The organism is Nonomuraea sp. NPDC050540, from assembly GCF_044457485.1.
GTDB lineage: Bacteria > Actinomycetota > Actinomycetes > Streptosporangiales > Streptosporangiaceae > Nonomuraea.
This window is the reverse complement of sequence record NZ_JBITHA010000008.1, coordinates 113399-170557: the sequence shown is the minus strand read 5'-3', so window position 1 is coordinate 170557 and position 57159 is coordinate 113399. Positions and strand designations below refer to the sequence as shown.

General features: G+C 71.0%; 48 protein-coding genes (2 of these 48 only partly in view). 24 read left to right on the top strand and 24 right to left on the bottom strand.

The features are described 5' to 3' along the window. The 7 genes from ACIBI5_RS27645 to ACIBI5_RS27615 form a co-directional block, all read left to right on the top strand. Positions 1-1559, top strand: the 3' portion of a protein-coding gene (locus ACIBI5_RS27645; protein WP_397251578.1) for an ATP-binding protein. The gene continues 919 nt to the left of window position 1, outside the view; 1559 of the gene's 2478 nt are visible here — the last part of the coding sequence; its start codon lies off the left edge, out of view; the stop codon is at positions 1557-1559. Next, on the top strand, positions 1556-3775 hold the full coding sequence (locus ACIBI5_RS27640; RefSeq protein WP_397251576.1) for a type IV secretion system protein: 2220 nt from the start codon (positions 1556-1558) through the stop codon (positions 3773-3775). Before ACIBI5_RS27645 ends, ACIBI5_RS27640 begins: the two co-directional genes overlap by 4 nt. A gap of 1 nt (position 3776) precedes the next feature. Beyond that, a complete protein-coding gene (locus ACIBI5_RS27635) occupies positions 3777-4403 on the top strand; it encodes a hypothetical protein (RefSeq protein WP_397251574.1) in 627 nt (208 codons plus the stop codon). Beyond that, entirely contained in the window at positions 4400-5497 is a 1098-nt protein-coding gene (locus tag ACIBI5_RS27630; RefSeq protein WP_397251572.1) for an NlpC/P60 family protein, read from the top strand. The genes ACIBI5_RS27635 and ACIBI5_RS27630 overlap by 4 nt, the downstream gene beginning before the upstream one ends. Further along, a complete protein-coding gene (locus ACIBI5_RS27625) occupies positions 5494-5883 on the top strand; it encodes a (deoxy)nucleoside triphosphate pyrophosphohydrolase (RefSeq protein ID WP_397251570.1) in 390 nt (129 codons plus the stop codon). Before ACIBI5_RS27630 ends, ACIBI5_RS27625 begins: the two co-directional genes overlap by 4 nt. A 59-nt stretch (positions 5884-5942) precedes the next feature. Then, positions 5943-7214 (top strand): hypothetical protein, encoded by a 1272-nt coding sequence (locus tag ACIBI5_RS27620; protein WP_397251568.1) that lies wholly within the window; start codon positions 5943-5945, stop codon positions 7212-7214. Between the two features lie 113 nt (positions 7215-7327). Further along, complete coding sequence (locus tag ACIBI5_RS27615) at positions 7328-8440, top strand: hypothetical protein (protein ID WP_397251566.1); 1113 nt, start codon at positions 7328-7330, stop codon at positions 8438-8440. A 249-nt stretch (positions 8441-8689) separates the two neighbouring features. Here the strand turns inward: ACIBI5_RS27615 and ACIBI5_RS27610 are convergent, their stop codons facing one another. From ACIBI5_RS27610 to ACIBI5_RS27580, 7 genes are all read right to left on the bottom strand, one after another. Beyond that, positions 8690-9445, bottom strand: a complete 756-nt coding sequence (locus ACIBI5_RS27610; protein WP_397099166.1) for a succinate dehydrogenase/fumarate reductase iron-sulfur subunit — start codon at positions 9443-9445, stop codon at positions 8690-8692. Continuing rightward, positions 9442-11316, bottom strand: a complete 1875-nt coding sequence (locus ACIBI5_RS27605) for a fumarate reductase/succinate dehydrogenase flavoprotein subunit (RefSeq protein ID WP_397251564.1) — start codon at positions 11314-11316, stop codon at positions 9442-9444. The genes ACIBI5_RS27610 and ACIBI5_RS27605 overlap by 4 nt, the downstream gene beginning before the upstream one ends. A gap of 9 nt (positions 11317-11325) precedes the next feature. Next, the gene (locus ACIBI5_RS27600) at positions 11326-12117 is read right to left on the bottom strand and encodes a hypothetical protein (protein ID WP_397099170.1); all 792 of its coding nucleotides are present in this window, start codon (positions 12115-12117) and stop codon (positions 11326-11328) included. Between the two features lie 185 nt (positions 12118-12302). Continuing rightward, a complete protein-coding gene (locus ACIBI5_RS27595) occupies positions 12303-12743 on the bottom strand; it encodes a response regulator (RefSeq protein WP_397099172.1) in 441 nt (146 codons plus the stop codon). Then, positions 12740-13885 carry an ATP-binding protein gene (locus tag ACIBI5_RS27590; RefSeq protein ID WP_397251562.1) on the bottom strand — a complete coding sequence of 382 codons (1146 nt, stop codon included), beginning with the start codon at positions 13883-13885 and terminating at the stop codon, positions 12740-12742. The genes ACIBI5_RS27595 and ACIBI5_RS27590 overlap by 4 nt, the downstream gene beginning before the upstream one ends. After that, entirely contained in the window at positions 13882-15003 is a 1122-nt protein-coding gene (locus ACIBI5_RS27585) for a PP2C family protein-serine/threonine phosphatase (RefSeq protein WP_397251560.1), read from the bottom strand. Before ACIBI5_RS27585 ends, ACIBI5_RS27590 begins: the two co-directional genes overlap by 4 nt. A gap of 37 nt (positions 15004-15040) precedes the next feature. Then, complete coding sequence (locus ACIBI5_RS27580; protein WP_379610646.1) at positions 15041-15997, bottom strand: LysR family transcriptional regulator; 957 nt, start codon at positions 15995-15997, stop codon at positions 15041-15043. Between the two features lie 165 nt (positions 15998-16162). Between ACIBI5_RS27580 and ACIBI5_RS27575 the strand changes: the two genes are divergently transcribed. From ACIBI5_RS27575 to ACIBI5_RS27560, 4 genes are all read left to right on the top strand, one after another. Beyond that, positions 16163-16933, top strand: a complete 771-nt coding sequence (locus ACIBI5_RS27575; protein ID WP_379610645.1) for a succinate dehydrogenase cytochrome b subunit — start codon at positions 16163-16165, stop codon at positions 16931-16933. Then, positions 16930-18855, top strand: a complete 1926-nt coding sequence (locus ACIBI5_RS27570) for a fumarate reductase/succinate dehydrogenase flavoprotein subunit (RefSeq protein ID WP_397251558.1) — start codon at positions 16930-16932, stop codon at positions 18853-18855. The genes ACIBI5_RS27575 and ACIBI5_RS27570 overlap by 4 nt, the downstream gene beginning before the upstream one ends. After that, entirely contained in the window at positions 18855-19592 is a 738-nt protein-coding gene (locus tag ACIBI5_RS27565; RefSeq protein ID WP_397099180.1) for a succinate dehydrogenase/fumarate reductase iron-sulfur subunit, read from the top strand. Before ACIBI5_RS27570 ends, ACIBI5_RS27565 begins: the two co-directional genes overlap by 1 nt. 123 nt (positions 19593-19715) lie before the next feature. Next, positions 19716-20840, top strand: coding sequence for an NAD(P)/FAD-dependent oxidoreductase (locus ACIBI5_RS27560; protein WP_397251556.1), 1125 nt, complete (start codon positions 19716-19718; stop codon positions 20838-20840). Here the strand turns inward: ACIBI5_RS27560 and ACIBI5_RS27555 are convergent. From ACIBI5_RS27555 to ACIBI5_RS27535, 5 genes are all read right to left on the bottom strand, one after another. Next, complete coding sequence (locus ACIBI5_RS27555; protein WP_397251554.1) at positions 20830-21462, bottom strand: phosphotransferase; 633 nt, start codon at positions 21460-21462, stop codon at positions 20830-20832. The genes ACIBI5_RS27560 and ACIBI5_RS27555 overlap by 11 nt on opposite strands. Next, on the bottom strand, positions 21459-22139 hold the full coding sequence (gene narI, locus ACIBI5_RS27550) for a respiratory nitrate reductase subunit gamma (protein ID WP_397251553.1): 681 nt from the start codon (positions 22137-22139) through the stop codon (positions 21459-21461). Before narI ends, ACIBI5_RS27555 begins: the two co-directional genes overlap by 4 nt. Beyond that, the gene (narJ, locus tag ACIBI5_RS27545) at positions 22136-22690 is read right to left on the bottom strand and encodes a nitrate reductase molybdenum cofactor assembly chaperone (RefSeq protein ID WP_397251552.1); all 555 of its coding nucleotides are present in this window, start codon (positions 22688-22690) and stop codon (positions 22136-22138) included. Before narJ ends, narI begins: the two co-directional genes overlap by 4 nt. After that, on the bottom strand, positions 22687-24297 hold the full coding sequence (gene narH, locus ACIBI5_RS27540; protein ID WP_397251550.1) for a nitrate reductase subunit beta: 1611 nt from the start codon (positions 24295-24297) through the stop codon (positions 22687-22689). Before narH ends, narJ begins: the two co-directional genes overlap by 4 nt. Positions 24298-24358: 61 nt before the next feature. After that, entirely contained in the window at positions 24359-27886 is a 3528-nt protein-coding gene (locus ACIBI5_RS27535; protein WP_397251549.1) for a nitrate reductase subunit alpha, read from the bottom strand. Positions 27887-27931: 45 nt separating this feature from the next. Here ACIBI5_RS27535 and ACIBI5_RS27530 point away from each other — a divergent pair, with 45 nt between their 5' ends. The 3 genes from ACIBI5_RS27530 to ACIBI5_RS27520 all read left to right on the top strand — a co-directional run bounded on the left by ACIBI5_RS27530 (position 27932) and on the right by ACIBI5_RS27520 (position 32624). After that, a complete protein-coding gene (locus ACIBI5_RS27530) occupies positions 27932-29077 on the top strand; it encodes a nitrate/nitrite transporter (protein WP_397251548.1) in 1146 nt (381 codons plus the stop codon). 39 nt (positions 29078-29116) lie between these two features. Beyond that, positions 29117-30805: an ABC transporter ATP-binding protein gene (locus tag ACIBI5_RS27525; RefSeq protein ID WP_397251547.1), complete on the top strand. Its 1689-nt coding sequence runs from the start codon at positions 29117-29119 to the stop codon at positions 30803-30805. Positions 30806-30872: 67 nt separating this feature from the next. Beyond that, positions 30873-32624 (top strand): ABC transporter ATP-binding protein, encoded by a 1752-nt coding sequence (locus tag ACIBI5_RS27520; RefSeq protein WP_397251545.1) that lies wholly within the window; start codon positions 30873-30875, stop codon positions 32622-32624. Between the two features lie 439 nt (positions 32625-33063). Here the strand turns inward: ACIBI5_RS27520 and ACIBI5_RS27515 are convergent, their stop codons facing one another. Continuing rightward, complete coding sequence (locus ACIBI5_RS27515) at positions 33064-33711, bottom strand: DUF998 domain-containing protein (protein WP_397251543.1); 648 nt, start codon at positions 33709-33711, stop codon at positions 33064-33066. 76 nt (positions 33712-33787) lie between these two features. Between ACIBI5_RS27515 and ACIBI5_RS27510 the strand changes: the two genes are divergently transcribed. From ACIBI5_RS27510 to ACIBI5_RS27500, 3 genes are read left to right on the top strand one after another with little or no spacing between them, the layout of a single operon-like run. Beyond that, positions 33788-34105: a YciI family protein gene (locus tag ACIBI5_RS27510; protein WP_379610633.1), complete on the top strand. Its 318-nt coding sequence runs from the start codon at positions 33788-33790 to the stop codon at positions 34103-34105. Continuing rightward, the gene (locus tag ACIBI5_RS27505) at positions 34102-36570 is read left to right on the top strand and encodes a sigma-70 family RNA polymerase sigma factor (protein ID WP_397251541.1); all 2469 of its coding nucleotides are present in this window, start codon (positions 34102-34104) and stop codon (positions 36568-36570) included. Before ACIBI5_RS27510 ends, ACIBI5_RS27505 begins: the two co-directional genes overlap by 4 nt. Continuing rightward, positions 36567-37154 carry a TIGR03086 family metal-binding protein gene (locus ACIBI5_RS27500; RefSeq protein WP_397251539.1) on the top strand — a complete coding sequence of 196 codons (588 nt, stop codon included), beginning with the start codon at positions 36567-36569 and terminating at the stop codon, positions 37152-37154. Before ACIBI5_RS27505 ends, ACIBI5_RS27500 begins: the two co-directional genes overlap by 4 nt. A gap of 228 nt (positions 37155-37382) precedes the next feature. On the opposite strand, the gene ACIBI5_RS27495 is transcribed toward ACIBI5_RS27500, so the two are convergent. The 3 genes from ACIBI5_RS27495 to ACIBI5_RS27485 all read right to left on the bottom strand — a co-directional run bounded on the left by ACIBI5_RS27495 (position 37383) and on the right by ACIBI5_RS27485 (position 43158). Then, positions 37383-38747, bottom strand: a complete 1365-nt coding sequence (locus ACIBI5_RS27495) for an alpha/beta fold hydrolase (RefSeq protein WP_397251537.1) — start codon at positions 38745-38747, stop codon at positions 37383-37385. Positions 38748-38830: 83 nt separating this feature from the next. Continuing rightward, entirely contained in the window at positions 38831-41044 is a 2214-nt protein-coding gene (locus tag ACIBI5_RS27490; RefSeq protein WP_397251535.1) for an ATP-binding cassette domain-containing protein, read from the bottom strand. Between the two features lie 32 nt (positions 41045-41076). Next, entirely contained in the window at positions 41077-43158 is a 2082-nt protein-coding gene (locus ACIBI5_RS27485; RefSeq protein WP_397251533.1) for a prolyl oligopeptidase family serine peptidase, read from the bottom strand. 45 nt (positions 43159-43203) lie between these two features. Here ACIBI5_RS27485 and mshB point away from each other — a divergent pair, with 45 nt between their 5' ends. Then, positions 43204-44097, top strand: a complete 894-nt coding sequence (gene mshB / locus ACIBI5_RS27480) for an N-acetyl-1-D-myo-inositol-2-amino-2-deoxy-alpha-D-glucopyranoside deacetylase (RefSeq protein WP_397251531.1) — start codon at positions 43204-43206, stop codon at positions 44095-44097. A gap of 11 nt (positions 44098-44108) precedes the next feature. Next, a complete protein-coding gene (locus ACIBI5_RS27475; protein WP_397251529.1) occupies positions 44109-44522 on the top strand; it encodes a DUF6113 family protein in 414 nt (137 codons plus the stop codon). A 54-nt stretch (positions 44523-44576) separates the two neighbouring features. Here the strand turns inward: ACIBI5_RS27475 and ACIBI5_RS27470 are convergent, their stop codons facing one another. Beyond that, entirely contained in the window at positions 44577-45509 is a 933-nt protein-coding gene (locus ACIBI5_RS27470) for a hypothetical protein (RefSeq protein WP_397251527.1), read from the bottom strand. Positions 45510-45623: 114 nt separating this feature from the next. Between ACIBI5_RS27470 and ACIBI5_RS27465 the strand changes: the two genes are divergently transcribed. Next, positions 45624-46016 carry a hypothetical protein gene (locus tag ACIBI5_RS27465; RefSeq protein WP_397251525.1) on the top strand — a complete coding sequence of 131 codons (393 nt, stop codon included), beginning with the start codon at positions 45624-45626 and terminating at the stop codon, positions 46014-46016. Between the two features lie 31 nt (positions 46017-46047). After that, positions 46048-46986 (top strand): MBL fold metallo-hydrolase, encoded by a 939-nt coding sequence (locus ACIBI5_RS27460; protein WP_397251523.1) that lies wholly within the window; start codon positions 46048-46050, stop codon positions 46984-46986. On the opposite strand, the gene ACIBI5_RS27455 is transcribed toward ACIBI5_RS27460, so the two are convergent. From ACIBI5_RS27455 to ACIBI5_RS27440, 4 genes are all read right to left on the bottom strand, one after another. Then, a complete protein-coding gene (locus ACIBI5_RS27455; protein ID WP_397251521.1) occupies positions 46976-47764 on the bottom strand; it encodes a hypothetical protein in 789 nt (262 codons plus the stop codon). The genes ACIBI5_RS27460 and ACIBI5_RS27455 overlap by 11 nt on opposite strands. A gap of 63 nt (positions 47765-47827) precedes the next feature. Then, positions 47828-50317, bottom strand: coding sequence for a penicillin acylase family protein (locus tag ACIBI5_RS27450; RefSeq protein ID WP_397251519.1), 2490 nt, complete (start codon positions 50315-50317; stop codon positions 47828-47830). 70 nt (positions 50318-50387) lie between these two features. Then, complete coding sequence (locus tag ACIBI5_RS27445; RefSeq protein WP_397251517.1) at positions 50388-51140, bottom strand: SDR family oxidoreductase; 753 nt, start codon at positions 51138-51140, stop codon at positions 50388-50390. A 59-nt stretch (positions 51141-51199) separates the two neighbouring features. After that, the gene (locus ACIBI5_RS27440; protein WP_397251515.1) at positions 51200-51595 is read right to left on the bottom strand and encodes a winged helix-turn-helix transcriptional regulator; all 396 of its coding nucleotides are present in this window, start codon (positions 51593-51595) and stop codon (positions 51200-51202) included. A 63-nt stretch (positions 51596-51658) separates the two neighbouring features. Between ACIBI5_RS27440 and ACIBI5_RS27435 the strand changes: the two genes are divergently transcribed. Both ACIBI5_RS27435 and ACIBI5_RS27430 read left to right on the top strand, forming a co-directional pair. Further along, positions 51659-52300: a DsbA family oxidoreductase gene (locus tag ACIBI5_RS27435; RefSeq protein WP_397251513.1), complete on the top strand. Its 642-nt coding sequence runs from the start codon at positions 51659-51661 to the stop codon at positions 52298-52300. A 72-nt stretch (positions 52301-52372) separates the two neighbouring features. Continuing rightward, positions 52373-52711, top strand: a complete 339-nt coding sequence (locus tag ACIBI5_RS27430; RefSeq protein WP_397251511.1) for a hypothetical protein — start codon at positions 52373-52375, stop codon at positions 52709-52711. Positions 52712-52743: 32 nt separating this feature from the next. On the opposite strand, the gene ACIBI5_RS27425 is transcribed toward ACIBI5_RS27430, so the two are convergent. Beyond that, positions 52744-53154: a TIGR03668 family PPOX class F420-dependent oxidoreductase gene (locus tag ACIBI5_RS27425; RefSeq protein WP_397251899.1), complete on the bottom strand. Its 411-nt coding sequence runs from the start codon at positions 53152-53154 to the stop codon at positions 52744-52746. A gap of 116 nt (positions 53155-53270) precedes the next feature. Next, on the bottom strand, positions 53271-56318 hold the full coding sequence (locus tag ACIBI5_RS27420) for a BTAD domain-containing putative transcriptional regulator (protein WP_397251509.1): 3048 nt from the start codon (positions 56316-56318) through the stop codon (positions 53271-53273). Between the two features lie 49 nt (positions 56319-56367). On the opposite strand from ACIBI5_RS27420, the gene ACIBI5_RS27415 reads away from it, so the two are divergent. After that, positions 56368-57120 carry an SDR family NAD(P)-dependent oxidoreductase gene (locus ACIBI5_RS27415; protein ID WP_397251507.1) on the top strand — a complete coding sequence of 251 codons (753 nt, stop codon included), beginning with the start codon at positions 56368-56370 and terminating at the stop codon, positions 57118-57120. Here ACIBI5_RS27415 and cysS read toward each other — a convergent pair. After that, positions 57115-57159, bottom strand: the 3' end of a protein-coding gene (gene cysS / locus ACIBI5_RS27410; protein WP_397251505.1) for a cysteine--tRNA ligase. Its footprint extends 1326 nt past the window's final position; 45 of the gene's 1371 nt are visible here — the last part of the coding sequence; the start codon falls outside the window, past its right edge — the gene reads right to left on this strand; it ends in the stop codon at positions 57115-57117. The two genes, ACIBI5_RS27415 and cysS, sit on opposite strands and share 6 nt — an antisense overlap.

The window sequence follows — 57159 nt, the reverse complement described above, 5'->3', positions numbered from 1 at the left end:
ACATCCGCGAGGCGGGCGCCGAGGCGCCGATCGCGCTGGCTGAGCAGATCGACGCCGCCCGCATGCTGGAGCACGGGATCACCAAGGAGCGCCTGCCCTTCGTGTACGGCTGGCACCGCCTGATCATCAGCGCTCCGACCGAGGAGATCTGCGTGCAACGGGTCGAGGCGGTCGTCGAGCACTACCGCGACATGGGCATCGACGTGGTCAACTCCACCGGCGACCAGTTCTCGCTGTTCTGCGAGACGCTGCCGGGGGAGAAGGTGCGGGTCAACGCCTACGCGCAGCGCCAGCCGCTGCGGACGATCGCGGGCGGCATGGCCACGGCCACGGTCGACCTGGGCGACCGGATGGAGGATCCGGTTTCCGGCTGGCTCGGGCCGTACATCGGGGAGACGGTGGGAAGGGCGCGCAGCATCGTGCACTTCGACCCGCTCGTGGCGGCGATGCGCAACCGGCCCACGGCCATCGCGATCACCGGCGAGCCCGGCGGCGGCAAGACGACGCTGGCGCTGCTGATGATCTACCAGATGGCGTTGCGGGGCGTCACGGTGGCGGTGATCGACCCCAAGGGCGACGCCGACTCGCTGGTGCAGCTGCTGCAGAAGCGCGGGCGCAAGGCCCGGATGATCCCGCTGGGCTCGGCGGCGCCCGGCCTGCTCGACCCGTTCTCCTTCGGCGACGACATCGCGGCCAAGAAGACGATGGCGACCGAGACGCTGCGACTGCTGCTGCCGCGCATGTCCGAGGAGCGGGAGTCGGCGATGATCCAGGCGGTCGCCGCGGTCTCGAACGCGCCGGACCCGTCGCTGGGCAAGGTCGTGGACTACCTGGAGCAGTCCGACGACGCCGCATCCAAGAACCTGGGAGCGGTGCTCCGTTCGATGTCGGAGATGCACCTGGCCCGGCTCTGCTTCGACCCGTCCGGCGGCGAGCAGATCGACACCGAGGGCTGGACGACGGTGTTCACGCTGGGCGGGCTGACACTGCCCGACGTGGCCACCGGCCGCGACGACTACTCCTACGAGCAGCGGCTGTCGGTGGCGCTGCTCTACCTGGTCTCCCAGTTCGCCCGCAGGCTCATGAACAGCCTTGACCGGCGGGCGCCCAAGGCGATCTTCCTGGACGAGGCGTGGGCCATCACCTCCACGCCCGAGGGGGCCAAGCTGGTGCCCGAGGTCAGCCGTATGGGCCGCTCCCGCAACACGGCGCTGGTCCTGGTCTCGCAGAACGCCGGCGACCTGCTGAACGAGCAGGTGACCAACTGCCTCTCGTCGGTCTTCGCCTTCCGATCGACAGAACGGGTGGAGGTCGACCACGTCATGGCGCTGCTCGGTGTGGACCCCTCGGAGGAGCACAAGGCCGTGCTGCGTTCGCTGGGCAACGGCGAATGCGTATTCCGCGATCTGGATGGCAGGGCGGGACGCATTGCAGTAGACCTGATCTCCGAAGAGCTACTGCGCTGGCTCGACACGAATCCTACGCATGACAAACCCGGCGACAGCGGGAATGATCTTCAAGGGGGAGTGGGCAGCAGGGCGCAGGAGGTGCGGTCATGAAGGTCCGGCTAGCCAGGCGGCTGGCGGTTGCATTGGCGCTGCTCGCGGGCATCATCGTGCTGCCCGCGATCGCCGGCGCCGCGTCACCGGCGGCCGCTGCTCCGTGTGACCTGTCCGGCACGCTCGCTCCGGAGCTGGTCGGCGGCGGCGTGGACGGGCTGCTCATGCCCCCCGCGCCCACCGGTACGGCGCCCGCCGCGCCGACGACCAACTACCAGCAGTTCGGCACCAGCGGCCAGTTCTGGCACACCTACGACATCGGCTGCGACTTCGGCTCCTTCATCGGCAACTCCTGGGCCAACCAGGTGTTCCTGTGGGCCAAGGCGATCGACCGGCTGACGATCACCACGTACCAGGCGGCCGCCACCGAGGGGCCACTGGAGGCGATCAAGGACGTCGTCGACGACATCGTCACGAACCTGTCCGAAGCGATGTACTGGCCTTACCTGCGGCCGATCGTCATCCTCGGCGCGATCTGGCTGGCCTGGTACGGGCTGATCCGCAAGCGGGCCACCACGACCACCGAGGGCATCATCTGGATGGTCCTCGCCGTCACCGTGGCCACCTGGTTCTTCAGCCGCCCGCAGGACTTCACCGGTCTCGGCAAGGTGGTCACCGACAAGACCGGCGAGGTGGTCAACTCCGCGTTCTCCGGCCTGCCCGGCTCCGGCGGCACCTCCTGCCTGCCCGGACCAGGCCAGACGAGCCCGCAGGTCAAGGCGGGCGGCTACGCCCACACGGGCACGCCCACCGTCGACCAGAACGCCGACGCCCTGTGGTCCACGCTGGTCTGCAAGCCGTGGCTGATGGGCATGTTCGGCACCGCCGACCCCAACCAGCCGATCGTGCGCGACTACGGCCGGGCCATGCTGGAGATCCAGACGATCGACGCCGCCGAGATGGCCAGCGGCAGCCGTGACAACGGCGCCCACCAGGCCAAGTACGCCGAGTACGCCGACAAGCTCAGGGGCGACCCGCGCTACTTCGTCTTCCAGGGCAAGGAGTGGACCAGCCGGGTCGGCGTCGCCATCGGCGCGCTCATCGCCGCTCTGGTCGCCGGTCTGCTGATCTTCCTGGTGGCGGTCTCGCTGCTGGTACTGAAGGTCAGCTTCCTGCTCCTGCTCATCCTCGGACCGGTTTTCCTGCTGATCGGCGTGCATCCGGGCAGCGGGCGCATCATCGCCATGCGCTGGGTGGAGATGCTGATCGGCACCTTGCTGCGGCAGGCCGTGCTGGCGCTGGTGCTCGGCGTCCTGGTCTACGGCTACGCGCTGATCATGTCCTCGGCGCTGCCCTGGGGCATGCAGATCCTGTTCATGGCGCTGCTGACGCTCGCGGTCTACTTCTACCGCAAGCCGTTCCAGCACCTGTTCGCCTCCATGAACGGGCACACGCTGACCACCCGCATGCTCGGCGACGCCACGACCGCCCCGGTGCTGAACCAGGCGGCCACCGTGCTGCCTCCCGTCGCGGCCAACAAGGTCAAGAACTGGGGCGTACGCAAGGCTGAGCCGGTGCTCCAGGCTGCGGCGGCCGGATCCGCGGGCGCGGCGGCCGGAGCGGCCGCGGCCCGCGCGGCCGCGGGCGGCGACGGCAACGGCAACGGCACGCCGTCCGGCAACCGGATGCCCGCGACCCCCGCACCGCTCAACACCGACCAGCCCGGCGGCAAGGGCGGAGCCCGTACGGCTCCCGCCGCCAGGACCGGCTCGGCCCCGCCGCTCAACCTGGGCGGCACGCCCACCCGCACCCCTCGCTCCGGCGGTGGCGGTGGCGTGAGCGGCGGCTCCAGAGGGTCGGCGTCCGGTGGTTCCGGCGGCGGCTGGTTCGGCGGCCGGTCCGGGGGCGGCTGGGCGCCGCGCGGTGGTTCGGGCTCACGTTCCGGTGGTTCGGGTTCGCGCTCGGGCGGTTCGCGCTCCTCTGGCGGCGGACTGTTCGGCGGCGGCGGCTCGTCCGGCACCAGGCGTGGTTCGACCGAGCGCCGCTCTTCGGGCGGCGGCGGATTCTTCGGCGGATCCGGTGGTTCGTCGGGCGGCGGCATGTTCGGCGGCGGACGGGGCTCGTCCGGCGGCCGGAACTCGGCCGAGGTGCCCAAGGCGCGCGGTTCGGAGCCGCCCCCGCTCTGGCTGCCGACCCGGCGGAGCGGTAGCGGCCGGGGTGGTGACGAGCCGTCGGTGCCGTTCTGGTTGAAGCCCAATAGTCCCGACAAGGATTGAGATGGCGCAGTCAGGTGACAAGCGCGGGGTGGTCTTCGTCGCGATCGTGGCGGTCGTGGCCGCGGTCGGCCTCTATGTGACGATGTGGCCGGGCGACGAGGACCCGGCGCCCGCGGCGGTCGCGACCGGCAGCGCGGCGCCGAGCGTCACCGTCTCCAGCAAGCCGCTGGCCACGGCCAGCGACGCGCCGTTCGACATCTACGACTACCTGCCGATGAGCAGGAAGCAACTGGCCGCCGCCGCGGACCTGGCCGAGCGGTTCACCGCCAGCTACGGCTCCTTCCGCTACGACGAGGACCCGGCCGCCTACGCCGATCGGGTCAAGGTGTTCACCACCGGCGAGCTGGCCGGGTTCCTCACCAAGGCGCTCACCTCGCCGGGCACCATCGAGCAGAACAAGACCGAGCAGACCGTCGCCACCGCCACGGCGAAGATGAAGGAGATCAGGCAGGTCGGCGCGACCTCGATCATCTTCGTCGTCACCAGCACGCAGAAGCTCAGCGGCAGGTCGGGCACCAGCGAGCGCGCCGAGGACCTCGCCGTCACGCTCACGCCCGTGGGCAACGACTGGCGGGTCTTCGACGTGCAGCCGGCCGGAGACGGCCAAGACGGGGACCCCGAAGGGTGAACGTCTCCTCACGCGCCCGCGTCGGCCTGGCCGTCGGCCTGGCGGGCCTGCTGCTTCTCGGCGTCATCATCGTGTCGCCGATGATGATGATGCCGGGCATGCCGTCCTTCATCGGCAATTCCACGACCACCGACTGCGAGGACGACGCCCAGGTCGAGGACGTCTCCGACTCGGGCTCCTCCGACATCCCGCCCGACCTGCTGGAGCTGTACAAGAAGCACGGCAAGAAGATCGGCGTCCAGTGGAACATCCTGGCCGCCGTGGGCAAGCGCGAGACCGACCACGGCCGCTCCAACCTGCAGGGCGTCAAGAGCGGCACCAACTACGCCGGCGCCGCCGGGCCGATGCAGTTCCTGATCAGCACGTGGGGCGGCAAGGCCAGGATCCCGATCCCGTCGAAGTTCAACGGCTACGCCTCCGACGGCGACGACGACGGCATCGCCGACGTCTACAACCCCGCCGACGCCATCCTGGGCGCCGCGCGGATGCTGAAGCGCAACGGGGCTCCGGAGAACGTACGGCGGGCGCTGTTCGTCTACAACCGGGCCTGGTGGTACGTGGACCAGGTCGAGGCCATCGCCAAGAAGTACGCCAAGTCCGGTGAGGTGAAGCTGCCCCCGCAGGCCGACCCCCAGTGCGACGAGCCCCTGGTGCAGGCGGCGCCGACCGACGTGGTGGCCAAGATCCTCTCCTACGCGCTGGACCAGCGGGGCAAGCCGTACCTCTGGGGCGGGACCGGACCCGACGCCTTCGACTGCTCGGGGATCATCTTCATGGCCTACCGCAGCGTCGGCCTGACGATCCCGCGCACCACGTTCGGCCAGTGGCCGTTCGGCATCAAGATCGAAAAGGGGAGCGAGCAGCCCGGCGACCTGGTCTTCTTCAACGCGGGCCCCGGAACCGGCCCCGACAACCCCGGTCACGTCGGCATGGTCGTCTCCAAGGGGAAGATGATCGAGGCGCGCTGCCGGCTGTGCGGGCCGATCAAGGTGACCAGCTACCAGACGCGTGACACGCTGATGGGCTTCACCCGGCCGCTGCAGAACCCCGCCGTCCTTGACCAGCTGAAGAAGCAGGAGAATGCGGCCCTATGAGCATCGTCGTGGTGGCCGCCGTCATCGTCTCCGACGGGCGGGTGCTCGCCGCCCAGCGCGCCGAACCGCCGGCGCTGGCCGGAGGATGGGAGTTCCCCGGCGGCAAGGTGGATCCGGGGGAGGGCGAGGAGGAGGCGCTCGTCCGCGAGTGCCGGGAGGAGCTCGGGGTCGAGATCTCCGTCGGACGCCGGGTGGGCGGCGACTGGCCGCTTTCGCCCGGGTACGTGATGCGGGTGTGGCTGGCCACGCTGGAGGCGGGGACGCCGGTGGCCAAGGAACACCTGGCGCTGCGCTGGCTGGGGCCGGAGGAGTACTTCTCCGTCGGCTGGCTGGGCGCCGACCTGCCGGTGATGGAAGCTGTGGCGGATCTGCTCGGACAGGGTTAGGCGACTCCGTTCTGTGACATAACCACTACTAGGTGTGTCCGCATTCGGGGGGAACCGTCATGTTCGAGCGCAGGCGATCCCGTGGGGTCGCGGTGGCGGTGGGAACCGGTGCCCTGATCCTCGGGACTCTGACGGCCGCGTCGGCGGCCGTGGCCGGCGAGGTGGCTCTGGTCTTCGACCGGGTGGGCGACCCCGACGACATCGGCGCGTGGGTGCGGACCGGGGACGTGCTGCGTTTCCGGGTACGGCTGGCTGGCGACGCCCAGGACGCCCGCCTCGCCGTGGCCGCCAGTCCGGGCGAAGCCCTGTCCACGGTCACCTGCGCGCCCCAGAACCCCGCCGCCGATGATCCAGCGGTGATCGCCGCACCGCCCGCCGAGCTGTCCCCACAAGCGCCTGGGGTGCCCGTTGTGTCTTCACCGGAGTCCGGAGCGCCTCTCGTGCCGTCGGGGAGCGCTCCGGCGGACGGCGGCTCGGTGGACGACGGCTCGGCGGACGGCCGGGCGGCGGGGGCGTTGGGTCTGCCTCAGGTGGACGGGACGCTGACGCCCGGCACCGTGCCGACGCCCGCTGTGGGCGTGGCGGCGCGTGGAGCCGAGGTGTGCAGGCTGGGGAAGGTGTCGGGAGAGCGGGCCGTGGACGTGCGTCTGACGGTGCCGCAGGGGGTGAACGAGGTCGTCCTGGCAGCGGTGGCCCAGGTGTGGGGGAGCGGCGGCGTGTCCACGCTCAGCGGGACCGCCCGCACCCCGGTGGGGACCGGGCCGATGCCGCGGCCCGCCGCCGCGCGGCCCCCGGAGACCGTGGTGATCCCGCTGCCCACCCCGTTGGCCAAGCCCGCCCAGGTTCGGCGACCGGACAAGGGGGACGAGGCCGGGCCGCGCAGCGAGAGCTCGTACACCGGACCACGCGGCGCCCTCACCAACGTCGGCCCCCGCAACGCCACCCACAACGCGAGCCCGCGCGGTGTCAGCCCCAACGTCGCCCCGCGCAGCGTCAGCTCCAACGTCAGCCCCAACGTCGCCCCACGTAACGTCAGCCCCTACGTCGGACCGCGCCCCGCCTCCTCCCGGCCGGAGGGGCTGTGGAACGACCCCAACCTCAGGCTGCCCAAGGTCGCCCCCGCGTCCGCCGCCACGACGGAGGCCGCCGGTGTGCCGCTGCCCCGGCAGATCGCGGTGGCCGCCAGGACGTTCGAGACGACCGAGCCCATGAACCTGCTCACCGGTCACCGCGGCCTGTCCGTGGCGGCGGGCGGGATCGCGGTTCTGCTGGTCGCGCTGTGGTTCGTCGCGCGCGGGCAGCGCCGCAGGGTCGCCGAAAATCAGGATTGAACCGTTCCAGCCCAGGTCACAGCGTGACAACATCGGAGAACAGGGCTTTACTGTTACTTTGACCTGACTAGTATTCCCTTGACCATGGTTCCGGGATGGCGCGGAGGGCACCGGTGGCACGCACACGAGCGACGGCCGTGTCCGCGTTGTTCCTCGCTGTCGGGCTCACGGGGGCGGCGGTCTCGCCGTTCGTCATCCAGGCGGCCAGCGCGTCCGCGTACGCCTTAGAGCCTCCGCCCGTCGAGGGCTGTGACGCGGGCGAGGTGTGCGACCCCGAGGTCACCATCACGCAGACCGTGACCGAATCGCCGGAGCCTGAACAGCCGGAGACGACGATCACCAAGACCGTCACCAAGTCTCCGACCCCCAAGCCCACGAAGACGCCCAAGAGCACCCCCACGCCCAAGGCGTCCAGTCCGGCGAGCCAGCCGCAGCCGATCGTGCCCAGTTCGCCGAACGTCCCGGTCCCGACGCCCTCCGCGGAGCAGCCGGCGACCGAGGCCCCGGTGCAGCTGCCCACGGTGGCCGGTTCGCAGCCGCCCACGACGACGTCGCCGACCCCACCGGTCTCGGAGGAGCCTACCGAGGAGTCGCAGCAGCTGGAGTTGCGGAACGCGGCGCCCGAGTTCGACCAGCGGACGCTGACGCAGAAGCTGAGCATCCCGGCGCTGGTTCTGGTGCTGCTGACCCTGTTCGCGGTGCTGATCTTCGAGGGCAGGCTCCGCCGCATGGCCCACGCCGCCGCGGTCCGCAAGGCCGGCCCCGCCCCCGACCCCCACGGCTACCCCGCCGGCCCGGCCTACACCGCCTATCCGGGCGCGCACCCGAGTGGCCCGCACCCTCCGCAGGGCGGCTACCACCCCGGATATCCGGGCGGCACGGCGTATGCGCCGATCATCAGCTTCGTGCCGGTACAGACGTATCCGGCCAACCAGCCCGCCTACCAGGACCCAGGCCACTACACCCAGCCTTACCCGCAGCAGCCCCCGGCACCCGAGCCGCCCGCCGAGCCCGTCGTGCTGCACCCGGACGAGTTCGACTCCTACAGCCACGAGCCGGAGGACGACAAGGTGCGGGGCGCGTTCGAGCCCCTGGTCCCGCCGGAGGCCCCACCCGCCGACATCCCGTCCGGCGGCTCCGGCCCGTACGACGCCACCCGCGAGATGCCCCTCTCCCCCGGCTCCGCCGCCGAGCCCGGCGACGAGGACCTCTTCCGCCGGGATTAGATCGCTGCTGGACGCCTTCCTCCCTTGGCCGGGCCCAAGGCTCGGTTCGGGGAGACCACTTGGCGGGGCAGGGTGGGCCGTGGCGGCGGTGCGTTCGTCCGGCCCGAGAAGCGATCCCCCCGACACGTGAGCCCGCGGCGGTGGGTGGGGGTGGGGCGGCTTGCCGTAACGGGGCATCGGCTTGACGGCGCGCGCACAGGAAAGTGCCCGCCGTCACGGGGTGGCGGCGGGCACTTTTAAGATGAGACGTTATGACTTCGGGCGGCGGAAGATCTTGTTGCCCAGCCAGACCAGCGGGTCGTATTTACGGTCGACGACGCGCTCCTTCATGGGGATCAGGGCGTTGTCGGTGATCTTGATGTGTTCCGGGCAGACCTCGGTGCAGCACTTGGTGATGTTGCAGTAGCCCAGGCCGTGCTGCTCCTGTGCCGAGTCCTGGCGCTCCGCCACGTCATACGGGTGCATGTCCAGCTCCGCGATCCGCATCAGGAAGCGCGGGCCGGCGAAGGCGGGCTTGTTCTCCTCGTGGTCGCGGATCACGTGGCAGACGTTGTTGCACATGAAGCACTCGATGCACTTGCGGAACTCCTGCGAGCGCTCGACGTCCACCTGCTTCATGCGGTACTCGCCCGGCCGGACGTCGGCCGGCGGGGTGAAGCTGGGGATCTCGCGGGCCTTCTGGTAGTTGAAGGAGACGTCCGTCACGAGGTCCTTGATGACGGGGAAGGTCCGCATCGGGGTGACGGTGATGGTCTCGTCCTCCTCGAAGGTGGACATCCGGGTCATGCAGCCCAGGCGCGGCTTGCCGTTGATCTCCATGGAACACGAGCCGCACTTGCCGGCCTTGCAGTTCCAGCGGACGGCGAGATCGGGCGCCTGGGTGGCCTGGAGGCGGTGGATGATGTCGAGGACGACCTCGCCCTCGTTCACCTCGACGGTGAAGTCCTCGAGCTTGCCTTCACCGCCCTCACCGCGCCAGACCTTGAACTTCGCCTTGTAACTCATTCTGCGTTCCCCAGCTCTTCTTCGGTGAGGTACTTCTTCAGCTCGCCCAGGTCGAACAGGTCGAACAGGTCCTTGCGCATCGGTGGCTGGACCTTCTCCTCTACGGTGACGGCCGATCCGTCGGGGGTGGCGCAGACGAGGAGCTTGCGGCGCCACTCGGGGTTCATGCCCGGGAAGTCGTCGCGGGTGTGGCCGCCGCGGCTCTCCTGGCGCAGCAGCGCCGCGCGGGCCACACACTCCGAGACCAGCAGCATGTTGCGCAGGTCGAGCGCGAGGTGCCAGCCGGGGTTGTAGATGCGCGAGCCGGCGGCGCCGACGAGTTCCACGCGCTCCTTGAGCTTCTCCACGACCTCCAGGGCCTCGGAGACCTCCTCGGCCTTGCGGATGATGCCGACCAGCTCGTTCATCGTCCGCTGGAGCTCGTGGTGGACCTCGTAGGGGTTCTCGCCGCCGCGCTCCAGCGGGGCGAGGGCCTCGGCCTTGGCGGCGTCGACGGACTCCTGCGCGACCGTGGGGCGGGCCGGGAGCGAGCTGACGTACTCGGCCGCGCCGAGCCCGGCCCTGCGGCCGAAGACCAGCAGGTCGGACAGGGAGTTGCCGCCGAGGCGGTTGGAGCCGTGCATGCCGCCGGAGACCTCGCCGGCCGCGAACAGCCCGGGTACGGCCGCCGCCCCCGTGTCGGCGTCGACCTCGACACCGCCCATGATGTAGTGGCAGGTGGGGCCGACCTGCATGGGTTCGGCGGTGATGTCGACGTCGGCCAGCTCCTTGAACTGGTGGTGCATCGACGGCAGCCGCCGCTTGATCTCGTCGGCGGGCAGGCGGGTGGACACGTCCAGGAAGACGCCGCCCTGGGGGGATCCGCGGCCCGCCTTCACCTCGGCGTTGATGGCGCGGGCCACCTCGTCACGGGGCAGCAGTTCCGGGGGGCGCCGGTTGTTGGCCTGGTCGGTGTACCAGCGGTCGCCCTCTTCTTCGGTGGTGGCGTACTTGTCCTTGAAGACGTCCGGGATGTAGTCGAACATGAAGCGCTTGCCCTCGGAGTTGCGCAGCACGCCGCCGTCTCCGCGGACCGACTCGGTGACCAGGATGCCGCGCACCGAGGGCGGCCAGACCATGCCGGTCGGGTGGAACTGGATGAACTCCATGTTGATGAGGTTGGCGCCGGCCAGCAGGGCCAGGGCGTGGCCGTCGCCGGTGTACTCCCAGGAGTTGGAGGTGACGACGTAGGACTTGCCGATGCCGCCGGTGGCCAGGACGACCGCGGGCGCGTCGAAGAGGATGAAGTTGCCGGTCTCGCGCCAGTAGCCGAACGCGCCGGAGATGGCCTCGCCATCCTTGAGCAGCCGGGTGACCGTGCACTCCTGGAAGACCTTGATGTAGGCCTCGTAGTCGCCGTGGGTCTCCTGGTCCTCCTGCTGCAGGGCGACGACGCGCTGCTGCAGCGTGCGGATCAGCTCCAGGCCGGTACGGTCGCCGACGTGGGCCAGGCGCGGGTACTCGTGGCCGCCGAAGTTGCGCTGGCTGATCTTGCCGTCCTTGGTGCGGTCGAAGAGCGCGCCCCAGGCCTCCAGCTCCCAGACGCGGTCGGCGGCCTCTTTGGCGTGGAGCTCAGCCATGCGCCAGTTGTTGAGGAACTTGCCGCCGCGCATGGTGTCGCGGAAGTGCACCATCCAGTTGTCGTCGGAGTTGACGTTGCCCATCGCGGCGGCCGCGCCGCCCTCGGCCATGACCGTGTGGGCCTTGCCGAACAGGGACTTGCAGACGATCGCCGTGCGCTTGCCCTGCTGCCGGGCCTCGATCGCGGCCCGCAGCCCGGCGCCGCCCGCTCCGATGACGACGACGTCGTATTCGTGACGCTCGATTTCCACAGGTTTTCCTTATGCGAACGGGAAGTTGACGATGCCCTTGGCCACGAGCCTGACGTAGAGGTCGGCGCCCATCACCGAGAACATCGAGGCCCACGCGAGGGGCTGGTGCTTGGCGTTGAGCTTCGAGACGAATGTCCAGGCCTTGTAGCGCACCGGGTGCCGGGAGAAGTGGTTCAGGCGGCCGGCGGTGATGTGCCGGCACGAGTGGCAGGACAGCGTGTACAGGTTGATCAGCACCGCGTTGAGGATCAGGATCCAGGTGCCGAGCCCGGTCGGCGTGTGGATGAGCGCGAGGACCGCGTCGTAGGCCAGGATCAGGCCGATGGCGATCGCCGCGTAGAAGAAGTAGCGGTGGATGTTCTGGATGATCAGCGGGAACCGCGTCTCACCCGTGTACTTGCCGTGTGGCTCCTGCACCGCGCACGCCGGAGGCGAAAGCCAGAACGAGCGGTAGTAGGACTTGCGGTAGTAGTAGCACGTGAGCCGGAAACCGCCGGGCAGGCCCAGAATCAGCAGGCCGGGCGGCAGGGTGTACCAGTCGCCGAAGGGCGCCAGCCCGAGGAAGCGGGCGCCCTCGGGACAGGACGTCGCCAGACATGGCGACGAGAACGGGGCTATGTACTCGCTCGGCGCGTAGTAGTAGCTGCCGTCGAAGATCGCCCACACGCCGTAGACAAGGAATGAGCTGAGCCCAAGAAAGGTCAGCAGCGGGGCCAGCCACCAGTTATCGGTGCGAAGCGTGCGCACTTTGATCTGCGCGCGCTGTCTCCTTACCGGGCTTTCAGGCGTCGTCTGGGTCATCGCGGACCTCTCCACCTCCCGCGGACCCTGCTCGCCTGGGGTCCGGGTTCGAGTCGCTGAGCGCGCGGCGTCTCCGCTCGGGCGCGCATTTGGTGGGGGATACGTTACGACGACGGCATCACGTTTTGTGAGAAGGGTCACTCACTTTTTCGATGGCCCTGTGTGATTCCTGTCACGTCCGCACGTCAGAGGCGGTGTCCTTGGTTCGGTAGCTTCACTACGGTCACGAAAAAATTGTCTATTTGCCGGACAACTCGGATAAATTGGTCAAAATCTACCGGTTTGGTGACATATGCGTTTGCGTGGAGCTGGTAGCTGCGGATGATGTCCTCCTCCGCCTCCGACGTCGTCAGGATCACCACCGGGATCGAACGCAACGTGGCGTCCGCCTTCACCTCCTGCAACACCTCCATGCCGTCCATACGCGGCAGGTTGAGGTCGAGCAGGACCAGGTCCGGGCGAGGCGCGTCGGCGTAGCCCTCCTCGCGGCGCAGGAAGGCGAGCGCCTGCTCGCCGTCGTTGACCACGTGCAGGCGGTTCTTGACCTTGTTCAGCTCGAAGGCCTCCCGGGTGAGCAGGATGTCGCCCTGGTCGTCCTCGACCAGCAGCACTTCGATCGGGATCATGAGTCCTCTTCCGCTTCCGGCAGGGTCCAGCGGAACGTGGCTCCCGGGCCCTCGCCGTCGGGGTCGAGCCAGAGCAGTCCGCCGTGATACTCCACGATCTTCCTGCACAGGGCCAGCCCGATGCCGGTGCCCGGGTAGACGTCGCGCGCGTGCAGGCGCTGGAAGATCAGGAAGATGCGGTCAGCGTACTTGGCCTCGACGCCGATGCCGTTGTCGGAGCAGCTGAACTCCCACATGCCGTTGTCTGTGCGCCGCGCCCCGATGTGGATGCGCGGGGGGACGTCGGAGCGGAACCTGACGGAGTTCTCCACCAGGTTCTGGAACAGACGGACCAGCTGCGACCTGTTACCCACCACCTTCGGCAGGCGGTCGGAGGTGACCACCGTCTCGGTGTCCTCGATGGCCGCCGACAGGTTCTCCAGTGCCGTGTTCAGGGCCTCGCCGGTGTCGGTGATCACGCGCTCGCCGTGGACCCGGCCCACGCGGGAGAAGTCGAGCAGGTCGTTGATGAGGACCTGCATGCGCTTGGCGCCGTCCACGGCGTAGCCGATGTACTGCTTGGCGCGGTCGTCGAGCTGCGGGCCGTACCTCTGCTCCAGCATTTGCGTGAAGCTGGCCACCTTGCGCAGCGGCTCCTGCAGGTCGTGGCTGGCCACGTAGGCGAACTGCTCCAGCTCGCCGTTGGAGCGCCGCAGCTCGTCGGCCTGCTCCTCGGCGCTGCGCCAGCCCTCCAGGATGCGCCCGCGCATCGAGTCGACGTGGGAGGCCAGCTCGGCGAGCTCGGCGGGGCGGTCGACCCGCAGCCTGCGGTTGAAGTCGCCCGCCGCGACCTCGCGCACCTGTCCGGCGAGCTGGGCCATGGGCTTGAGCACGGCGTAGCGGATCATGAACGTCAGCGCCACGGCGGCCACGAGGATGACGGTGAAGACCACGATGAGCATGGTGTTCAGCTGGTCCAGCCTGGCCACGACCTCGGGGCGCGGCTGGATCGTGCGGACCTGTTCCACCAGCGTCAGCGTCACGCCGACGCCGACGGCGTAGGCCAGCGCCATGACGACGCCGGCGGCGACGAACCAGCGGGCCACGGGCAGCCGGCCGATGCCGGTGGGCTCCTTGGCCGGCGGCAGCGGATGAAGGTTCACGGCGCTCTCCTCTGGACGAGGACCACGGCCAGGTCGTCGGTGAGGGTTCCGACGTGCCGGATCAGCCGGTCGAGGTCGACGTGGCCGTGCTCGCGCACCAGCTCCACGAGCCCGTCGACGCCCAGCTGGTCCTGCTCCACTGCCGCCTCGATGAGGCCGTCGGTGTAGAGCATGAGGGACCAGTCCTGGCCCAGGGGCACGTCGATGGCGTGCCATTCCGCGTCCCGGAAGATGCCCAGCGGCGGCCCCGACGGGCCCTCGCTGACGGCCTCGACCACGCCGTCGCGGATCAGCACCGGCGGCGGATGGCCGACGATCCGCATCTCCGCGTGGGTGAGGTCGGGGGTCAGGGTGGCCGTGCAGAGCGTGGTGTAGATCTCCGGAGCCTTGCGCTCGACCCTGAGCAGCGCGTCCATCGCGTGCAGCATGACGTCGCCGGTCTGCCCGGCCAGCACCAGCGTGCGCCAGGCGATGCGCAGCGCGACGCCGAGCGCGGCCTCGTCGGGGCCGTGCCCGCACACGTCGCCCACCACGATGTGCACCGAGCCGTCGGACGTCTGCACGGTGTCGTAGAAGTCGCCGGCGAGCAGGGCGCCCTGGCTGCCGGGCAGGTAGCGGGTGGTGTGCTCGATCGTGTCGCCGCTCAGCAGCGGGACGGGCAGCAGACCGCGTTCGAGCCGGGCGTTCTCCTGGGCGCTCACCTCCGCCTTGATCAACATCCGCTGGGTGCGTCTGCGCTCCATGGAGTAGCGGATCGAGCGGACCAGCAGCCGGGCGGTGATGTCCTGCTTGACCAGGTAGTCCTGGGCGCCGGCCTGCACCGCGGCCACGCCGACGTGCGCCTCGCTGGTCCCGGTCAGCACCAGGACCGCGGCCTGCGGCGCGGCCGCCAGCACCTGCTCCAGGGCCTCCAGCCCGCTGGCGTCCGGCAACGACAGGTCGACGAGCACGCACTGCACGTCGGGGGTGAGCTTGGGCAGGCCCTCGGCCAGGCTGCGTGCCCAGGTGATGCGCGGGGGTGCCTCCGCCTCCTTGAGCAGCTCCTCGACCAAGAAGGCATCACCGTCGTCGTCCTCGATGAGGACGAGGGTGAGCGTCTCAGATAGTGAAGCCGTCACGCACTGCCCTCTCCACTGCCTCGTAGCGATCGCTGGTTCATTCTGCGATGAGCTCGACCCCTTGTGGAAGCGTCCCTTCGTGCGCGGCCTCGACGAGAAACGTCCGCAGGGTGGCGCGGAACGCCTGGGCCGCGCGGGTCGGCTCGACGTCCTTGCGGTTGGCCAGCGCGATCGTGCGGCTCAGGCCCGGTGGCGCCAGGGGTGTGCCGGTCAGTCCCGGCCGCCCGTCGAGCACCATCGACGGCACCACGGCCACGCCCAGACCCGCCTCCACGAACCGCAGCACCGCGTCCATCTCGCCGCCCTCGACCGCGAAGCGCGGCTCGAAGCCCGCCTGGCGGCAGGCCGCGAGCGTGGCCTCGCGCAGGTCGTAGCCGCGCCGGAACATCACCATCGGCCGTCCGCGCAGGTCCTCGATCCGCACGTACGGCCGGCGGATCGCCATGTCGTCACCCACCGGCCCGGCCCGCCGGTGACTGGGTGAGACGACGACCAGGTTCTCCCGCAGGATCTCCTCGGTGACCAGCGAGGGGTCGTCGTGCTGGAGCGGCGTGATGATCAGCGACAGGTCGATCTGCCCGCGGGCCAGCGCCCTGACCAGGTCGCGTGAGCCGCCCTCCTCGACGTGGAGCCGGATGCCCGGATAGTCGCGGTGGAAGCGGGCCAGCGCGTCGGCCAGCAGCCCGGCGCACAGGGACGGGGTGGCGCCCAGCCGTACGCGGCCGCGGCGCAGCCCTGCCAGCTCGGCCACCTCCTGCCGGGCGGTGTCGGCGTCGGCGAGCATGCGGCGGGCCAGCGGCAGGAGCGCCTCGCCCGCGGGGGTGAGCGTGACGTTGCCGCGCGCGCGGGAGAACAGCGGCGCGCCGAGTTCGGTCTCCAGGGCCTTGATCTGCTTGCTCAGCGACGGCTGGGCCACGCGCACGCTCTCGGCGGCCTGGGTGAAGTGCCTGGTCTCGGCTACCGCGACAAAATAGGCGAGCTGCTGCAATTGCATGATCTCCATAGCTTACGGCTATCGCCAGGCTGTGATTTTGCTCGCACGCGTGCTTTGTGGATTTTGCGGTAGCCGTACGAAACCAAGGGTCATAGCTCTTGGCTATGGAAACCAGATCCATGATGACTTGGACGGATCATCCCTGGATACCTAGCGTTCCAAGATGTGACTGCCACGATTGAGCGCGGGGCCGCGACGGCACCCGTGAGTCCCCCCAAGACGGAAGCGGGGAAGACCCCTGCTCCGCCAACGCCCAAGAAGTCCCGCGGGTTCCTGAGCTCGTCGAACGGCAGGAAAGTCATCATGGCCGTCACGGGCGCCGTGATGGTGGGCTTCCTCGCCCTGCACATGCTGGGCAACCTGAAGATCTTCTACGGCCGGGACTCGTTCAACGAGTACGCGCACTGGCTGCGGACGCTGCTGCAGCCGTTCCTGCCGTACCGCGGAGTCGTGACCCTGCTGGAGATCACCCTCTTCGTGGCCGTGGTCCTGCACCTGTGGGCGGCCATCACGCTGACCCGCCGCGCGCGCAAGGCCAGGCCGGTGAAGTACGTGGCCAAGAAGTCGCAGGCCACCGGGTACGCCACGCACATCATGCGCTGGGGCGGCGTCACCATCGCGCTCTACATCGTCTGGCACCTGCTCGACCTGACCTTCGGCGTGGTCAACCCCGCCGGGGTCAACTCCGCGCCCGCCGACCGCATGATCGAGGGCTTCCAGCCCGGCCGCTGGTGGGTCACGGCCATCTACGTGATCGCCATCCTCCTGGTCGGCCTGCATCTGCGCCACGGCATCTGGTCGGCCTTCCAGACACTCGGCTGGGTCAAGGGAGAGCGCCGCCGGGTGGTGAAGCTGGGCGCGCTCGCGGTCTCGGCCGTGCTCGTGCTCGGGTTCCTCGCGCCGCCGCTGGCCATCATGTTCGGAGTAGTCAAGTGATCGAATACACCGAGGGCGAAGCCCTCCGGGACGCCAAGGCCCCGGAAGGCCCCATCGAGGAGCGGTGGGCCAAGCGGAAGTTCGCCGCCAAGCTCGTCAACCCCGCCAACAAGCGCAAGCTCAACGTCATCGTGGTCGGCACCGGCCTGGCCGGCGGCTCGGCCGCCGCGACCCTCGGCGAACTGGGCTACAACGTCAAGTCGTTCTGCTACCAGGACTCGCCCCGGCGGGCGCACTCGATCGCCGCCCAGGGCGGCATCAACGCCGCGAAGAACTACCGCGGCGACGGCGACTCGATCTACCGGCTCTTCTACGACACCGTCAAGGGCGGCGACTTCCGCGCCCGGGAGTCGAACGTCTACCGCCTGGCCGAGGTCTCGGTCAACATCATCGACCAGGCCGTGGCCCAGGGCGTGCCGTTCGCCCGCGAGTACGGCGGCCTGCTCGACACCCGCTCCTTCGGCGGCGCGCAGGTCTCGCGCACCTTCTACGCCCGCGGCCAGACGGGCCAGCAACTCCTGCTGGGCGCCTACCAGGCGCTGGAGCGGCAGGTGAAGGCCGGCACCGTCGAGATGTTCACCCGGCACGAGATGCTGGAGCTGATCGTCTCCGACGGCCGCGCGCGCGGCATCATCGTGCGTGACATGGTCACCGGCGAGATCGAGCGGCACACGGCCGACGCGGTCGTGCTGGCCACCGGCGGCTACGGCAACGTCTTCTTCCTGTCCACGAACGCCAAGGGCTGCAACACCACGGCCATCTGGCGGGCACACGAGCGCGGCGCGTACTTCGCCAACCCGTGCTACACGCAGATCCACCCGACCTGCATCCCGGTCTCCGGCGAGTACCAGTCGAAGCTGACGCTGATGTCGGAGTCCCTGCGCAACGACGGCCGGGTGTGGGTGCCCGTGGCCGCCGGCGACCAGCGCGCCCCCGGCGACATCCCGGACGAGGAGCGCGACTACTACCTGGAGCGCATCTACCCGGCCTTCGGCAACCTGGTCCCGCGTGACATCGCCTCGCGCGCGGCCAAGAACGTCTGCGACGAGGGCCGCGGCGTCGGCCCCGGCGGCCTGGGCGTCTACCTCGACTTCCGCGACGCGATCGCCCGCCTCGGCCGCGACGCCGTCGAGAAGAAGTACGGCAACCTCTTCGAGATGTACGAGCGCATCACCGGCGAGGACCCCTACACCCAGCCGATGCGCATCTACCCCGCCGTGCACTACACGATGGGCGGCCTGTGGGTGGACTACGACCTGCAGTCCACGGTCCCGGGCCTGTTCGTGATCGGCGAGGCCAACTTCTCCGACCACGGCGCCAACCGCCTGGGCGCCTCGGCGCTGATGCAGGGCCTGGCCGACGGCTACTTCGTGCTGCCGACCACGCTGGGCGACTACCTGGCCAACGGCCCGTACGGCGAGATCGACGAGGAAGCCGTGGCCGAGGCCGAGATCAAGGTACGCACCAAGATCGACCGCCTGATGGCCGTCAACGGCACCCGCACCCCGGACTCCTTCCACCGCGAGCTCGGCAAGATCATGTGGGACTACTGCGGCATGGAGCGCACCGAGGAGTCGCTGCGCAAGGCCCTGGACCTGATCCCGGCCCTGCGCGAGGAGTTCTGGCGCAACGTCAAGGTCAGCGGCACGCCAGAGGAGCTCAACCAGGTGCTGGAGAAGGCCGGCCGGGTGGCCGACTTCTTCGACCTGGCCGAGCTGATGTGCCTGGACGCGCTGGTGCGCACCGAGTCCTGCGGCGGCCACTTCCGCGCCGAGTCGCAGGACGCCGACGGCGAGGCGTTGCGCGACGACGAGCACTTCGCGCACGTCTCGGCGTGGGAGCGCACTCCCGACGGCCCGGTGCTGCACAAGGAAGCGCTCGAGTACGACTACGTCAAGATGAGCCAGCGGAGCTACAAGTAATGGATCTCACTCTCAAGGTGTGGCGGCAGAGCGGCCCCGGCGACGCCGGGCGCATGGTCACCTACCTGGCCAAGGACGTCTCCCCGGACATGTCCTTCCTGGAGATGCTCGACGTCGTCAACGAAAAGCTGATCCTGGAGGGCGACGACCCGATCGCCTTCGACCACGACTGCCGCGAGGGCATCTGCGGCATGTGCGGCATGGTCATCAACGGCGTGGCCCACGGTGAGCAGCGCGCCACGACGACGTGCCAGCTCCACATGCGCCACTTCGAGGACGGCGCCGAGATCACCATCGAGCCGTGGCGGGCCGCTCCCTTCCCGGTCATCAAGGACCTGGTCGTGGATCGGAGCGCCTTCGACCGCATCATCCAGGCGGGCGGGTTCGTCTCGGTCCCGGCCGGCTCCGCGCCGGACGCGCACGCGGTCCCGGTCCGCAAGGAGGACGCCGACGACGCCTTCGACGCGGCCACCTGCATCGGCTGCGGCGCCTGCGTGGCGGCCTGCCCGAACGGCTCGGCGTCGCTGTTCACCGCGGCGAAGATCACTCACCTGTCGCTGCTCCCGCAGGGCCAGCCGGAGCGCCTCAGCCGCGCCAAGGCGATGGTGGACCAGATGGACGCCGAGGGCTTCGGCGGCTGCACCAACACCGGCGAGTGCACGGCGGTCTGCCCGAAGGGGATCCCGCTGGACACCATCGCCCAGATGAACACCGAGTACCTGAAGGCCAGCAGATAGCAGTCCGGGAGAAGGCCGCACGCCGGAGGGGGGGTGCGGCCTTTCCCATACCCCCGTGTGCACGGTGTACACTTGGCGATTACAATGTTCACTTGACTGGGGGCGGCATTGAACGTGGTCATCGTGGGCGCTTCGATCGGCGGGCTGACCGTGGCGGAGGTGCTGCGTCGCAGGGGGTTCGACGGCGCGATCACGCTCGTGGGGGAGGAGCGCCATCCGCCCTACGACCGTCCGCCGCTGTCCAAACAGGTCCTCACCGAGTCCTGGCCCGCCGAGCGCACCCGGCTGCTCGGCCAGGACGCGCTCGACCGGCTGGGCGTGAAGTGGGTGCTGGGGCGGCGGGCCGTACACCTGGATCGGGGTGAACGGGTGGTGGGGCTGGACGACGGGCGGCGACTGGCGTACGACAGGCTGGTGATCGCGACCGGGCTGACGCCGCGGCGGCTGCCCGGCCAGCCCGTGCTGGACGGGCTGCACACGCTGCGCACCCTCGACGACGCGCTCGCGCTGCGCACGGAGCTGAAGGACGGCGTGCGGATCGCGGTGGTCGGCGCGGGCGTGCTCGGCTGTGAGCTCGCCGCCTCCGCGCGCACGCTCGGCCTGGAGGTGACGCTGATCGACCCCGCGCCGGTCCCCATGGCCCGCCACCTGGGCGCCAGGCTCGGCGCGCTCGTCGCGCGCACACACCGCCGGCACGGCGTGGACGTGCGGGTCAGCACCGAGGTCCACGCCTTCACCGGTACGGCCGGGCGCGTCGACGGCCTCGAACTGACCGGAGGCGAGAAGGTGCCCGCCGACCAGGTGATCGTCACCGTCGGCGCGGTGCCGGCCACCGGCTGGCTCATCGGCAGCGGCCTCGGCCTGAGCGACGGCGTCACCTGCGACGCCTACGGCGAGGCGGCTCCCGGGGTCTACGCGGTCGGTGACGTGGCCCGCTTTCCGGCGGGCCGCGTGGAGAGCCGGACGACCGCCACGGAACAGGCCGTGGCCGTCGCGGGCAACATCCTCGGCGACGAACGTCCGTTCTCCTCGATCCCCTACTTCTGGACCGACCAGTACGACGTGAAGCTCCAGATCCACGGCCGGATCGGCCACGACGACCGGATCCGGTGGATCGAGGGCGAACCCGGCGACGGCCGCTGGGTCGCCCTGGCGGAGAACGGCGACGAGGTGACCGCGGCCATCGGCTGGAAGCACGCCAGGGGCGTGCGCCTGGCCCGCGAGAAGATCTCCGCGCTCAGCCGGTGAAGGCGGCCGTCGCCGCGACCCGCTCCCGCCAGAGCTCCTCGCCCTCCGGCCCCCAACCGGCCGCGAAGGCCAGCAGCGCCCGGCAGCGCTCCAGCATCGCCGCGTGCCGCTCCGGCCACTCGGGCACCGGCCCGCCATAGGACTCGAAGAAGTACGGCAGCGCCTGCTCGTGCTCGGGATGGTGGGTCCTGACGATCCACTCGCACCACGCCAGGTCCTCGACCGGTTCGCCGCGGTGGGCCCACTCCCAGTCGAGCACCGCCGCGGTCTCGTGCGTCATCGGATCGATGATCAGGTTGTTGGGGCCGTAGTCGCCGTGGACCAGGACGCGGCCCCGGGCGGCGGGCATGGCGTGGATGGCGGCCAGCGTCCGCCCGCAGGCGGTCATGACCTCCTTGGCCAGACCCTCGTCGAGGAGATCCTGACCGTGGACGCCCGCGACGAACCTTGTGGTCAGGCTGGTGTCGCTGACCGCCTGAACGGCGGGCACGGGCACCCGTCCGCGCAGGCGCCGCAACATCTTCCGCTCGGTTTCCAGCCGTTCCGCGGCGCCCGGACCCAGGTAACACTTCACGACCAGAGCGCCGTCGCCGAAGGTGCTGTTGGTGTAGCCATGCCTCACAGGGATTGATTCTGGCGCAGTCGGCTGCGGTAGACGATGTATGGGCGGAACAAGTACCCGACGGGTGCCGACAGCGCGTGCACGAGCCGGGTGAACGGGAACAGCCCGATCATCACCATCCCGGCGATGACGTGCAGTTTGAAGAACACGGTCGCCTCGGTCATCGCCTCGGCGTCCGGCCGGAACACGAAGACGCTGCGGAACCACGGCGAGACCGAGTCGCGGTACTCCGCCCCGGTCAGCGTGGCCACCAGCCCGGCGACGACGGCCAGCGCGAGCGCCACGTACATGACCTTGTCGTTGACGGTCGTGGCGCGGAAGACCGGGCCGTTGCGCCGTCTGCGGTAGATGAGCAGGGCCAGCCCGGCGAGCACGGCCAGCCCGGCGAGGCCGCCGAAGACGCGGGCCAGCAGGTGGTAGGCGTGGTCGGACAGGCCGATCGCCTCCGTCCACGTGGCCGGGATGAACAGGCCGATCACGTGCCCGGCGATCACGAACACCAGCCCGTAGTGGAACAGCGGCGAGGCGATCCGAAGGAGCCGCGACTCGTAGAGCTGCGACGAGCGGGTCGTCCAGCCGAACTTGTCGTAGCGGTAGCGCCAGAGCAGCCCGCCGATCAGCACCACCAGCGTCACGTAGGGCGCGATCACCCAGAAGAACGTCTCGCCGTAGTTCACCGGTACACCCCCACGGACTCGGCGGGCGGGCCGTCCTGGGCCAGCCGGGCCGCCGCCGCCCGCTGCTCCGCGGTCGGCTCGGGCAGGGCGCGGCGCACGCCGTCCAGCACGATCGTGTACGGCGAGCCGTACCCGTCCAGCGCCGAGCGCAGCAGCTCGATCCCCACCCGGTGCTCGGCCAGCAGCGCGGCGCCCGCGGCGTCCAGGGCGGCGAACTCCAGCATCACCGGGAGAAAGTCCGGCAGTTCGTCGTCCATCAGCTCCCACCCGGCGGCCCGGTAGCGGCCCTTGAGCGCGGCCAGCGACTCGCCGCGCCGCCGCGTGTCGCCGTCGGCGTAGTAGGTGAGGTAGAGGCAGCAGCGCCGCTTCATGTCGAACATCTCGACGTAGTGGGCGGCCAGCTCGCCCGGCCCCATGGCGTGGATGGCGTCGGCGAACCCGGGGAAGCACGGCGCGGCGGCCCGCTCGATCAGCGGCAGCCGTCCCCAGAACCGCTCGTCGGGGTAGGCCAGCAGGTGTGCGGCGGCCTGCCAGGTCACAGCCTTGTTCATGATGCCTCGCCCTTCTTCGGCGGGAACAGGCCGGCGGGTTTGCCCCTGCCGTCCCAGTTGAGGAGGTTGACCCGCTCGCGGGTGGTCTCCTCGCCTGTCTGGCGCTGCTTCAGCCCGTGGAAGCTCTCGATCGACACCGGCACCGGGCGGCCCGAGCCCTCCCCGAACGGCCCCGCCATCCCCGGCCCGCCGTCGTAGTCGAGGCTGCAGCCGATCTCCTCCACGGCCCCGGGCGTCTTGGAGTAGGCGGACGGGATGACGTAGCGCTCGTCGTAGCGGGCCAGGGCCAGCAGCCGGTACATGTCGTGGATGTCCTCGGCCGACAGCCCCGAGTGCGGCAGCTCGGGCTCCTCGCCCAGGTTGACGGCGCGCATGTACGAGCGCATGGCCGCCAGCCGCCGCAGCGCCGCCGTCACGGGCACCGGGTCGCCGGCCGTGAACAGCTCGGCCAGGTACTCCACCGGGATGCGCAGCGCCTCGACTGCGGCGAACAGGTTGTCGGCGTCCTCGCCGTCGTACCCCGAGCCGGCCAGCGCGTCCACGACGGGCGACAGCGGCGGCACGTACCAGACCATCGGCAGCGTGCGGTACTCCGGGTGCAGCGGCAACGCGATCCGGTAACGCATGATCAGGTCGTACACGGGCGAGCGGCGGGCCGCCTCGATCCAGTCGTCGGGGAGCCCGGAGGCGGCCACGGCCGGGTCGTCCGGGTCGACGAAGAGCGACAGCTGCGCCTCGTACAGCTCCTTGTCGTCGGCGATGCTCGCCACCTCGCCCACCCGGTCGGCGTCGTAGAGCATGACGCCCAGGTAGCGCAGGCGCCCGACGCACGTCTCCGAGCACACGGTCGGCAGCCCGACCTCCACCCTCGGGTAGCAGAACGTGCACTTCTCGGCCTTGCCGGTGCGGTGGTTGAAGTAGATCTTCTTGTACGGGCAGCCGGTCACGCACATCCGCCAGCCCCTGCAGCGGTCCTGGTCCACCAGGACGATGCCGTCCTCCTCGCGCTTGTACAGGGCGCCGGAGGGACAGGAGGCGACGCAGGACGGGTTCAGGCAGTGCTCGCAGATGCGCGGCAGGTAGAACATGAACGCCTGCTCGAACTCCAGTTTCACCTGGTCGCCGACCTTGCGCAGGATCGGGTCGGCCGACGGGTCGCCGCCGAGGTTGTCGTCCCAGTTGGCGCTCCAGCGGATCGCCATGGGCTCGCCGCTGATCAGCGAGCGCGGCGGCGCGACCGGGATGTCGTCGCCGAGCGGGGCGCGGGTGAGGTTCTCGTAGTCGTAGGTCCAGGGCTCGTAGTAGTCCTCGATGTTGGGCATGAGCGGGTTGGCGAAGATGCCGAGGAGCTTGCGTACCCGCCCGCCCGCCCGCAGCCGCAGCCGCCCCTTGGCGTCGACCTGCCATCCGCCGCGCCACCGGTCCTGGTCCTCGTGGCCGCGCGGGTATCCCTGGCCGGGGCGGGTCTCGACGTTGTTGAACCAGGCGTACTCGACCCCCGCCCGGTTGGTCCACGTCTGCTTGCAGGTGACCGAGCAGGTGTGGCAGCCGATGCACTTGTCGAGGTTCATCACCATCGCGAGCTGTGCCATGATCCGCGGGCTCATTGGTAGCTCACCTCTCGTACCTCGGCCCTCCACGCCGTTCGGTGCGTCAGGGTTCGCTCCATCAGTACGTCACCTCCTGCGAGCGCTTCCTGATCACCGTGATCTCGTCGCGCTGGTTGCCGGTCGGGCCGAGGTAGTTGAAGGCGTACGACAGCTGGGCGTACCCGCCGATCATGTGGGTGGGTTTGATCAGCACGCGGGTGAGCGCGTTGTGGATGCCGCCGCGCCGTCCGGTCGCCTCCGACTTCGGCACGTCGATCACCCGGTCCTGGGCGTGGTGCATGTAGACCGTGCCCTCCGGCATCCGGTGGGAGACGATGGCCCTGGCCACGACCACGCCGTTGCGGTTGGTGGCCTCGATCCAGTCGTTGTCGGCGGCGCCGATCCTCGCGGCGTCCTGGACCGACATCCAGATCACCGGGCCGCCGCGCGAGAGCGACAGCATGAGCAGGTTGTCCTGGTACTCGGAGTGGATGGACCACTTCGAGTGCGGTGTCAGATAGCGCACCACCAGCATGTCCGCGCTTCCCTCGCCGAACAGGGCGGTCATGTCCAGCGGCGGCCGGTAGACCGGCAGGGCCTCGCCGTACTCGTGCATCCAGTCGTGGTCGAGGAAGAAGTGCATCCGGCCGGTCAGCGTGTGCCACGGCTTGTGGTGCTCGACGTTGATGGTGAAGGGGGAGTAGCGGCGGTCGTGCGACTCCTTGCCCGACCATTCCGGGCTGGAGGCCACGTGCGTGGGCCTGGCCTGGGTGTCGGCGAAGACGATGCGGTGGTCGTGGTGGACGAGCTCGCCGAAGTCGGTGCCGGTCCGCTCGCCCAGTTGCCCGAAGCCCTGGGCGGCCAGCCGCCCGTTGCTGACCCCCGACAGCGCCAGGATCGCCTCGCACGCCTTGGCTTCGGTGTCGAGCATCGGCCGTCCCTTGGCGACCCCGCGCGGCACCAGCCCGCACCGCTCGCCGAGCCAGACCACCTCCTCGTCGGGCATGAACACCACGCCCTTCACCGGCAGCCCCTTGCCCTCGGCCAGCGGGCCGAGCGCCGCCATCTTCTCGGCGACCGCGCCGTAGTCGCGCTCGACCACCACCAGGTCGGGCGTGACGCGGGCGGGCGCGCGCCCGCCCGGCTGGGCGATCTCGCCGGGCGTGTCGTGCTGGTACGGCAGCGCCACGACGTCCTTCCTGACCCCGAGCCGATCCTTGGCCATGGCGCTGAAGGCCCTGGCGATCGCGTGGAAGGCGTGGAAGTCGCTCTTGGTCTCCCACGGCGGCGTGATGGCGGGGTTGAACGCATGCACGAACGGGTGCATGTCCGTCGAGGACAGGTCGTGCTTCTCGTACCACGTCGCCGCGGGCAGCACGATGTCGGAGAACAACGTCGAGGACGTCATCCTGAAGTCCAGTGTCAGCAGCAGGTCCAGCTTGCCCCGCGGCGCCTGCTCGTCGGGCCGCGGCAGGTTCGAGCGCGCGCCGAGCAGATGGTGCAGGAAGTACTCGTTGCCCTTGGCGCTCGACCCCAGCAGGTTGGAGCGCCAGAGCGTCAGCACCCGCGGCCAGTTCCGCGGGTCGTCCGGGTCCTCGGCGGCGTAACGCAGGGTGCCGTTGGCGAGCTCCTCCTGGGCGTTCGCGACCGGGTCCGCCGCGTCGCCCAGCTCCAGCGGGTTGCGGTCGAAGACGGGCGCCATCGGCATCCAGCCGTTCCTGACCGCCTCGGCCACCAGGTCGGCGGTGTGCCTGCCGCGGAAGGCCCCGGGGCCGATCGGGGAGCTCAGGTCGCCGGCGTCGAAGCGGTCGTAGCGCCACTGGTCGGTGTGCAGGTACCAGAACGGCGTGCCCGGTGTCTGCCGGGGCGGGCGCGACCAGTCGAGGCCGCCGGCCAGCTGCGCCCATCCGGTCTGCGGGCGGCATTTCTCCTGGCCCACGTAGTGCGCCCAGCCGCCGCCGTTGCGTCCCTGGCAGCCGGTCAGCATCAGAAGCGCCAGGAAGGCCCGGTAGATCGTGTCGCCGTGGAACCACTGCGTGGTCCCCGCGCCCAGGATGATCATGCAGCGGCCGCGGGTCTGCTCGGCCGTCGTGGCGAACTCCCTCACGATCTTGATCGCGCGCGCCGCCGGGACCTTCGTGATCGGCTCCTGCCAGGCCGGTGTGTACGGCTCCGACGCGTCGCCGTACCCGTGGGGCCAGCGGCCCGGCAGCCCGCGCCGGTGCACGCCGTACTGGGCCAGCATGAGGTCGAAGACGGTCGTGACCAGGTGCCCGCCGATCCGCCTGGCCGGGACGCCGCGGGTCAGCGGGCCGCCGCCGTCGAACCGAGGCAGCGCAATCTCGACCGGCTCCGCGCCGTACAGCGTGAGCAGGGGCTCGGTGTCGAGCTTGAGGTTCCAGCGGCCCTTTCCCCGCTCGCCCCACCGGAAGCCGACCGAGCCGTTGGGCACGACCGGCTCGCCGTCCGCGCCCAGGAAGACGGTCTTCCACTCCGCCGACTCCTCCTGCGACCCCAGGTCGGCGGCGGTCAGAAACTTGTCCGGCACGTGGCGGCCGTCGCGTTCGGTCAGCGTGACGAGGAAGGGCAGGTCGGTGAACCGGCTGACGTACTCGGTGAAGTACGGCACCTGCCGTTCGACGAAGCATTCCCTCAGCAGCACGTGGCCCATCGCCATGGCCAGAGCGCCGTCCGTGCCCGGGTTCACCGCCAGGAACTCGTCGGCGAACTTGGCCGCGTCGTTGTAGTCGGGGGCGACCACCACCACCTTCTGGCCCCGGTAGCGGGCCTCGGCCATCCAGTGGGCGTCGGGCGTGCGGGTGACCGGGACGTTGGCGCCCCACAGCATCAGGTACGCGGCGTCCCACCAGTCGGCCGACTCGGGCACGTCGGTCTGGTCGCCGAAGACCTGGGGGGAGGCGACCGGCAGGTCGGCGTACCAGTCGTAGAAGCTGAGCATGGTCCCGCCGATCAGCGAGACGAAGCGGGCGCCGATCGCGTGACTGACCATGGACATGGCGGGGATGGGGGAGAAGCCGGCCACGCGGTCGGGGCCGTAGGTCTCGATGGTGTGGACGTGGGCGGCGGCGATCATCTCGGTGGCGAGGTTCCAGGTGATCCTGACGAGGCCGCCTTGGCCGCGGGCGCGTTGGTAGGTCTCCCGCTTTTCCGGATTTGTCGTGATTTCGGCCCAGGCGGCTACCGGGTCGAGGCCGCTGCCCCGGGCTTCGCCGTACATCCTGACCAGGACGCCCCGCGCGTAGGGGTAGCGGATCCGCGTCGGCGAGTAGGTGTACCAGGAGAAGGCGGCGCCGCGCGGGCAGCCGCGCGGCTCGTACTCGGGGCGGTCGGGGCCGACGCTCGGGTAGTCGGTCTGCTGGGTCTCCCAGGTGATGATGCCGTCCTTGACGTAGACCTTCCACGAGCACGAGCCCGTGCAGTTCACGCCGTGCGTCGAGCGGACCACCTTGTCGTGGCTCCACCGGTCGCGGTAGAAGGCGTCGCCCTCCCGGCCACCGGCCAGGTAGACGGTCCGCAGGTCCTGGCCCGTGACCGATCTGCGGAAGAACCGGCCGGTCTTCAGGAGGATGTCCTCCGCCTCACTCATACCCCCACTCCATCACACTCTGTAGCGATCTGTTACACAGGGTGCATGCGTGTGCGCAATCTCGTGTTGGCGACGGCGGCCTTCGCCATCACCTTCTGGGCGTGGAACCTCATCGGCCCGCTGTCCGGCAGCTACAGCAAGGCGCTGCACCTGTCGCCGACCAAGACCTCGATGCTGGTCGCGATCCCCGTGCTGGTCGGGTCGCTGGGGCGGATCCCGGTCGGGATGCTGGCCGACAAGTTCGGCGGGCGGCTGATGTTCGCGATCATCTGCTTCGTCTCGATCGTGCCGGTCGTGTTCGTGGGCTGGTCGAACTCCTACGCGTCGCTGCTGTTGTGGGGGTTTCTGCTGGGCATCCCGGGCACCTCGTTCGCGATCGGCATCCCGTTCGTCAACTCCTGGTACGAGCCGGCGCGGCGCGGGTTCGCCACCGGCGTGTTCGGGGCTGGGATGGGCGGCACCGCCTTGTCCGCATTTTTCACGCCACGGCTGGTCGAATCGCTGGGCCGTTCCACGACACATCTGATCATGGGCGCGGCGCTCGCCGTCATGGGCGTCATCATGCTGCTGGCCAGCCGCAACTCGCCCGCCTGGCAGCCCAGCACCGATCCCGCGCTGCCCCGCATGAAAGAAGCGATGAAGATCAAGGCCACCTGGCAGTGCGCCTTCCTGTACGCGGTCGCGTTCGGCGGTTTCGTCGCGTTCTCCACCTACCTCCCCACCCTGCTGCAGAACGTCTACGAGTTCGCCCAGACCGAGGCGGGCCTGCGTACCGCCGGGTTCTCCATCGCCGCCGTGATCGCCCGCCCGCTCGGCGGCATCTCCTCCGACCGGATCGGTCCGATCCGGGTGCTGACGATCTCCTTCGCCGGCGCCGTCGCCATGGCCGTCGTCCTCGCCTTCAAGCCGCCGCTGGAGATCCCCGCCGGGGTCAGCTTCGTGCTCATGGCCTTCTTTCTCGGCCTCGGCGCCGGCGGCGTCTTCGCGCTCGTCGCCAAGCTCGTCGAGGCCTCGCGGGTCGGCACCGTCACCGGCCTCGTGGGCGCCGCCGGAGGGCTCGGCGGATACTTCCCGCCGCTGGTCATGGGCGTTGTCTACACCGCGACCGGCGCGTACACGATCGGCTATCTGCTCCTCGCGCTGACCGCCCTGATGGCGCTGCTTTACACCCTACGGGGGTTCAGAAAATGATTTGCCTGGTCAGGGTGGCTTTGACAGCCTAGTCAGGCTATGCGCTCCCTGCCTGAAGCCGATCCCGGCACCCCTGACATCCGCACGCCCTTCCGCTACCTGCTGTGGAACGCGCTGCGGCAGAAGACCGCGCTCGCGATCGGCATCGGATTCGCCACCCTCTGGTGGATGGGACAGGCGCTCGTCCCCGCGGTGCTCGGCAAGGGCGTCGACGCCGTCACCGCCAAGGACACCCGCGCGCTGCTGATCTGGTCGGCGGTGATGCTCGGGCTGGGCCTGCTGCAGGCCTTCGCCGGCATCATGCGCCACCGCTTCGCCGTCTACAACTGGCTGGCCGCCGCGTACCGCACCGTCCAGCTCACCACCCGCCACGCCACCCGCCTCGGCGCCACGCTGCCCAAGCGGCTGTCGACCGGCGAGGTCATCAGCGTCGGCAACTCCGACATCGCGCACATCGGCAGCTCGATGGACATCCTGCTGCGCGGGACCGGGTCGGTCGTGGCGATCGTCACCGTCACGATCTACCTCATCTCCACCTCCCTGCCGCTCGGCCTGCTCGTGCTCTTCGGCGTGCCGCTCATGGCCGTCGCCGTCGGCCCGCTGCTCAAGCCGCTGCACAAACGCCAGAAGGCCCACCGCGACCTGCAGGGCGAGCTGTCCACGCGCTCGGCCGACATCGTCTCCGGCCTGCGCGTCCTGCGCGGCATCGGCGGCGAGCAGGTCTTCTCCGGGCGCTACCAGGAGGAGTCGCAGCGCGTACGCCACGCCGGCGTCCGCGTGGCCGGCATCGAATCGCTGCTCGAAGGCGCCCAGATCCTGCTGCCCGGCGTGCTCATCGCCGTCGTCACCGGCATCGGCGCCTCCTTCGCGCTCGGCGGCCAGATCACCGCCGGACAGCTCGTCGCCTTCTACGGCTACGCCGTTTTCCTCATCGGCCCCATGCGCACCCTCACCGAGGCCGCGGACAAGCTGACCAAGGGCCACGTGGCCGCGCGCCGCGTGGTCCGGATCCTGTCGATGGAACCCGAGGTCGACGGCGGCACCGGCGCCTCGGAAGGCGGCGTCCTGCGCGACTCCTACAGCGGTGTCACGCTCCAGCCCGGCACCATGACCGCGCTGGCCGCCCCCACGCCCGAGCAGGCCATCGAGGTCGCCGACCGTCTCGGCCGCTACGCCCACGGCGACGTCACCTTCGGCGGCGTCGACCTGGCCGAGCTGCCGATCCCCGAGGTCCGCGAGCGCATCCTGGTCGCCGACAACGCCGCCCGCCTGTTCTCCGGCCGCCTGCGCGACGAACTCGACGTGCGCGGCAACGCCTCCATCGACGAGGTACGCCACGCGCTGCGGGCCGCCTGCGCCGAGGACATCGTGGACGCGCTGCCCGAAGGCCTCGACACCGTGGTCGCCGAGAGCGGCCGCGAGTTCTCCGGCGGCCAGCAGCAGCGGCTGCGCCTGGCCCGCGCCCTGGTGGCCGACCCCGAGGTGCTCATCCTCGTCGAGCCCACCAGCGCCGTCGACGCCCACAGCGAGGCCCGCATCGCCGAGCGGCTCGCCAAGGCGCGCGCCGGAAAGACCACGCTGATCTGCACCACCAGCCCGCTCGTGCTCGACCGCACCGAGCACGTCGTCTACCTGGAGGACGGGCGCGTCCACGCCGAAGGCCCGCACCGCGAGCTGCTCGCCACGTCCAGCGCCTACTCGGCGACCGTCACGAGAGGAGAGGACTGAACATGGCCGCGGAGCGTGAACGGAGCGGAGGGCCGAGATATGAGGCTCTCCGCGTAGTGAGCGACGAATGAGCAGAGAGATCCTGCCGGTCGCCGACCAGAAGCAGGTCCGCGCCTATGCCCGCCGGCTGACGCTCAAATATCCGCGCCAGCTCTCCGTCGCGCTCGCGCTGCACGGACTGGCCGCCGTGTCGGGCCTGGCCGTGCCGTGGCAGCTCGGCAGCCTGGTCCAGGACGTACAGGACGGCGCCCGGGTCAACGTGTGGCTCGTCGGCCTGGCCATCGGCGGCTTCCTGCTCATGCAGGCGTTGCTGGTGCGCTTCGCCGTGCTCGCCTCCTCCCGGCTGGGCGAGCGGGTGCTGGCCGAACTGCGCGAGGAGTTCGTCGACCGGGTGCTCGGGCTGCCGCTCTCCACCGTCGAGCGGGCGGGCTCCGGCGACCTGATCACCCGTACGTCGCGGGACGTCGACTCGTTGTCCAGGACGGTGCGGCACGCCGTACCGGAGACACTGATCGCGGTCGTGACCTTCACCATCACCATCGGCGCGCTGCTGCTGGTCAGCCCGCTGCTCACGCTGCCGATGCTGATCGCCGCACCCATCCTGTGGATCGCCACCCGCTGGTACCTGCGCCGGGCGCGCGACGGCTACCTGCGCGAGAACGCGGCCTACGCCGACATGACCGAAGGCCTGGCCGAGACCGTGGAAGGCGCCCGCGCCGTGGAGGCCCTGGGCCTGCAGCGCCGGCGCGCCGACCGTACCGACCGCGACATCACCGCCTCCTACGCCGCCGAGCGCTACACCCTCGGGCTGCGGACGGTCTGGTTCCCCGCCGTGGAACTCGGCTACGTGCTGCCCGTCGTCATCAGCCTGCTGATCGGCGGCCTGTTCTACATCAACGACTGGGTCACGCTCGCCCAGGTCACCGCCGCCACCCTCTACGCGCAGCAGCTCATCGACCCGCTCGACCGCTTCCTCATGTGGATCGACGAGCTCCAGGTCGGCGGCGCCGCCATGTCCCGGCTGCTGGGCGTGGCGAACGTCCCCGACGACCGCACCGCCACCGGCGCCCGGCCTTCAGGCGAACACCTCCAGGCCGACGACGTCCGCTACGCCTACCGGGCCGGCCGGGACGTCCTGCACGGCGTCTCGCTGACCGTCGCGCCCGGCGAACGCCTGGCCATGGTCGGCCCGTCCGGCGCCGGCAAGTCCACGCTCGGCAGGTTGCTGGCCGGGATCCACGGCCCGCGCACCGGCGCCGTGACCGTCGGCGACGTCCCCCTGGTCGACCTCCACCTGGACGACCTGCGCGGCCACGTCGCGCTCGTCACCCAGGAACACCACGTCTTCAAGGGCACGCTGCGCGACAACCTGCTCATCGCCCGTCCCGACGCCACCGATGATCGGGTACGGCAGGCGCTGGCGGCCGTCGACGCCCTCGACTGGGCGCTGGCCCTGGACGACGGCCTCGACACGGAAGTCGGCTCGGGCGGCCTGGCAGTATCCCCGGCCCAGGCCCAGCAGCTCGCGCTGGCCCGCCTCGTGCTGGCCGACCCGCACACACTGGTACTCGACGAGGCGACCTCCCTCATCGACCCGCGAGCGGCCAGGAACCTGGAACGCTCGCTGGCCGCCGTCCTGGAGGGCCGGACGGTCATCGCCATCGCCCACCGCCTGTACACGGCCCACGACGCCGACCGGGTCGCGGTGGTGGAGGACGGGACGATCAGTGAGCTGGGCAGCCACGACGAACTGGTGGCGCAGGGCGGCTCCTACGCCGCCTTGTGGTCCAGCTGGCACGGCACCCCCGCCCCCCGCTAACCCACCCCCTCGACCCCACCCCCCCACCCCCCGCCCTCGACCCCACCCCCCGCCCTCCGCCCTCCGCCCCAGCCCCCGCCCTCCGCCCCAGCCCCGACCCCCGAGCCCCGGGCCTCCACCCCCAGGTCCTGACTTCTCGGGTTCCCGGGCCTCCGGCCACCCGCCCCACCCCCGGCCCTCGGCCCCCGGCCCCCGGCCCCCGACCCCCGACTCCCGACCCCCGGCCCCCGACCCCGGGCCTCTGGATCCCCGGGTCTGGGTCTCGGCCATCCGGTTTCGCACCGGCTCCTGGTCGCCCTGACTCTGGATGGGTTGGGCTCTTCGGGTATGGCTTGTCGGCCCGCGAACGGGTGGTGGCCGAGATGGGTGAGCCCCGCTCCGGGTTTCCGGAGCGGGGCTCGGGTTGGGGCGGGACCGCCGTGCCGTACACGCTGATGGGTCAGGTGCGGTTGCGCAGGCGGTAGGCGACCGTGGAGACCCAGGCCAGCGCGACGGACACCCCGATCGCCAGGGTGAGCGAGCCCATGGGGCCGCCGCCCATCGTCCAGCCGTTGCCCAGGATGACGGCCACGCCGGCCACCCGGGAGATGATCGCGGAGGTGCGGTCGCCGGTGCGGGCGAAGTGGCGGCCCAGGACGAAACCGGCGGCGGCCAGCGCGAGGAAGGTGATCGATCCGGCCGCCATGTGGGCGATCGCGTGCCAGCTCATCCCGGCCGGAGGGCCCGCCGGGGTGCCGACCGGGAAGCCGTCGCCGGCGTCCATGGTGAAGGCTCCGGCGGCGATCATCCCGACGCCGACGACGCGGATCAGGCGGGGCGTCCAGACGCCACCCGGCCGGCCGTGCAGCGCGCGCCGCAGGCCGGTCGCGCCGGCGATGAACAGCACGCCGACCGTGACGAAGGTGGCGATCTGGATCCAGCCGAGTTCGCCGGTGGCCAGCTGGCTGAGGGGGTGGCGGGTGAGGTCGAAGCCCGCGCGGGTGAACGCCTGGGCCAGGGAGACCACCACCCAGACCGGCGCGGCGAGCGCGGCGGCGGCCAGCAGCGTACGGGTGGTGACGGGGCTGGTGACGGTGGTGGTGGTCATGTCTCTGGTCCTTTCGGTGTCTCTTCTGCCTACGCGTCGCCCAGGGCATGTGACAGGGAACGCTAGGGTGTGCGGCATGAGGTTTTTGCTGACGACCGTGGGCCAGCCGAGGGCTGACGAGACGCTTCAGATGGAGATGGGGAAGTTCATCCAGGAGTTGACGGAGGCGGGCGCGCTGATCGCCACCGGCGGCATGGAGCTGGGCGGCACCCTGATCAAGTCGGTCGGCGGTGAGATCACCGTCATGGACGGTCCGTTCGCCGAGGCCAAGGAGATGGCGGGCGGCTTCGCGCTGATCGAGGTCGGCTCCCGGGAGGAGGCGCTGGAGCTCTCCCGGCGCTTCTTCGCGATCATCGGGGATGGTGAGGGCAGGATGCAGCTGATCTACGGGTGACCGCCGCTGCTGCCGCGGTCAGCGACGTCTGGAAGGCCGAGTCCGCACGGATCATCGCCGGCCTGACGCGGATGGTCCGGGACGTGGGCCTGGCCGAGGAACTCGCCCAAGACGCACTGGTCGCCGCCTTGGAGCAGTGGCCGGACCAGGGCGTACCTGACAATCCTGGGGCTTGGCTCATGACGGCCGCCAAGCGGCGCGCCGTCGACCACCTGCGGCGTGGCGAACGGCAGGAGCGCAAACACGCCGAGATCGCCCGCACGTTGGAGCAGGAGGCCGGCCGGGACGCGGGGGCCGGGCGCGAGGCGGAGCTGTCCGGGACGTTAGGGCTGGATGATGATGTTCTGCGCCTGATGTTCATTTCGAGCCATCCGGTCCTGCCCACCGAGGAACGGGCCGCGCTGACCCTGCGCCTGCTCGGCGGCCTGACCTCCCAGGAGATCGCGCGCGCCTTCCTCGTTCCCGAGCAGACCGTCGCCCAGCGCATCGCCAAGGCCAAGCGCACGCTGGCCGACGAGCAGATCCCCTTCGAACTCCCGCCCGGCCCCGAACTCGCCACCCGCCTGGCCTCCGTCCTGGAGGTCCTCTACCTGATCTTCAACGAGGGCTACTCCGCCACGGCCGGCGACGACCTCACCCGCCCCGCCCTCGCCCTGGAAGCCCTCCGCCTGGGACGCCTGCTGGCCGGGCTGGCCCCCGGCGAGGCCGAGGTGCACGGTCTCGTCGCGCTGATGGAGATCCAGCAGTCGCGCTCGGCCGCCCGCACCGGCCCGTCCGGCGAACCCGTCCAGCTCCACGAGCAGGACCGCGGCCTCTGGGACCGGGACCTGATCAACCGCGGCTTCGCCTCGATGCTGCGCGCCCGCCAGTCCGGCGGCCCCCTGGGCCCCTACGTCCTGCAGGCCGCCATCGCCGTCTCCCACGCCCAGGCCGGAAGCGCCGCCGAGACCAACTGGCCCCAGATCGCCGCGCTGTATGGGGCATTGGCCCGCCTGATGCCGTCTCCGGTCGTCCAGCTCAACCGGGCCGTGGCGGTGGGCATGGCCGAGGGGCCGGAGGCGGGGCTGGCCCTGATCGACGAGCTGACCAGGGACCCGGCCCTGAAGGACTACCACCCGTTGTCGGTGGTGCACGGCGACCTGCTGGCCCGGTTGGGGCGGTACGAGGAGGCCGGCACCCAGTTCGAACGCGCCGCCGCCCTGACCCGCAACGCCGCCGAACGCACCTTCCTCCTCAAACGCGCCACCACCCCCCACACGCCCGACACCCACACGCCCGACACCCACACGCCCGACACCCCACAGCCCGACACCCCCGGGTCGCACCCTGCCTCCGCGACTGCGACTGCGACTGCGACTGCGACTGCGACCGCGACCGCGACCGCGACCGCGACCGCGACCACGGCCACGCCCCAGACCACGGCCACGCCCCAGACCACGGCCACGCCCCAGACCACGGCCACGCCCCAGACCACGGCCACGCCCCAGACCACGGCCACGCCCCAGACCGCGACGGCGCCCAAGACCACGGCCGCGCCCGGCGGCACGACCAGGCCGCACGGTGTCGCTGCGCCCAACACCGCCGCGCCCCACATCCCGCCCCGGCCGGACAGCATCAGCGTGCCCGGAGCCCCGCCAACCCCGGACGGCACCGCCGCGCCCCACGCCTCCTCCGCGATGCCGTCAATGGGCGCGGATCCGGTTGGAGGTGCGGGAAGGACGTTGGGGGAGGTGGTGGAGGGGTTTCTGGCGCGGGCGGATCTGGGGGCCGAGACGTTGCGGTCCTATGGGCAGACGTTGCGCCGGCTCCGGCTGGACCTGGGTCCTCGCACGCCGCTGGGTGCGGTGGACGCCGCGAAGGTGGCCAGGGTGTTCGCCCTCGCCTGGGGTACGGCCGCGCCCAAAACCTGGAACCGGCACCGCGCCGCCGTACGCTCATTCTCGGCATGGGCGGCCATCCCCGACCTCTCCACCGACCTGGAGCGCAGAACGGAGAGCCGCGAACGGCGCCCAGCCATGGACGGCCCCGGTCTGCGGGCCCTCTGGCGTCACCCGTCCCTCCGCGAGCGCACCCTGTGGCGCCTCATCCACGAGTCCGGCGCCGGCGCGAAGGCCGTGCTGTCACTCAACGTCGAGGACCTGGACCTGGAAGCGCGCCGCGCTCGCGTGGGTCCGACGTGGATCACCTGGGGGTACGGCACCGCCGAACTCCTGCCCGCCCTCCTGGCAGGCCGGTCGAGAGGCCCGGTCTTCCTGGCCGACCGCAGACCCGCGCCGGCCCGCAGGCCGAAGCCCGCCGACCTGTGCCCGGAGACGGGCCGGGGCCGTCTGTCGTACGAGCGGTCGGAGTACCTCTTCAAGCAGGCCTCCGGCGGCTTCACACTTCATCAGCTGAAAGTCTGGAATAGAGCATTCCGTTCTGATACAGTAGAGCCATCGAACGACAGCGAAAGGAACCCCCCATGACCGAGTGGAACATCCTCACCCAGGCCCACGCCGCCCTCCGCCAGGCCGTCGCCGGCGTCCCCGACAACGGCTGGCGGCTCCCCACCCCCTGCTCGGACTGGAACGTCACCCAGGTCCTCCAGCACGCGTCCGGCGACCAGCTGGGTTACGCCAGCGCCCTGACCGGCGGCCCCAGCCCCGAGGAGGACCCCTTCGCCCCCTCCGGCAACCTGTCGGCCTCGGTGGCGGACACCCTGGAGCCCGCCCTCGAAGCCGCCGAGCAGGCCTGGTCGGAAGTGGCCGAGAACGCGGTGGACGTCCCCGTCCCGCTCCCGCCCTTCAAGCTCCCCGCCCCGGTGGCTGTGGGCGCCTGCGCCCTGGACGCCGCGGTGCACGCCTGGGACATCGCCATGGCCACCGGCCGCCCCTCTCCGCTCTCCGCCGACCTGGCCCGCGACCTCCTCCCCGTAGCCCACCAGATCGTCGAAGGCCCCCGAGCCTACGGCATGTACGCCGCCGCCCTGGACGCCGAGGCCAACGACGACGCCGTGGCCACCCTCCTCCGCTACCTCGGCCGCAACCCCTCCTGGACCCCCACCCCCTGACCTCAGCAGCCGCAGGCGAGGTCCAGCCTGGAACCATGGCCCGGCCCCACGCCCAGAGCCCGGAAACCCCAGACCCGCCCGAAGCCCACGCCCCACCGGCCAAGGAGCCGTGGGGCGGGACTGCGCGGTGGAGCGGGAAGGGGGAACCCTCTGCGGGGGTCGGTCCCTTGTGGGTTCGGGGGTTGAGTGGGGTGAGCTCCCGGTGAGCCGGCGCAGTGAGGTCGGGGATTAGCACTTGGTGTCTGGCTGGGTGGGGAGTTTGGCATGGGTGAGGTAGTGGTCGATGTGGTCGCGGGCGCAGGTGTTGGACATGTACAGCGTGTGCCCGGGGCCCTCGTGGCGTACCACCGCGCTCCCCGGCACCTGGTCCACCACTCGCTTCACCGCGTCCGACTCGCCCCACGCCCCGCTCCCCAGCAACGGCGGCAGGCCCTTGGGCAGTGGCTTGGGGGGATTGGTCACGCCGGTCGGCCAGCCCACGCAGCCCAGTGTCCCGCTGGCCAGGGTGCCCGCGGTGCCGGTGTTCGGTGCCACCTTGTGCAACCGGCGCAGGCCCGCCTCCATCTCGGTCCGGTTGGCGAAGCGGGGCCAGTCCGTGCACTCGGTGACGCCGGTGGACTGGTCGGGGTAGCGCAGGCCGCGCTCGGGGAGGAAGCCGGAGGCGTCGCCCGCCACCGCGGATGTGATGGCGGCCGACACGGCGGGGAAGGCGCCGGGACCGCCCGCACGGACCATGCCCAGCATCAGGTCCTGAAGGTCGGTGCCGTTGTAGGCGACGCCGGGCGCCTTCTTGGCCGGGATCGGCTGGCGGTTGGCCGCCGCCACCAAGCTGCGCCATTGGCGGGCGGAGCCCGCGCCCTTCCAGGTGAAGTAGCGGCCCGCGAAGGTCTCGTTGGTTCTGGCCATCGCGTCCAGCTCGGCCGGCCAGTCGGCGGCGCTGTGGTTCCAGGTGCCGTCGAGGGCGATGGTCCTGACCTTGTCGGGGAACAGCCTGGCGTAGTCCTGGCCGTAGAAGCCCGCGTAGGAGGCGCCGTAGTAGTTGAGGCGGCCCTCGCCCAGGGCCTTCCTGATGGCCTCCATGTCGCGGGCCTGGTCGGCCGAGCTCATGTTGGCGAACAGCTCGGGGTCCTTGCCACGGCACGGCTCGGCGTAGCCCCGGTTGGTGTCGTGCAGGCGGCCGAACTCCGCGTCGTCCTCGGGGAAGGCGGCGATCGGGATCCTGGTCCACGTGCAGGGCAGGCCGGTGCTGAGGCCGCGGAACTGCTCGCCGTAGCCGCGGGTGTCCCAGGTGACGATGTGCATGCGCTTGCGCAGGTTCGCCCAGGTGGCGGCGGTCTGCTGGGTCAGGGCGATGCCGGGGCCGCCCGGCCCGCCGTACGCGATCAGGGCTGAGCCCTCGGCCCTGCCGGTCGACTTGAGGCGGCCCAGCTTCAGGGTGATGGTGCGCCCGGCGGGTTTGCTCCAGTCGACCGGCACCTTGAGGTCGGCGCACTCCATGCCGGCCTTGTCGCCGGGGCAGGGGCTCCAGGTGAGGTCGTCGGCGGGCGTGGGGGTGACCGTCAGCGCCAGTGTGAGGGCGAGGGATGTCCACATGGCGTAAAGGATCGTGGGGGAGGGGCGGATGGCGCGTCGGACCACGGTCTGGTGTTGGCAGGCCGTGGTCCTACCCAGGTATGTCAGCCCACGGTACGGCGCAGCGCCTCTCCGGTCAGCGAACCGGCGAAGCCGAGCAGCTCGGCGGGGGTGCCCTCGAAGACGATCTCGCCGCCGTCCTTGCCCCCGTCGGGCCCCAGGTCGATGATCCAGTCGGCGTGCATGATCACGTCGAGGTTGTGCTCGATGACCACGACCGTGTTGCCCTGGTCGACCAGCCGGTTCATCAGCGCCAGCAGCGTGCCGACGTCGGACATGTGCAGGCCGGTGGTCGGCTCGTCGAGCACGTACACGCCGCCGGTGCGCTGGAGCTGCGTGGCCAGCTTGATGCGCTGCCGTTCGCCGCCGGACAGGCTGCTCAGCGACTGGCCGAGCGACAGGTACTCCAGGCCGACGTCGATCAGCCCCTGCAGCTTGGGCCGCACCGCCTTCTCGGTGAAGAACTCCACCGCCTCCTCCGCCGCCATCTCCAGCACGTCCGCGATGGACTTGCCCCGCAGCTCGTGCGCCAGCACCGACTCCTTGAACCGGCGGCCGTCGCAGGTGTCGCAGTGGGTGGTGACCGGGTCCATGTAGGCGACCTCGGTGATGATGACGCCCTTGCCCTGGCAGCCCTCGCAGGCGCCGTCGGAGTTGAAGCTGAACAGGCCCGGCGCGACGCCGTTGGCCTTGGCGAACAGCGAGCGGATCGTGTCCATGACGCCGATGTAGGTGGACGGGGTGGAGCGGGTGGAGGCGCCGATCGCCGACTGGTCGACGAAGACCGACTCGGGATAGGTGGTCATGAACACGTCGGCGATCAGGCTGGACTTGCCCGATCCCGCCACGCCGGTGACCGCCGTGAGCACCCCGGTCGGCACGCTGACCGAGACGTTCTTGAGGTTGTGCAGGTCGGCGCCCTCGATCGGCAGCTTGCCGTCGGGGGTCCTGACCTCCGTCTTGAGCGTGCCCGTGGCGCGCAGTCCCGCGCCGGTGCGGGTGTCGGCCCTGCGCAGCTCCTCGACGGTGCCCTCGAAGACGATCGTGCCGCCGTGGGCGCCGGCGCCGGGACCGACGTCGACCACGTGGTCGGCCACCGCGATCACGTCGGGGTCGTGCTCGACCACCAGCACGGTGTTGCCCTGGTCGCGCAGCGCGGCGAGCAGCGTGTTGAGCCGGCCGACGTCGCGCGGGTGCAGTCCGGTGCTCGGCTCGTCGAAGATGTAGGTGACGCCGATCAGCGTGCTGCCGAGGTGCTTGACCAGCTTGAGCCGCTGGCCCTCGCCGCCCGACAGCGTGGCCGTGGCCCGGTCGAGGCTGAGGTAGCCGAGCCCGATGCCGGCCACGCGCTCCAGCGCGACCCGCGCCCCGTCGGCCAGCGGGGTGCCCAGCCCGGCCAGCTCCTCGATCAGGTCGGTGATCTGCATGGCCGCGTAGTCGGCGATGTTTCTGCCGTTGACGCGCGGGGCCAGCGCCTCGGGGCTGAGCCTGGCGCCGTGGCAGAGCGTGCAGACGCCCTCGGTGATGAACGGCTTGATCTGCTCGCGCGTCTTCTCGCTGGTCTCACGCTTGAGCCTCGTACGCACGAAGTTGTCGAGCAGCCCCTCGTAGGTCATGTTGAACATGCCGCCGACCGAGACCTTGCCGGAGCCGTGCAGGAACGCGTGCTCCTCCTCCGGCGAGTAGTCCTTGACCGGCTTGTCCGGGTCGAGCGGCTCGTGCTTGGCGTAGACCTGCCAGGAGGCGCTGCCGACCTTGTAACCCGGCAGCAGGATCGCGCCCTCGTTGAGCGACTTCTCGCGGTCGACCATCATCTCCAGGATCGGCTGCACCGAACGGCCGATGCCATCGCACTCCGGGCACATGCCCTTGGGGTCGTTGAAGGAGAAGAGGTTGACCGGCAGCCCGCTCTCGCGTGAGAACAGGCCGCGGATCATCGGCATGATGTCGGTCATGGTGCCGACGGTGGAGCGGGCGTTGCCGCTGACCGGCTTCTGGTCGACGATGACGGGCGTGGTCAGCCCGCTGATGGCGTCGGCGTGCGGCCGCTCGTACTTGGGCAGCTGGTTGCGGATGAACCAGCTGAAGGTCCCGTAGAGCTGCCGCTGCGCCTCGACCGCGACGGTGTCGAAGACGATCGACGACTTTCCGGAGCCGGATACACCGGTGAACACGGTGATCTTGTTCTTGGGGATCTCCAGGGAGACATCCTTGAGGTTGTGCTCCCTGGCCCCGACAATCGTGATGTTTTCGTGCACCGGCGCAGCCTAGCCACCGGCACCGACAGGTTTCAGACCTCCAGCGCCCGCTTGAGGAAGTCCACCTGGAGCAGCAGGAGGTTCTCCGCCACGACCTCCTGCGGGGTCATGTGCGTGACGCCCGACAGCGGCAGCACGCTGTGCTGGCGGCCGGCGGCCAGCAGGGCGGACGACAGCCGGAGCGTGTGCGCCGCCACCACGTTGTCGTCGGCCAGACCGTGGATCAGCAGCAGCGGGCGCTCCAGCTTGGCGGCGTCGCCGAACAGCGAGGACTGGTCGTAGACCTGCGGTCGCTCGTCCGGGTGGCCGAGGTAGCGCTCGGTGTAGCAGGTGTCGTAGAGCCGCCAGTCGGTCACCGGGGCCCCGGCGACCGCCGCGTGGAAGACGTCGGGACGGCGCAGCACGGCCAGCGCCGCCAGGTAGCCGCCGAACGACCAGCCCCTGATCGCCACCTTGGTCAGGTCGAGGTCGCCCGAGTACTGCTCGGCCACGCCCTGCAGGGCGTCGATCTGGTCCTCCAGCACCGGCCCCGCCAGGTCGTCGAGCACGGCCCGCTCGAAGGCGGGGCCGCGGCCGGGAGTGCCGCGGCCGTCGGCCACGACGACCGCGAAGCCCTGCTCGGCGAACCACTGGCTGCCCAGGTAGGCGTTGTGGCTCGACAGCACCCGCTGCGCGTGCGGCCCGCCGTACGGATCCATGAGGACGGGCAGCTTGCCGGAGCCGGACTCGTACCACGAGGGCAGCACCACCGCGGTGGACAGCTCGCGCCGGCCGGAGCGGCCGAGTGAGACGCGCAGGTCGAGGCCGGGGCGCTCGGCCAGTGACGCGACGGGGATCGCCATGCCGTCGCGCCTGACGACGGTGGTGGAGACGCCCTCGCTGTCGAGGGTCTGCTCGCTCAGCACGCCCACGCCGCCGGACATGCGGCCGGAGAAGACGCCGGAGCGGGTGGAGACGGGCAGCAGGGAGGTGCCGTCCCAGGTCCAGAGCTGGATCTCGCTGGGGTCGCCGCCGCTGGCGCGGAACAGGACGCTGTCGTGGTCGACGTCGAGGACCTCGCGCACCTGCAGGGTGGGCGGGGTGACGGCCCGGTCGCCGACGAACAGGCGGTTGCCGCCGTCCAGCGCGGCGATCCAGACCAGCGAGCCGTCGTCGAGGTGGGCGGGGACGCCGCCGAAGACGTCCACCCACGCCGGGTCGGTGTCCTCGCGCACGAGCGTCGAGGCGCCGGTCAGCGGGTCGACGGAGAACAGCCGCAGCGCCTTCTGGTCGCGCGGCATGGTCACGATCGAGAGCGCGTGGGAGTCCCAGGCGGCGGCGGCCAGGTACTCGTCCTCGAACGGCACCGTCACGCGCGAGCCGTCCAGGCCCAGGACGAACAGCTCGACCCGCGCGTTCGGCGTGCCGGCGGCGGGATAGCGCTGAGGTACGGCGGGCCGGTCGGGGTTGGCGGGATCGGCGATGAACCACTCCTGCACCGGCGCCTCGTCGGCCCGCTCCACCAGGAGCTTGTCACCGGTGGGAGCCCACCAGTAGCCGCGCATCCTGTCCATCTCCTCGGCGGCGATGAACTCGGCCAGCCCGTAGGTGACGGTCTCCGACTCCGGCGCGGCCAGCACGCGGTCGCGGCCTGAGGCCAGGTCGTGCACGTGGAGCGCGCCGCCGGTGACGTAGGCGACGCTGCGCCCGTCAGGGGCCAGGCGGGGGTCGATGACGCCGCCCGCGGTCTCGATCCCGCGGGTGCGGCCGGTGGCCACGTCGGTCAGGTAAAGGCCGCCGGACAGCGCGAACGCGACCAGCGCGGCCTCGGCGTCGGCGGAGTAGGCGACCACGCCGCCCGCCTGCTCGCGGCTGCGCTCGCGGCGCGCCTTCTCCTCCGGCGGGAGGTTCTCCTCGCCGGCGAGGAGAGCGTCGGCGAGCTTGCGCGGGTCGACGACCAGGCGCTCGACGTGGGTCTCGGTGTCGAGCTCCCACAGGCACGTGACCGGGTCGACACCCGACTGGGTACGCAGGAAGAGCACCCGCCCACCGTCGGGAGAGATCGTGAAGCCCCTCGGCACTCCAAGGGTGAATCGTCGGGTCCGTGCGGACATGCGCGGGTAACTCTCACTCATGGCCTCAATCCTGCCAGCAAGGTGCCTTTGGTTAGGCTCGGGGACATGACTGATCGGCGGCTGCTGCTCGTGCACGCGCACCCGGACGACGAGACGATCAACACCGGGGCCACGATGGCGCGATACGTGGCGGAAGGCGCGCACGTCACGCTGGTGACCTGCACGCTGGGCGAGGAGGGCGAGGTGATCCCGCCGGAGCTGGCCCACCTGGAGGGCGACCCCGAGCTGGGCGAGCACCGCGCGAAGGAGCTGGTCCAGGCGCTCAGCGCGCTGGGCGTGGACGACCACCGCTACCTCGGCTACCGCGACTCGGGCATGATGGGCGCCGCCTCCAACGACGACGCGTCCGCCTTCTGGGGCGCCGACGTGGACGAGGCCGCGGCCGGGCTGGTCACGGTGATCCGCGAGGTACGCCCGCAGGTCCTGGTCACCTACGACGCCAACGGCTACTACGGCCACCCCGACCACATCCAGGCCCACCGCGTCTCGGTACGGGCGTTCGACCTGGCCGCCGACCCGGCGTTCCGTCCCGGGGACGGCGAGCCGTGGCAGGTGGCCAAGTTCTACTTCACCGCCACCGCCAGGTCGGTGATGCTCAGGGACGCCGAGGCGCTGGCCGACTCGGGCACCGGCTTCCTCGTCGAGGACCCCCGTGACCTGCCGTTCGGCAGCGCCGACGACGAGATCACCACCGAGGTCGACGCCCGGCCCTGGCTGGTGAACAAACTGGACGCCATGCGCGCCCACGCCACCCAGATCACCGTGAAGGCGCCGTTCTTCGCGCTGTCCAACAACATCGGCCAGCGGGCGGCAGGGGTGGAGCACTTCATCCTGTACCGCGGCGCCATGGGCAAGGCGATCCCGGGCGCTCCGGTCGAGGCGGGCGGGATCGGCGAGCCGTACACCCGCGAGAACGACCTGTTCTCCGGCATCCACTAACCTCGTTCGCCATGGAGCAGTCGGCGCTGGGTGGCGCGGCCTACGGCATGTTGCTGGTGCTGGGCCTCGCGATGGGCCTGGTCGGCGGGTTCACCCATGCCTGGTATCTCGGGCAGATCCCGGTCGCGGCGCTCGTGTGGGTGCTGCTGTTGTTCGGCATCTGCTGGGGCGCGGGCCGCTTGATGCGCTCCAAGCTCGGCGCCGGGCTGGTCGCCGTCGGCTGGCTGCTCGTGTCGATGGCGTTCTCGCTGAAGTGGGCGGCGGGCGACCTCGTGATCGCCGGCGACCTCGCCGGCTATCTCTACCTGTACGGCGGAGCGGTCGCGGTGGTCGCGGCCTTCCTGCTGGCGCCCTCCTCACCCGCCTCGGGATCGTGGCTCCTCTACGGCCGGCAAACCCAAGAACCCGACGACCTGAGGACGTGAAACGAGGGGGCAGCCGGTCTGCGGGCGGCTGCCCCCTCGAGATCCTCGCTGCTCTTACTGGGTGGGAGCGGTCGGGTCGGGGGTGTCCTCCGGCGGCTCGGTCTCCTCGGGGGGAGCGGTGTCCGTCGGGGTGGGCTCGGTCGGCGCGGGGCAGGTCGGTACGCCGGTGTCGGTCGGTGTCGGGGTTCCGGGGTCCGTGGCCGTAGGCGTGCCCGTGCCGGTGGGCGTGGGCGTGCCGGGGTCGGTCACGGTCGGCGTCACGGTGGGGGTGGGCGTCGGGGTCGGAGTGCCGGCGGCCGGCGGCGATGGCGTGTCAGTGACCGTGGGCGTGCCCGTGGGCGTCGGGGTGCCCGGGTCCGTCGCCGTGGGTGTGACCGTGGGCTCCGGCGGCGCGGGCTGGCAGGTGAACGTCACCGTCACCGTCTCGGCGGGCGGCGCGGGGGCCTGCTCGGTGACCGTCACGGTCTCCGTCGCCGTCTGGGTCACGGTGACCGTCTCGGCGGGGGCCGTCGCGGTGACCGTCGTGGTGGCGCCGCCGGTCGGCGTCGCGGTGACGGTCTTCGTCGGCCACGGCAGCGTCTTCAGGCTGACCGTGGGCTTGCCCTTCTTCTTGAAGGAGCCCTTGCCGAGCTTCTTGGTGGTCTTGCCCGCCCCGGTCGTCACGGGGAGCTGTGCGGTCGCCGTCCTGCACTTCTTGGCCTTGCACACGCGCTGCTTGACGGTGAACCGGGCGGCTCCGCCGTAGCGGACGGCGACGTCCAGATAGGAGACGCCCTTCTTCTTGACGACCTTCGTCTTGGCGGTGTACTCCCCAGCTGTGGAGGTGGGAGTGGGGCTCGTGGTCGGTGTCGCTAAGGCGACCTGGGCGCCGACGGGGTGGCTCGCGTCTCGTAGGGGGTCCGATGCTGACGTCTGGGTGACCGCGACGCCGCCTACTGTGGCGAGTGCCATCGTTCCGACAACCGCGGTCAAGATGGTGAATCGCATGATCCTGCTCTTGTGGGAGATTTCAGGACGTGGATCATTATTCCGACTTGTCAAGATTGGTCAAGGGTGAGTCGACCGAAAACCCCCTACCGAATCCGCCGGGTGGTAAACCTCGTGAACCTGGCGACGCCCCTCGGCCTGCTCATCTCCGTCGTGGGCGGCGCCGTGCGGCAACCCGGGCCCGACGGGCTGATCCTGGCTTTCGGCTACCGCTACCGCTTCCCCGTCGCGGGCGCGTTCACCGTGGGAAACGTCGTCCTGACCAGGCACCAAAGCCTCGACGAACGCCTCATCCGGCACGAGGGCCGCCACGCGACCCAGTGGGCCTGCTGCGCCGGGCTCCCCATGCTCCCGCTCTACCTGCTCGCCATGTTCACCTCCCTGCTCATTTGCGGACACCAGGCCTCCTACAACGTGTTCGAACGGCTGGCCAACCTGGATGACGGCGGCTACCCCAGGAAAGCCCCCTGGTGGAGAAGACGCCCACATGGGGATCATTCAGAGTGATCGCTCAGTTACTCAGGGCAGGGGACCATTCATGACGCAGACCGTTCACGCGCCGCAATGGCCGGAGGACTTCCGTGACCGTCTCACCGCCCCCCTCCCCGACTTCCGCGAGTTGCTGAGCGCCGCCTGGCACGGCGGCTTCCGTCCCGACATCGGGGACGCCGACCAGATCCCCGTGCTGCGCGGCGGCGGCCTGCCACGGGTCGAGACCGGCCAGACGGCCGTGACGTGGGTCGGCCACTCCACGTTCGTGGTGCGGGTCGGCGGCCTCACGGTGCTGACCGATCCCGTGTGGTCGCGCCGCATCCCGGGAACCCGGCAGCGGCTCACGCCCCCCGGTGTGGCCTGGAGCGACCTGCCCACGATCGACGCCGTGGTGATCAGCCACAACCACTACGACCACCTCGACGCGCCCACCATCCGCCGGCTTCCCCGCCACACGCCCATGCTCGTGCCCGCCCGGCTCGGGCCGTGGTTCACCCGGCGGGGGTTCAGGCAGGTCCACGAGCTGGACTGGTGGGACTCCACGAAGATCGGCGACGTGCGCTTCGACTTCGTGCCCGCCCACCACTGGAGCCGAAGGACCATCTGGGACACCTGCAAGACGTTGTGGGGCGGCTGGGTGATCGGCGAGTCGGTGTACTTCGCCGGTGACACCGCCTATGGGGAACGGCTGACGCAGATCGGCGAGCGCTACCCGGGGCTGGACCTGGCGCTGATGCCGGTCGGCGCCTACGAGCCCAACTGGTTCCTGAAGACCTCCCACGTCAACCCGGCCGAGGCCGTCCAGGGGTTTCTGGACGTCGGGGCGAGCCGGATGGCGACCATGCACTGGGGGACGTTTCTGCTGTCGGGGGAGGAATTGCTGGCTCCGATCGTCAGCACCCGGGCCGCGTGGAGCGCGCTGGGGCTGCCGCGCGAGAGCCTCTGGGACCTGGCCGTGGGAGAGTCGCGGACGTTCATGCCCTGATCCTCGCCAGCGCGAGCGCGCCGATGCCGAGGCCGGAGACCGCTCCGGCCGCCAGCACCGAGGCGGTCGACGGGCCCGCGACCGTGATGCCGGCCAGGGCCAGGCCGGAGACGACGGCGGAGAAGGCCGCGTAGATCCAGACGGCCAGCCGTACCACGGAGAGGTCGGCGACCAGCCACGCCAGGGCGGGCAGGAGCAGGATGCCGTGCATGAGGACGGCGTGCGCGGGCTTAAGCGAGCCCGCGAGCAGGTAGGCGGTCCGGGGGTCGCCGCTCATCACCTCGGCCAGCCCGCGGGCGATCATCACACCGCCGGACGCCATCGCGAGCAGCAGCGTCACGAACCCGGCGCGGACCGCGAGCAGCATCGCCGGAGGGGCCTCGGCGTGGCGGCGGAACGCGGCCACGGTCATGACGACCACGCTCACGATGAGGACCCCGCCGCCGGCCGCCAGCGTGCGGGCGATCAGCGCGTCGAGCGGCGTCTCCAAGTTGAAGTGCGACGGCACGCCGCGCCACGCCTGCAGCGTGATCAGCGACACCTCGGCCACCGAGGCCGCGGTGAAGGCCCCCATCAGCCAGGTACGGCCCCGCAACCGCACCAGCCCGGTCACCCAGGCCAGCGTCAGCACGCTCAGCCCGAACGACAGCCCGAACGTGAACGGCTTGCGCCAGCCCACCGGCCCGTCCCAGGGGCCGCCGTCCACGACGAGCAGCCCGAGGTGGAACAGGCCGGCGACGACGAGCAGGCAGCCGATCGGGTACCAGAGGCGGTTCATGCCTCCAGGGTCGTGCGGGAGGCGGCGCCGGGCATCGGCGCCGCGTCGTGTTCCCGGCTACTCCTAGGGATGTAGGCGCAGGGTGTGGACGCGGGCGCCGAGCATCGGCAGCAGCCTGCCCTGAGCCCACGGCTCCGTCTGGTCCCAGTAATTGGCGTGGTAGGCGTGGCCGGAGGCGCCGGTCAGGTTGATCCACTGCGACTTGGCCAGGTCGCTCAGGTCGATGATCATGCGCATCGAGGGGACGGCGTTGATCTCGTAGCCGCTCTGGGCGTTCCAGCCGGTGGCGTTGACCGCGTCCTTGCTGCCCGCGACGCTGATCGGGCCGCGGTTGAACAGCATCTCGATCGGGGCGATGCCCGAGGTGCCGAACGTGGCGTTGGTGAGCCGCAGCGTGTGCATGTCGCCCCAGCGCCACTGCTTCACCTCGGCGCCGAAGCGGTCGGACAGTTCCTGGTAGGCGTCGGCCATCGCCTGGCGCAGCACGTCGTCGCGGGTCTCGGTGCGGTCCTTGGTGGTGGTCACGTCCCAGAACGGGTCCTCGGGCGCCTGGAGGAGGTCGCCCACGACCTCGAACCAGCGGTCGCCGCCGGCCGGGCGGGCCTGCTGGGGGAGGTCGTCGTCGAACAGGCCCTTCAGCAGGTGGCGCCAGACGGCGTTGAAGTAGGCGGCCGGGGCCGAGTCGAGGGTCTGGGAGCCGTCCCAGTCCTTCAGGAGCTGCCGCGCCTCGGTGCCGGGACCGGCCAGGCTCACCTGCATCAGCGCGGGGACCAGCGTCGCGGCGAAGCCGTTGCGGGTGTCCTGCTGGATCCTGGACATGGCCGCGGCGTCCAGTTTGCCCTTCGCGATCTCGGCCTTCAGCAGGTCGACGATGCGCTGGGAGCGGTAGCCGTACGCCCAGTCCTTGGTGAGAAGGGGTTTGTAGCGGGCGGGGTCGATGACGGCGTTGTTGGCCGTGACGATGTAGCCCTCGGTGGGGTCGGCGACGCTCGGGAGCTGGTCGTAGGGGATGGGGGCGGTCTTCCAGTCGTACTCGCCGGTCCAGCCGGGCACGGGCCAGGTCCCGTCGCCCTTCTCCCTGACCGGGATGCGCCCGGGGGCCTGGTAGCCGATCCTGCCGTCCGTGTCGGCGTACACGAGGTTTTGGGCGGGCACCTCGAACAGCGCCGCGGCCGCGCGGAACTCGTGCCAGTCGGCGGCCTGGTTGAGGTCGAAGATCGCGTCGGCGGTACGGCCCGGCATCAACGCCGTCCACTGCAGGGCCACGGCGGTGGCCTCGCCGGAGGGTTTCACGTTGCCCATGACCTCGTTGACCAGCGGCCCGTGCCGGGTCGACCGGACCGTGATCGTCACCGGGGCGCCCCCGGCCACCTTGATCTGCTCCTGGCGGGTCTCCAGCTTGGCCCAGTCGCCCTTGTAGAGGTAGGTGCCGTCCTTGACCTGCTCCAGGAAGAGGTCGGCGACGTCGGGTCCCAGGTTGGTGAAACCCCAGGCGATCTTGTCCGTCTGCCCGATGATGACGCCGGGCACGCCGGAGAAGGTGAAGCCGGTGACGTCGAACATGCATTTTTCGGATTTCTGCCGACAATGCAGGCCGGCCTGGTACCAGACGGACGGCATCGCGGGGGAGAGGTGCGGGTCGTTGGCCAGCAGCGGCTTGCCCGACTTCGTGTGCTCGCCCGAGACCACCCAGGAGTTCGACCCGATGCCCTCGCGCTCGGCCGTGCCCATCGAGCTCGGGACCGCGTCGAAGGCCTGGGCGGCCCGGCTCAGCGCCTCGGCGCCGTCCGTGCGCGGCTGCGCGGTCTCGTCGAAGCGGTCCTCGGAGATCGCGCCCTGGGTGACGATCGGCTGGTGCTCGCCGTACGGGTAGCCGGGGTAGAGCTGCTCGACCCGCTCGCGGGGCAGCTTGGTGGCGGCCAGCGCCCGGTCGATCTCGTCCTCCATGTTGGAGCGCAGGTCCCAGGCCATGGCCTTGAGCCAGGCGACCGAGTCGAGTGCCGACCAGGGCTCGGGCTTGTAGCCGGAGTTCTGGAGCTTCAGGACGGAGTACTCCAGGCTGCGCCGTGAGGCGTCCGGGTTGGCCGCCAGCCAGGCGTTGACGCCCTTGGCGTAGGAGTCGAGGTAGCGGCGGGTGCGCTCGCTGAGCATCGGCAGCTCTTGCTCGGCGACCCTGCGCCAGCCCATCGTCCTGATGGCCTTGTCGTTGTCGAGGGTGGCGGCGCCGAACATCTCCGACAGGCGCCCGGTGGTGAGGTGCCGGCGGAAGTCCATCTCCCAGAAGCGGTCCTGGGCGTGGACGTACCCCTGGGCCATGAACAGGTCCTCGGCCGTGTCGGCGTAGATCTGCGGGATCCCGTAGGCGTCGCGCCGCACCTCGACGTTCCCGGCCAGCCCGGCGACCTTGATCTCCCCCTCGACCTGGGGAAACGACTGCCGCACGATCACGGTGACGACTCCGGCCAGGACCAGGCCCAGCGCCAGGAGGACGGTCACGATCCGCGCCGTCCAGCGCAACGGCCACGGCAGCCCGGCATAGGGCCTAAACCTCACGAATACCTCCATCTCACCAGCCCGCACCCAGTGTGACACCAGCGAACCAGTGCGACGGTCCTCTCTCGGCTCAGGCCCGCTCTCCCAGAAACGCCTCCCACGTGCACCCACCCGTCGTGCCCCCGGCGAGCGTGAGGTTGTCCCCTGCCCGGTAGGCCCGCCCCGCCTTGCCCGGCATCCGGACCGGCAGCATGAGCCGCCGCTTCCCGGCCGTGGCCAGGTACCCGCGTACCAGGTCGCCCATCCCGTAGACCGCCGGCCCCGCGAGGTCGGCGACCAGCCCGGCGGGTTCGGCCTGCGCGAGCTCCACCAGCCGCTCGGCCACGTCCCGCGCGTCCACGGGCTGGAACCGCAGCCCGCCGGGGACCGGCACGACCGGCATCTTCGCCATCGCCGTGGCGACCTTGAGCGCGAGGTCGTGGAACTGGGCGGCGCGCAGGATGGTCCACGGGATCCCCGACTCCATCACCGCCCGCTCGGCCGCGAGCTTGTTCCTGAACCACCCGAGCGGCACCCGGTCGGCCCCGATGACCGAGATGAACACGATGTGGCCGGCGCCCGCGGCGCGCGCGGCCCCGGTGAGACCGCGGGTGGCCACGTCGTCGCCCTTGGCCCCGCCCGCCAGGTGCAGGACGAGGTCGGCCCCGTCCACGGCGGCGGCGACGCCCTCGCCGGTGAGGAGGTCGCCCTTGACGTAGGCGACGTCGTCCTCCGGCGGGCGCGGGTGACGGGTCAGCACCCGCACCTCAGCCCCGGTACGGCGCAGCAGCGGCAGGACGAGGCGCCCGAGTGTTCCGGTGCCGCCGGTCAGCAGGATGGTCATGATATTTTCCTCCGTCACGCGGTTCTGCCTCGTTGACGGAGCGCGGCGGAGAAGTGTGACTAGCGACGGGCGTCGTGCCGTTCCTGGGCGGCCATGACCTCGGGGGTGTGCTCGGCGATCCAGCCGAGCAGCGATCCCAGCGGCTCGGTCAGACCGGTGCCGAGGTCCGTCAGCGAGTACGTGACCTTGGGCGGCACCGACGGCTCGACCTCGCGATGGACGAGCCCGTCGCGGACCAGGCCGCGCAGGCTCTGGGAGAGCATCTTCTCGCTGATGCCGCCGATGCGGTCGCGCAGCAGGTAGAAGCGCAGGGGGCCGTCGCGGAGGGCCACCATGATCAGCATGCCCCAGCGGCTGGTGACGTGGGTGAAGACCTCGCGGCCCGGACAGTCGCTGTTGAACGCGTCACTCAGCGGATCGGGCAGCTCGCGCGTCTCCAGGTTTCCGACCTCCATGACCTGAGCTTACCCCAAGGTACGTCCTTACGAATGGTTAGCCCAGTTCCTATCGTGAGCCCTATGACTGACATCACCGTCGACATCTGGTCCGACCTGGTCTGCCCCTGGTGCTACATCGGCCACCGGCGCTTCGAGCACGCGCTGGCCGCCTTCGAGCACCGCGACGCCGTCCAGGTGCGCCATCGCAGCTTCGAGCTCGACCCGCACGGTTCCACCGAGCCGACGCTCACGCTGCCCGAGCGGATGCGGCGTGACCTCGGCCTGCCCGCGCCGCAGGCCAGGCAGGGCATGGCCCGCGTGGCCGCGCTGGCCGCCGAGGTGGGCCTGGAGTACCGGCTGGACCTGGCGCACCCGGTCAACAGCTTCGACGCGCACCGGATCCAGCACGCCGCGGCCGATCGGGGCGTCGGGGACGCGGTGCGGGAGCGGCTGATGCGGGCGTACACCGGCGAAGGGGCCAACGTGGCCGACCACGCGAGCCTGGTCCGCCTGGCGGGGGAGGCGGGGCTCGATCCGGAGTTCGCCGCGGCGGTGCTGAAGGGCGGCGACTACGGCGACGCCGTACGGGCGGACGAGGCCGAAGCCCTGCGTCACGGTGTGAGCGGGGTGCCCGGCTTCGTGTTCGGCGGCCGCCGCGTGGTCTCCGGGGCGCAGCCGTCCGAGGTGTTCGTCGAGGAGCTCCGCGCCGCCTGGCGTCGATAACCAAACAAAAGCCCGGCTCCCTAGCGTGATGCCGCAGTGTCCCGTCCTTACCGTCGAAGAAAGAGGACGATCATGAAGAAGTCAGTCACGCTGCTGCTGGCCGGGTTCGCCGCAGCGGCGGCTCTCGGCACGGCCCCGGCCTCCGCCGCCACTCAGGGACGGCTCGTGCTCACCACGGACGCGGGCGTGTCGCACATGCTCACCTATGCCGGTTGCGCGCAGCCGTCCCAGTCCGTGGGCGCGAGCGGCCTGGCCACCTTCCAGAACACCCCCGCGCCCGGCTGCGCCGTCTCCTTGCGCAAGGGCACCCGGTCGCACGTCCTGTGCGTGGGCAGCGGCCCGATCCCCGCCGCTTTCCGCGACGGAGCCACGATCCGCGTCCAGCAGGGCGCCGGCTTCCCCTGCCGCTGACCCGGTGACCGGGTGGCAGGCCCCTCGGCCTGCTACCCGTCCGCGTAGGCCCAGCCCGTCCAGCGTTCCACCTCCACCACGAGGTACGGCCCGCCCGGCGGCACCCGCCGATACTGCTCGTACCTGTCGCGCAACCCCCGGGTCGGCCACTCCGTCACGACTCGCGCCAGCCCGTCGGCCCGCACCCACCACAGCCGGGTCCAGTCGTCGTCGTAGTGGTCGGCCAGGAGCGCCACGCGGGGGTTCTCCCTGACGTTCCGCAGGCGGCGCAGCTCGCGCGTCCGCTTCGGCTTGTCGTCGACGGCGATCACCACCCGGTCGCCGTCCAGCGCGAACGTCACCGGAACCAGATGCGGCGCCCCGTCCGCGCCGGTCGTGGCGAGGCGCGCCACCCGCTCCCCGCCGAACAGCTCCCGTGCTCGTTCTGTGTCGATACTCCCCAGTATCGGCAACCTACGTGCAACCCCGTCATCCCTACGCTGCCCGAGGCGCCGCCCCCCGCATGCGGACAGGTGCGCCACCGGGCGGACGGTCCCTGCCATGCCGTCCGCCCACCCCATCATCCGAGCTCGCGCTCGGCCACCTCGTCGAGGGGCGAGGCGTTGCCGCGGGCGTAGGAGGCGGCGAAGCCGCCGTCCCGTGCGGCCGCGGCCGAGATCCGGTCCACGTCGGCGCGCTCGCCCGCGGGCAGGGGCGCTCCGGCGGACTCACGGGCGGCGGCAGCGGCGCCGAGCAGTTCCGCCGCGCGGCGCGGGTCGCCGCCGAGGACGTGCACTCCCGCCAGGCCCTCGAAGGCCAGCGCGACCGCGCGGGGCTCGCCGGTGCCCATGGCGACGGCCAGGCCTTCGAGGTGCAGGTCGCGGGCGGCCGGCAGGTTCCCGCGCTGCTCGGCGGCGAACCCGCGCTCGGCCAGGACGAACGCGAGCCCGTCGGTGCCGCCGAGCCGCCGCCACCACTCGGCCCACGGCCGCAGCAGCTCCTCCGCCAGGTCGTGGTGGCCCTGCCGCCGCGCCACCAGGCCCAGCCCCACCTGGGCGAACTCCATCGCCGCCAGGTTGGCCTGCTCCTCGGCCAAGAGCCCGGCGCGTTCGTGCAGGCGCTCCGCCTCCGTGAGGTCGCCCTTCAGCATGGCGATCCGCCCCAGGGCGGAGAGCCGGAAGGACAGCTCCGTCCACAGCCCCAGCTCCTCGGCCGCGCCCAGCGCGTCACGGTGGAGGCGGGCGGCCAGATCGTAGTCGCCCACCACCTCCGCCAGCGTGCCGAGGATCTCGGTGGACTTGAGCTGCCCCCACCGGTCACCGGCCGCGCGGAAGAGCGCGTGCGCGCGTTCCGCGTCGCGCCGCCGGGCCGCCATGTCACCCGAGAACCCCGAGCGCGCCAGGCACATCAGCGCCGCCGCCTCGCCCCACGCGTCGCCCGCCGCGCGGTAGGCCGTCAGCGCCCTGCCCAGCCGCCGCTCGACCACGTCCTGGTCGCCGAACCCCCACTGCGCGAACGCCAGCAGCCACTCGCCGTCCGCCGACGCCGCCTCCGGCTGCTCCTCCACGGCAGAACCGGCGAACAGCTCCAGCGCCGCCCGCCACACCGCCGCCATCCCTTCCCGCGAGGGGGCGAGCGAAAGGACGGCCGACACCGCGCGGCGCGCCTCGCCGAGGCGTCCGCGCAGGTACCAGTACCAGGCCACCGCGCCGACCAGCCGATGGGCCAGATCGGCCTCGCCAAGGCCGATCAACGTCTCCAACGCGGCCCGGATGTCGGCCGACTCGGCGTCCAGGATCGTCAGCCACCTGCGCTGGTCGTGCCCATACAGCTGGGGCGCCGCGCGTTCGGCCAGGTCGACGAGCCGGTGGGCGTGGCGCAGCCGTACCTCATCGGACTCGCCCGCCTCGGCCAGGCGCTCGGAGCAGTAGGCCGCGACGGACTCCAGCAGCCGGTACCGCCCGCCGGACAGCACCACCAGCGAGCGCCCGACCAGCCGGCCGAGCAGATCGGGGACGTCCTCCGCCCGCACCTGCCCGCCCGCGCACACCTGCTCGGCCGTCTCCCGCGCACACCCGTCAGCGTGTACGGCCAGCCGGCGCAACACCACCTGCTCCGCCGCCCCCAGCAGGTGCCAGCTCCAGTCGATCGTGGCCCGGAGCGTCTGCTGCCTGGCGGGGCCGCCGCGCCGGCCCGCGCCGAGCAGCCGGAAGCGGTCGTCGAGGCGGGCGGCCAGCTCGTGCACGGGCATGGTGCGGGCCCGGGTGGCGGCCAGTTCGAGGGCGAGGGGGATGCCGTCGAGGCGGGCGCAGACGGCCAGGACGGGTTCGGTCTCGGCCGGGGTCAGGCGCAGTCCCGCGCGGGTGGTGAACAGCTCCACGGCGGCGGGCCCGTCCAGCGGGGGGACGGTCACGACCGTCTCGCCCGCCAGGCCGAGCGGTTCCTGGGTGGTGGTGAGGATCGTGAGCTGGGGCGCGCGGCTCAGCAGCAGTTCCGCCAGTTCGGCGGCGGCCTCGACGACGTGCTCGCAGTTGTCCAGGACGAGCAGCGCGCGGCGGCCACGCAAGGAGTCCGCCACCCGGTCGGCGGCGGTTCCCGCCGCGGCGTCGTCGCGGACGCCCAGCGTGGCGGCCACCAGTTCGGCCACCGCCTCCAGCGGGGCGCCGGGCGCCGCCCCGGTCAGCTCGATCAGCCACGCCTCATCGGGCGCGGGGGCGCAGACGGCCAGGGCCAGGCGGGTCTTGCCGACTCCGCCCACCCCGTGCAGGGTGACGAGCCGGGACCGGCCCAGCAGTTCCCGGGTGCCGGCCACCAGCCGCTCGCGGCCCACCAGCCCGGCCACCGGGGCGGGCAGGTTGGTGCGCGTGCGCGCCGACGTCGCCGCGAGCAGCGACGGGTCCTGGCTGAGCATCGCCGCGTGCAGTTCCGCCAGCGGCGGCCCGGGGTCCACGCCGAGTTCGGCCGCGAACAGGGCGCGCATCCGCCGGTAGTGGTCCAGCGCGTCGCCCTGCCGTCCGCTCCGGTACAACGCCAGCAGGTAGGCCGCCCACAGCCGTTCCCTGAGCGGATGCCGGTCGAGGAGCGCCGTGAGCTCGGTGGTCAGCTCGGTGTGTTCGCCCAGCGCCAGCCGTACCTCTGCCTGGTCTTCGAGTGCGGCCAGCCGGGCCGACTCCAGGCGGGCGATCGCGGCCTGGGCGAAGGGCGCGTCGGCGAAGTCGGCGAGGGCGGGGCCACGCCACAGGGCGAGCGCGTCCGACAGCAGATCGGCACGGGCGCGCGGGGCGGGCGTGGCGCGGGCGCGGGCGGTGAGGTCGAGGAAACGGCGGGAGTCCACGGACGTGGTGCGCAGGAGGTAGCCGGGCGGCTGGTAGGCGACGAGCGCGCGGCCGCCGGGCTCGGCCGCCGACAGGGCGCGCCGGAGCTGGGAGACCCTGACCTGGAGGGAGGCGGCGGGGTCGGCCGGCAGCCGGCCGGGCCACAGGTCGTCGGCGAGCTTGCCGGCGGGGACCGGGCCGTCGTCGTGGATGAGGAGCTCGGCCAGCAGCGTGCGTACCTTGAGCTCGGGTACCCGGACCGGACGGCCGTCGTCCGTCCAGACGGAGAGAACCCCGAGCACCCCGAAACGCATGAGACTCACCCTAAGCGGACCCTAAGCGCCTTTCCGCACAGTGGGCGGCATGACAAACATGAAGGCAGTGGTGATCGGCGGAACCCACGGCATCGGCCTGGCGATCGCCGAGTCGATGACCAAGCGAGGCGCCAAGGTCCTGGTCACGGGGCGGAACGAGCGCAACCTGGAGAGCGCGGCGCCGGTCGTCGCCCACGCGCTGCGCTCCGACCTGGCCGACATGGCCGACGTGCGCGCGCTCGGCCCGGCCGTGAAGGAATTGCTCGGTGAGGTGGACCACGTTTTCGTCAACGCCGGGGTCGCCGAGGGCGGGCCGATCGAGTCGGTCACCGAGGAGTCCTACGACCGGCAGTTCGCCGTCAACACCAAGGGTGTCCTGTTCAGCACCCAACAGCTGATCCCGCTGATCCGCAGGGGCGGCTCGATCGTCTTCACCACCTCGGTCGCCGACAGCGGCGGCACGGCGGGGATGGCCGTGTACTCCGCCTCGAAGGCGGCCGTGTGGTCGCTGGCCCAGGTGCTCGCGGCCGAACTGCTGCCCAGAGGCGTCAGGGTGAACGCGGTCCAGCCCGGGTTCATCGACACGCCCACGGCGGGGGTGGCGGGGTTCACGACGGAGGAACGGGCGGCGTTCAAGGCCGCGGGCGACCTGGCGACCCCGATGCGCCGCCACGGGACCTCGGAGGAAGTGGCCGACGCGGCGGTCTTCCTGGCTCTGGAGGCCACCTACACCACCGGCGTCAAGCTGCCCGTGGACGGCGGCATCGGCCGGCGCCTCAGCGTCCTCCCCGACGGGTCATGACCAGGTCTGGCCGTCCGGGGTGTCGGCGACCTTCACGCC

Excerpts from the sequence above, each read along its gene's own strand:
- ACIBI5_RS27640 (WP_397251576.1), top strand. The coding sequence starts at position 1,556 with ATGAAGGTCCGGCTAGCCAGGCGGCTGGCGGTTGCATTGGCGCTGCTC.
- ACIBI5_RS27635 (WP_397251574.1), top strand. The coding sequence starts at position 3,777 with ATGGCGCAGTCAGGTGACAAGCGCGGGGTGGTCTTCGTCGCGATCGTG.
- ACIBI5_RS27625 (WP_397251570.1), top strand. The coding sequence starts at position 5,494 with ATGAGCATCGTCGTGGTGGCCGCCGTCATCGTCTCCGACGGGCGGGTG.
- ACIBI5_RS27620 (WP_397251568.1), top strand. The coding sequence starts at position 5,943 with ATGTTCGAGCGCAGGCGATCCCGTGGGGTCGCGGTGGCGGTGGGAACC.
- ACIBI5_RS27610 (WP_397099166.1), bottom strand. The coding sequence starts at position 9,445 with ATGAGTTACAAGGCGAAGTTCAAGGTCTGGCGCGGTGAGGGCGGTGAA.
- ACIBI5_RS27600 (WP_397099170.1), bottom strand. The coding sequence starts at position 12,117 with ATGACCCAGACGACGCCTGAAAGCCCGGTAAGGAGACAGCGCGCGCAG.
- ACIBI5_RS27595 (WP_397099172.1), bottom strand. The coding sequence starts at position 12,743 with ATGATCCCGATCGAAGTGCTGCTGGTCGAGGACGACCAGGGCGACATC.
- ACIBI5_RS27580 (WP_379610646.1), bottom strand. The coding sequence starts at position 15,997 with ATGCAATTGCAGCAGCTCGCCTATTTTGTCGCGGTAGCCGAGACCAGG.
- ACIBI5_RS27565 (WP_397099180.1), top strand. The coding sequence starts at position 18,855 with ATGGATCTCACTCTCAAGGTGTGGCGGCAGAGCGGCCCCGGCGACGCC.
- narJ (WP_397251552.1), bottom strand. The coding sequence starts at position 22,690 with ATGAACAAGGCTGTGACCTGGCAGGCCGCCGCACACCTGCTGGCCTAC.
- narH (WP_397251550.1), bottom strand. The coding sequence starts at position 24,297 with ATGAGCCCGCGGATCATGGCACAGCTCGCGATGGTGATGAACCTCGAC.
- ACIBI5_RS27535 (WP_397251549.1), bottom strand. The coding sequence starts at position 27,886 with ATGAGTGAGGCGGAGGACATCCTCCTGAAGACCGGCCGGTTCTTCCGC.
- ACIBI5_RS27530 (WP_397251548.1), top strand. The coding sequence starts at position 27,932 with ATGCGTGTGCGCAATCTCGTGTTGGCGACGGCGGCCTTCGCCATCACC.
- ACIBI5_RS27525 (WP_397251547.1), top strand. The coding sequence starts at position 29,117 with ATGCGCTCCCTGCCTGAAGCCGATCCCGGCACCCCTGACATCCGCACG.
- ACIBI5_RS27520 (WP_397251545.1), top strand. The coding sequence starts at position 30,873 with ATGAGCAGAGAGATCCTGCCGGTCGCCGACCAGAAGCAGGTCCGCGCC.
- ACIBI5_RS27515 (WP_397251543.1), bottom strand. The coding sequence starts at position 33,711 with ATGACCACCACCACCGTCACCAGCCCCGTCACCACCCGTACGCTGCTG.
- ACIBI5_RS27510 (WP_379610633.1), top strand. The coding sequence starts at position 33,788 with ATGAGGTTTTTGCTGACGACCGTGGGCCAGCCGAGGGCTGACGAGACG.
- ACIBI5_RS27500 (WP_397251539.1), top strand. The coding sequence starts at position 36,567 with ATGACCGAGTGGAACATCCTCACCCAGGCCCACGCCGCCCTCCGCCAG.
- ACIBI5_RS27495 (WP_397251537.1), bottom strand. The coding sequence starts at position 38,747 with ATGTGGACATCCCTCGCCCTCACACTGGCGCTGACGGTCACCCCCACG.
- ACIBI5_RS27485 (WP_397251533.1), bottom strand. The coding sequence starts at position 43,158 with ATGAGTGAGAGTTACCCGCGCATGTCCGCACGGACCCGACGATTCACC.
- mshB (WP_397251531.1), top strand. The coding sequence starts at position 43,204 with ATGACTGATCGGCGGCTGCTGCTCGTGCACGCGCACCCGGACGACGAG.
- ACIBI5_RS27475 (WP_397251529.1), top strand. The coding sequence starts at position 44,109 with ATGGAGCAGTCGGCGCTGGGTGGCGCGGCCTACGGCATGTTGCTGGTG.
- ACIBI5_RS27470 (WP_397251527.1), bottom strand. The coding sequence starts at position 45,509 with ATGCGATTCACCATCTTGACCGCGGTTGTCGGAACGATGGCACTCGCC.
- ACIBI5_RS27460 (WP_397251523.1), top strand. The coding sequence starts at position 46,048 with ATGACGCAGACCGTTCACGCGCCGCAATGGCCGGAGGACTTCCGTGAC.
- ACIBI5_RS27455 (WP_397251521.1), bottom strand. The coding sequence starts at position 47,764 with ATGAACCGCCTCTGGTACCCGATCGGCTGCCTGCTCGTCGTCGCCGGC.
- ACIBI5_RS27445 (WP_397251517.1), bottom strand. The coding sequence starts at position 51,140 with ATGACCATCCTGCTGACCGGCGGCACCGGAACACTCGGGCGCCTCGTC.
- ACIBI5_RS27440 (WP_397251515.1), bottom strand. The coding sequence starts at position 51,595 with ATGGAGGTCGGAAACCTGGAGACGCGCGAGCTGCCCGATCCGCTGAGT.
- ACIBI5_RS27435 (WP_397251513.1), top strand. The coding sequence starts at position 51,659 with ATGACTGACATCACCGTCGACATCTGGTCCGACCTGGTCTGCCCCTGG.
- ACIBI5_RS27430 (WP_397251511.1), top strand. The coding sequence starts at position 52,373 with ATGAAGAAGTCAGTCACGCTGCTGCTGGCCGGGTTCGCCGCAGCGGCG.
- ACIBI5_RS27420 (WP_397251509.1), bottom strand. The coding sequence starts at position 56,318 with ATGCGTTTCGGGGTGCTCGGGGTTCTCTCCGTCTGGACGGACGACGGC.
- ACIBI5_RS27415 (WP_397251507.1), top strand. The coding sequence starts at position 56,368 with ATGACAAACATGAAGGCAGTGGTGATCGGCGGAACCCACGGCATCGGC.